At 59.9% G+C, this 41,959-nt stretch carries 36 protein-coding genes and 2 tRNA genes (1 of these 38 cut by a window edge); 14 read left to right on the top strand and 24 right to left on the bottom strand.

From position 1 onward, the window contains the following. Window positions 1-541: 541 nt before the first annotated feature. A complete protein-coding gene (locus AACY11_RS01780) occupies window positions 542-2,443 on the top strand; it encodes a potassium transporter Kup (RefSeq protein WP_339430608.1) in 1,902 nt (633 codons plus the stop codon). A 69-nt stretch (window positions 2,444-2,512) separates the two neighbouring features. Here the strand turns inward: AACY11_RS01780 and AACY11_RS01775 are convergent, their stop codons facing one another. The 4 genes from AACY11_RS01775 to AACY11_RS01760 form a co-directional block, all read right to left on the bottom strand. Next, window positions 2,513-3,808: a virulence factor family protein gene (locus AACY11_RS01775; RefSeq protein WP_339430609.1), complete on the bottom strand. Its 1,296-nt coding sequence runs from the start codon at window positions 3,806-3,808 to the stop codon at window positions 2,513-2,515. Further along, a complete protein-coding gene (gene mprF, locus AACY11_RS01770; protein WP_339493718.1) occupies window positions 3,808-6,447 on the bottom strand; it encodes a bifunctional lysylphosphatidylglycerol flippase/synthetase MprF in 2,640 nt (879 codons plus the stop codon). The genes AACY11_RS01775 and mprF overlap by 1 nt, the downstream gene beginning before the upstream one ends. 278 nt (window positions 6,448-6,725) lie before the next feature. After that, window positions 6,726-6,802: transfer RNA gene (locus tag AACY11_RS01765), tRNA-Met, on the bottom strand. Window positions 6,803-7,023: 221 nt separating this feature from the next. Further along, window positions 7,024-7,100 (bottom strand) — tRNA-Met (locus AACY11_RS01760). 280 nt (window positions 7,101-7,380) lie between these two features. On the opposite strand from AACY11_RS01760, the gene dinB reads away from it, so the two are divergent. Beyond that, window positions 7,381-8,442, top strand: a complete 1,062-nt coding sequence (gene dinB / locus AACY11_RS01755; protein ID WP_339430611.1) for a DNA polymerase IV — start codon at window positions 7,381-7,383, stop codon at window positions 8,440-8,442. A 109-nt stretch (window positions 8,443-8,551) separates the two neighbouring features. On the opposite strand, the gene AACY11_RS01750 is transcribed toward dinB, so the two are convergent. From AACY11_RS01750 to AACY11_RS01735, 4 genes are all read right to left on the bottom strand, one after another. Further along, a complete protein-coding gene (locus AACY11_RS01750) occupies window positions 8,552-9,505 on the bottom strand; it encodes a hypothetical protein (RefSeq protein WP_339430612.1) in 954 nt (317 codons plus the stop codon). Window positions 9,506-9,522: 17 nt separating this feature from the next. Then, window positions 9,523-11,238 (bottom strand): proline--tRNA ligase, encoded by a 1,716-nt coding sequence (locus AACY11_RS01745; protein ID WP_339430613.1) that lies wholly within the window; start codon window positions 11,236-11,238, stop codon window positions 9,523-9,525. Between the two features lie 129 nt (window positions 11,239-11,367). Continuing rightward, window positions 11,368-12,909, bottom strand: a complete 1,542-nt coding sequence (locus AACY11_RS01740) for an AmpG family muropeptide MFS transporter (RefSeq protein WP_339493717.1) — start codon at window positions 12,907-12,909, stop codon at window positions 11,368-11,370. 43 nt (window positions 12,910-12,952) lie between these two features. Further along, window positions 12,953-13,306 (bottom strand): MGMT family protein, encoded by a 354-nt coding sequence (locus tag AACY11_RS01735; RefSeq protein ID WP_339430615.1) that lies wholly within the window; start codon window positions 13,304-13,306, stop codon window positions 12,953-12,955. Window positions 13,307-13,469: 163 nt separating this feature from the next. On the opposite strand from AACY11_RS01735, the gene AACY11_RS01730 reads away from it, so the two are divergent. Further along, window positions 13,470-14,477 carry a DUF481 domain-containing protein gene (locus AACY11_RS01730; RefSeq protein ID WP_339493716.1) on the top strand — a complete coding sequence of 336 codons (1,008 nt, stop codon included), beginning with the start codon at window positions 13,470-13,472 and terminating at the stop codon, window positions 14,475-14,477. 154 nt (window positions 14,478-14,631) lie between these two features. On the opposite strand, the gene AACY11_RS01725 is transcribed toward AACY11_RS01730, so the two are convergent. Beyond that, window positions 14,632-14,841: a cold-shock protein gene (locus AACY11_RS01725; RefSeq protein ID WP_002554837.1), complete on the bottom strand. Its 210-nt coding sequence runs from the start codon at window positions 14,839-14,841 to the stop codon at window positions 14,632-14,634. Between the two features lie 353 nt (window positions 14,842-15,194). On the opposite strand from AACY11_RS01725, the gene dcd reads away from it, so the two are divergent. After that, on the top strand, window positions 15,195-15,761 hold the full coding sequence (gene dcd, locus AACY11_RS01720) for a dCTP deaminase (RefSeq protein ID WP_085724551.1): 567 nt from the start codon (window positions 15,195-15,197) through the stop codon (window positions 15,759-15,761). 106 nt (window positions 15,762-15,867) lie between these two features. Continuing rightward, entirely contained in the window at window positions 15,868-16,077 is a 210-nt protein-coding gene (locus AACY11_RS01715) for a hypothetical protein (RefSeq protein ID WP_339430617.1), read from the top strand. Between the two features lie 40 nt (window positions 16,078-16,117). On the opposite strand, the gene pdeM is transcribed toward AACY11_RS01715, so the two are convergent. From pdeM to AACY11_RS01665, 10 genes are all read right to left on the bottom strand, one after another. Then, window positions 16,118-16,774 (bottom strand): ligase-associated DNA damage response endonuclease PdeM, encoded by a 657-nt coding sequence (gene pdeM / locus AACY11_RS01710; RefSeq protein ID WP_339493715.1) that lies wholly within the window; start codon window positions 16,772-16,774, stop codon window positions 16,118-16,120. Continuing rightward, window positions 16,774-19,260 carry a ligase-associated DNA damage response DEXH box helicase gene (locus tag AACY11_RS01705; RefSeq protein ID WP_339493713.1) on the bottom strand — a complete coding sequence of 829 codons (2,487 nt, stop codon included), beginning with the start codon at window positions 19,258-19,260 and terminating at the stop codon, window positions 16,774-16,776. The genes pdeM and AACY11_RS01705 overlap by 1 nt, the downstream gene beginning before the upstream one ends. A gap of 178 nt (window positions 19,261-19,438) precedes the next feature. Next, on the bottom strand, window positions 19,439-20,203 hold the full coding sequence (locus AACY11_RS01700; protein WP_339430620.1) for an ABC transporter ATP-binding protein: 765 nt from the start codon (window positions 20,201-20,203) through the stop codon (window positions 19,439-19,441). 13 nt (window positions 20,204-20,216) lie between these two features. Next, on the bottom strand, window positions 20,217-21,335 hold the full coding sequence (locus AACY11_RS01695) for a succinylglutamate desuccinylase/aspartoacylase family protein (RefSeq protein WP_339493712.1): 1,119 nt from the start codon (window positions 21,333-21,335) through the stop codon (window positions 20,217-20,219). A gap of 12 nt (window positions 21,336-21,347) precedes the next feature. After that, the gene (locus tag AACY11_RS01690; protein ID WP_221731458.1) at window positions 21,348-22,058 is read right to left on the bottom strand and encodes an ABC transporter permease; all 711 of its coding nucleotides are present in this window, start codon (window positions 22,056-22,058) and stop codon (window positions 21,348-21,350) included. Further along, window positions 22,055-22,783 (bottom strand): ABC transporter permease, encoded by a 729-nt coding sequence (locus AACY11_RS01685; RefSeq protein WP_339430622.1) that lies wholly within the window; start codon window positions 22,781-22,783, stop codon window positions 22,055-22,057. The genes AACY11_RS01690 and AACY11_RS01685 overlap by 4 nt, the downstream gene beginning before the upstream one ends. A 57-nt stretch (window positions 22,784-22,840) precedes the next feature. Next, entirely contained in the window at window positions 22,841-23,623 is a 783-nt protein-coding gene (locus tag AACY11_RS01680; RefSeq protein ID WP_221731456.1) for a transporter substrate-binding domain-containing protein, read from the bottom strand. 229 nt (window positions 23,624-23,852) lie between these two features. Beyond that, the gene (locus AACY11_RS01675) at window positions 23,853-25,541 is read right to left on the bottom strand and encodes an ATP-dependent DNA ligase (protein WP_339430623.1); all 1,689 of its coding nucleotides are present in this window, start codon (window positions 25,539-25,541) and stop codon (window positions 23,853-23,855) included. Then, window positions 25,538-26,572, bottom strand: a complete 1,035-nt coding sequence (locus tag AACY11_RS01670) for a ligase-associated DNA damage response exonuclease (protein ID WP_339493710.1) — start codon at window positions 26,570-26,572, stop codon at window positions 25,538-25,540. Before AACY11_RS01670 ends, AACY11_RS01675 begins: the two co-directional genes overlap by 4 nt. A 183-nt stretch (window positions 26,573-26,755) precedes the next feature. Beyond that, window positions 26,756-29,206 carry a penicillin acylase family protein gene (locus AACY11_RS01665; protein WP_339493709.1) on the bottom strand — a complete coding sequence of 817 codons (2,451 nt, stop codon included), beginning with the start codon at window positions 29,204-29,206 and terminating at the stop codon, window positions 26,756-26,758. Window positions 29,207-29,418: 212 nt separating this feature from the next. On the opposite strand from AACY11_RS01665, the gene AACY11_RS01660 reads away from it, so the two are divergent. Continuing rightward, on the top strand, window positions 29,419-29,976 hold the full coding sequence (locus AACY11_RS01660) for a cysteine hydrolase family protein (RefSeq protein ID WP_339430766.1): 558 nt from the start codon (window positions 29,419-29,421) through the stop codon (window positions 29,974-29,976). A gap of 139 nt (window positions 29,977-30,115) precedes the next feature. Here the strand turns inward: AACY11_RS01660 and AACY11_RS01655 are convergent, their stop codons facing one another. From AACY11_RS01655 to AACY11_RS01640, 4 genes are read right to left on the bottom strand one after another with little or no spacing between them, the layout of a single operon-like run. Beyond that, the gene (locus AACY11_RS01655; RefSeq protein WP_003198420.1) at window positions 30,116-30,319 is read right to left on the bottom strand and encodes an SEC-C metal-binding domain-containing protein; all 204 of its coding nucleotides are present in this window, start codon (window positions 30,317-30,319) and stop codon (window positions 30,116-30,118) included. After that, window positions 30,316-30,810 (bottom strand): LEA type 2 family protein, encoded by a 495-nt coding sequence (locus AACY11_RS01650; RefSeq protein WP_339493708.1) that lies wholly within the window; start codon window positions 30,808-30,810, stop codon window positions 30,316-30,318. Before AACY11_RS01650 ends, AACY11_RS01655 begins: the two co-directional genes overlap by 4 nt. Before the next feature lie 42 nt (window positions 30,811-30,852). Beyond that, window positions 30,853-31,329, bottom strand: coding sequence for a YchJ family protein (locus AACY11_RS01645; RefSeq protein ID WP_339493706.1), 477 nt, complete (start codon window positions 31,327-31,329; stop codon window positions 30,853-30,855). Between the two features lie 4 nt (window positions 31,330-31,333). Next, window positions 31,334-31,831: a DUF6231 family protein gene (locus AACY11_RS01640; RefSeq protein ID WP_339430628.1), complete on the bottom strand. Its 498-nt coding sequence runs from the start codon at window positions 31,829-31,831 to the stop codon at window positions 31,334-31,336. Between the two features lie 199 nt (window positions 31,832-32,030). Here AACY11_RS01640 and AACY11_RS01635 point away from each other — a divergent pair, with 199 nt between their 5' ends. The 4 genes from AACY11_RS01635 (at window position 32,031) to AACY11_RS01620 (ending at window position 34,734) form a co-directional block, all read left to right on the top strand. Next, entirely contained in the window at window positions 32,031-32,726 is a 696-nt protein-coding gene (locus tag AACY11_RS01635) for an OmpA family protein (protein ID WP_221731448.1), read from the top strand. An 89-nt stretch (window positions 32,727-32,815) separates the two neighbouring features. Further along, complete coding sequence (locus AACY11_RS01630; RefSeq protein ID WP_339493704.1) at window positions 32,816-33,538, top strand: OmpA family protein; 723 nt, start codon at window positions 32,816-32,818, stop codon at window positions 33,536-33,538. 163 nt (window positions 33,539-33,701) lie between these two features. Continuing rightward, window positions 33,702-33,983, top strand: a complete 282-nt coding sequence (locus AACY11_RS01625; protein ID WP_339493703.1) for a DUF1145 domain-containing protein — start codon at window positions 33,702-33,704, stop codon at window positions 33,981-33,983. Continuing rightward, window positions 33,976-34,734 (top strand): collagen-like protein, encoded by a 759-nt coding sequence (locus AACY11_RS01620; protein WP_339430631.1) that lies wholly within the window; start codon window positions 33,976-33,978, stop codon window positions 34,732-34,734. Before AACY11_RS01625 ends, AACY11_RS01620 begins: the two co-directional genes overlap by 8 nt. Before the next feature lie 76 nt (window positions 34,735-34,810). On the opposite strand, the gene AACY11_RS01615 is transcribed toward AACY11_RS01620, so the two are convergent. Continuing rightward, window positions 34,811-35,275, bottom strand: a complete 465-nt coding sequence (locus AACY11_RS01615) for a CopD family protein (RefSeq protein WP_339493701.1) — start codon at window positions 35,273-35,275, stop codon at window positions 34,811-34,813. Between the two features lie 100 nt (window positions 35,276-35,375). Between AACY11_RS01615 and dinG the strand changes: the two genes are divergently transcribed. The 4 genes from dinG to AACY11_RS01595 all read left to right on the top strand — a co-directional run. Beyond that, window positions 35,376-37,520: an ATP-dependent DNA helicase DinG gene (gene dinG, locus AACY11_RS01610; protein ID WP_339430632.1), complete on the top strand. Its 2,145-nt coding sequence runs from the start codon at window positions 35,376-35,378 to the stop codon at window positions 37,518-37,520. Window positions 37,521-37,615: 95 nt separating this feature from the next. Further along, the gene (locus AACY11_RS01605) at window positions 37,616-40,093 is read left to right on the top strand and encodes a beta-agarase (protein ID WP_339493699.1); all 2,478 of its coding nucleotides are present in this window, start codon (window positions 37,616-37,618) and stop codon (window positions 40,091-40,093) included. 202 nt (window positions 40,094-40,295) lie between these two features. Further along, window positions 40,296-41,441 (top strand): serine hydrolase domain-containing protein, encoded by a 1,146-nt coding sequence (locus AACY11_RS01600; RefSeq protein ID WP_221731441.1) that lies wholly within the window; start codon window positions 40,296-40,298, stop codon window positions 41,439-41,441. A gap of 113 nt (window positions 41,442-41,554) precedes the next feature. Further along, on the top strand, window positions 41,555-41,959 hold the 5' portion of the coding sequence (locus AACY11_RS01595; protein WP_339464419.1) for an OmpA family protein. It continues 681 nt past the right edge of the window; the window shows 405 of its 1,086 coding nt (coding positions 1-405); the start codon lies at window positions 41,555-41,557; its stop codon lies beyond the right edge, outside the window.

Genomic DNA, 41,959 nt, shown 5'->3' with positions numbered 1-41,959 from the left:
GAAGCAGCATCTTAAGTAATGCGGCTCTGCGTTCAGGTGAATAGTACGGCACGACCAGTCTCTTTCCGCCCCCGATATGCTTTTTTTGGAAAAACCGGAGAGGCGACAACTATCCTGACACCGGGGGGACGATTGAGGAGGTAATGACAGGCAGGGCGCCCTGAAAAATCAAGGTATAGATAGAAAATCATTGGGGCAACCCAGAGATACAAAGCCAACCTTTGGATTGGTCGGCGCAGGAGTGGTGGACATGTCTAACCTCGGTATTTTGTGACATCGATTGCCTGACGCAGGAATCGAGAGACGGGCGCTTGAATGGCGCCTCTGATCAAAAAGTGCGCAATTCTAGCGGCGTGCAACTCACTTGACCAGCTTTATGCCGGGAAATACGACGAGTGCTGCGCTATGCTTCGCGCCGTTGGGCCTTGCCAAATTTTTACAGTCAACAAATCGTCTGTAACAGCAAGTAAAACAGCGCATGCTGCACCACACAACATAGTGTTTCATTCGAAGTAGCCGGTCTGGGAATCAGGAGTGTTGGATGGGGCAGGCAAGTAGTCAGGCGGCGGGCGCCGAGCATTCGACGGCAAAGCCGATCGGCATGCTGGTCGCGGCGGTCGGGGTGGTTTACGGCGACATCGGCACGAGCCCGTTGTACACCCTCAAAGAAGTGTTTTCCGGCGGTTACGGTGTGCCCGTCAATCACGACGGGGTGTTGGGCATTTTGTCGTTGATTTTCTGGTCGCTGATCTGGGTCGTGTCGATCAAATACATGATGTTCGTCCTGCGCGCCGACAACCAGGGGGAGGGCGGGATCATGGCGCTCACCGCACTGGCACGGCGAGCGGCGGGCGAGCGCAAGAAATTGCGTTCATTGCTGGTGGTTTGCGGGCTGATCGGTGCGGCGCTGTTTTACGGCGACAGCATGATCACGCCGGCGATTTCCGTGCTGTCGGCCATTGAAGGCGTCGGTCTGGCGTTTGAAGGCATCGACCATTGGGTGGTGCCGTTGTCGCTGGTGGTGCTGGTCGGGTTGTTCCTGATCCAGCGTCACGGCACGGCGCGGATCGGTATTCTCTTCGGGCCGATCATGGTCACCTGGTTTCTGGTGCTCGGCGCCCTTGGCGTGTACGGCATCAGCCACACGCCGGAGGTGCTGTATGCGCTGAATCCAGTGTGGGCGGTACGGTTTTTCATGGTGCATGCGGGCATGGGCGTGGCAATCCTCGGCGCGGTGGTGCTGGCGCTGACCGGTGCCGAAGCACTTTACGCCGACATGGGCCACTTTGGCCGCAAGCCGATTGCCCGTGCCTGGTTCCTGCTGGTGCTGCCGGCGTTGGTGCTCAACTACTTCGGTCAAGGCGCCTTGATGCTGGAAAACCCGGAAGCGGCACGTAACCCGTTCTACCTGCTGGCACCAAGCTGGGCACTGATTCCGCTGGTGGGGCTGGCAACGCTGGCGACCGTGATCGCCTCGCAAGCGGTGATTTCCGGTGCATTCTCCCTGACCCGTCAGGCGATCCAGCTCGGTTACATCCCGCGCATGTACATCCAGCACACCTCCAGCGACGAGCAGGGCCAGATTTACATCGGTGCCGTGAACTGGTCGCTGATGGTTGGCGTGGTCTTGCTGGTGCTGGGCTTTGAATCCTCCGGCGCACTGGCCTCGGCTTACGGTGTGGCGGTGACCGGCACCATGCTGATGACCACGATTCTGGTGTCGGCCGTCATGCTGCTGCTGTGGAAATGGCCACCGATCCTTGCGGTGCCGGTGCTGATCGGTTTCCTGCTGGTGGACGGCCTGTACTTTGCCGCCAACGTGCCGAAGATCGTGCAGGGTGGTGCGTTTCCGGTGATTGCCGGTATCGCCTTGTTCGTGTTGATGACCACCTGGAAGCGCGGTAAGCAGTTGCTGGTCGAGCGTCTCGACGAAGGCGCCTTGCCGCTGCCCATCTTCATCAGCAGCATTCGTGTGCAACCGCCGCATCGCGTCCAGGGCACCGCCGTGTTCCTCACCGCGCGCCCCGACGCCGTGCCTCACGCGCTGTTACACAACCTGCTGCACAACCAGGTGCTGCACGAGCAAGTGGTGTTGTTGACCGTGGTCTACGAAGACATCCCGCGGGTGCCGCCGCAACGGCGATTCGAAGTGGATGCCTACGGAGAAGGCTTCTTCCGGGTGATCCTGCACTTTGGCTTCACTGACGAGCCGGACGTGCCGCAAGCGCTGAAGTTGTGTCATCTGGACGAGCTGGATTTCAGCCCGATGCGCACCACTTACTTCCTCAGCCGTGAAACGGTGATTGCCTCGAAACTTGAGGGGATGGCGCGTTGGCGTGAAGCGCTGTTCGCGTTCATGTTGAAGAACGCCAACGGGAACTTGAGGTTCTTCAATTTGCCGCTGAACAGGGTGATTGAGTTGGGGACGCAGGTAGAGATGTAAGCCCACTGGAATGTAAAAAGCCCCCGCAACTGCAAAGTTACGGGGGCTTTTTGTTGGGTGCGCTTCAGATCACTCTTCAGCCACCTTGCCCGCAGCCTGACGCTTCTCGATCAAGTCCACCAAGCGCTTGGCCAGTGCCGGATAGTTCTCATCGAAGTGATGACCACCCGGCAGTTTCACTGCTTCGCCGACGGCTGTCTTGTCGGTGCAGCCGCTTTCATCGGCCTCTTCTTCACCGTAGATGCACACAACCTTGGCCGCTGGCAGCTTGGCCATTTCCGGGCCGGTGGCGGCTTCTTTGCCGGCGTTGCCGAGCCAGCCTTCGACTTCGATCTCGAAGCTGCCGGTGCGGGCGAAGGCCAGCAGGATGATGGCGTCGACGCGTTGCTGCTCGGTTTCAGGCAGGCGGTTGTAGATCGCCGGCAAGACATCGGCACCGAACGAGTAACCGGTGAGGATGAAGCGCTTGGTGCCCCATTTCTGCCGGTAGTGCTGCATCAGTTCGGTCAGGTCCAGCGCGCTTTGCTCTGGACTCTTGTGCTGCCAGTAGTAGCGCAGGGTGTCGATGCCGACCACCGGGTAGCCGATCTTGGCCATTTCGCCCGCTACGTCCCGGTCGAGGTCGCGCCAGCCGCCGTCACCCGACAGGAACAGGGTGACGGTGTCTTTGGCCTGGCCGGCCGGGACTTCAACCACCGGGATCGCCAGACCACCGTTGGCCTTGTCGCCGCCGACGAGGATTTTGCGCAGTTCGTTGTTCAGCACTTGCGGCAGGTTGATGTCGTAGTCGCTGATACTGGTTTCGGCGTTCGGTTGATCGCGCACGAAACCGGCGCTGGTGTCGTCCGGGTTGTCGTTCCATGCCACCAGCCAGTGGCCGTGGGCAGCGGATTTAGGCAGCAGGTGGGTGCAGCCGGGTTTTTCCAGCGCCAGGCCAACCGATACGGCTTGGGCCTTGTCGTCCTTCTGCTCGGACAACCAGCGCCACGCCAGCACCGCACCAGGGCCGATGCCGCTGACCAGGGTGGCCGGGCCGTCCAGTTCGCGCAGACCCGTCTGCAGGGCGCGGCTTTGCAGCAGGCAGTCCTGGGGCAGAACCACCTGAACGATCTGCGCCGAAGCGCTGCGGCTCAGGGTGGTCAGTTGCTTTTCACTGAGTTTCTGGTCGTCATTGACGGCCACCAGCACCTGAGCCTTGGGCTTGGTGCCGGGAATCACACGGGTCATGGCCGGGCCATCGACGGGCGTGAGTTGTTCGAGGGTCGGTTCCGGTGCCGGACGTTTGAGGTACCAGTAACCGCCGCCGGCAATCACGGCCAGCACAATCAGTGCGGCCAGGATGTACTTCAGGGAGCGTTGAATCATCAGCGTTTCACCAATCCAGTCAAGCCGCCCGCGATCAGGGCGGCAGTATCAGCCAGCGCCACCAGCGGATCCAGTCCGGCGGGCACGGCCATATAACGGGGTTCCCAGTCAGGCTGGAACTTGTCTTTGAAGCGGCGCAAACCTTGGAAGTTGTACAGCTGCTCACCACGGCGGAAAACCATCGAGCCCAGACGCTGGGTCAACGGTGCACCCCGTCGAGGTTGCAACCCCGACAACGGCACCATGCCCAGGCTGAAGCGCGCGTATCCGTGACTCTTATAATGTTGAATCAGGCCGACCATCATGAATTCCATGGTCAGCTTGGGAGCCTCCGGGTGCGCGCGCATCAGGTCGAGACTGGCCAAGTCATGGCTGTAGGTCTCGAGCAGGTTGGCGAACGCCACCGGACGACCTTCGAAGCGAATCACCGCAATGCGGAAATGCTTCAGGTAATCGTCGCTGAAACGGCCGAGGGAGAAACCTTTCTCGCGTACATTCTTGCCGGTCAGCCAGGCATCGGAAATAACCTTGAGCTCATCCATCGGCGCTTGCCCCGGCTCGTGGATTTCCAGCGACAGACCGTCGCGGGTGCCACGGTTCCAGGTGTAGCGCAGATCCTTCATCTCTTTGCCCTTGGCTTCCAGGTCAAAGCGATGCAGGTCGACCCGGGCTTCTTCGCCAAGCTTGATCGCGGTCAGGCCGATGTCCATGTAGTACGGCAGGTTTTCCGCGCGTACTTGATAGAACACGGGGCGAGCGTGATGGATGTCGCACAGGTCGCGGAACTGCCAGATCATCTCGGCGCGTTGCTGGCCGGGGCCGATAGGGTCGTACAACGCCACGAGGCTGCGGCCACGGCGGGCATACATCAGGAACGCTTCGTCGTTGGGGTGGAGCAGCAACGCCTTGTCACCGGTCAGCGCGAGGCCGCCATCGGGTTGCGAGGACGCCATCAGAATCTTCGTCGCGCGATCGATTTCGTCCGGCGTCGGCAAATGAATCACCGGGCGCGCGGTGCGCAGCAGCCAGGTCAGTGCAATCACCAGCAACAGCACCGCCGCGCCGAGCAGCGAGCGCAGGCCGCGTGGTGCGTCGGCGTCGAGGGTGAACTGCCACCATAGTTGATGGCTGTACGGTACGTCTTGATAAGCGAACAACAGCAGCCAGGTCGAGGCGCCCAGCACGCAGAGGCTGGCCACCAGATACAGCGGCGAGAACGGCAGTTCGGTCAGGCGGCTTGGGCGATAGAACGAGCGACGGAACACACCCAGCAACGCCGCGGTGAGTGTCATCAGCGTGGCTTCTTCCCAGTCGAAGCCTTTGAGCAGCGAGAGCAGGGCACCGACAAGCAACAGAATGGTGGTCAGCATCCACGCGGCTGAGAGGCGACGGCGCAGGCCCTGAGCCAGCATCAGACAGAGCACACCGATCAGGCTGGCGCCGAAGTGCGAAGCGTCGACCAAACGATGAGGGATCAGGAAACCGATGTGCTCCAGGCGCGTGTCGATCTCGGGTGTGGCACCGGAGAACAGCAGCACCACGCCGGACAGAAACACCAGCACCGCCAGAATCGGCGCCGCCAGACCGGACGCCGCGCGCATGGTCTGGGTCTGGAACAGGCGCTGGCCTTCATTGATCAACAGCAATACGCAGGCGACCAGCAGCGGCAGCACCACGTAGATCAGGCGATAGAGTAGCAACGCAGCGGCCAGTGGTGCGGCACCGAGCTTGTCGGCAAACGCGGCCAGCAGGATCGCTTCGAATACGCCGACACCGCCTGGCACATGGCTGAGTACGCCAGCGGCCAGCGCCAGCAGGTACACCAGCAGGAACGCGCCAAACGGTGGGCTTTCGGGCAGTAACAGATACAGGACAGTCGCAGCAGCGGCGACGTCGAGAGCGGTGATGAGCAGTTGCAGGAAAGTCAGGCGTCGACCCGGCAGGCGCAAGGTGCGACGGCCGGCCTTGACCAGCAGGTTGTCACGATACGGTTGTTCCGGCAGGCGACGACGATAGATGCCGATCATCAGGATTGCGCCGAGCAGCAGCACAGTCGCAGCGATCGTACCCAGCAGTCCCTCGGACAAGCCCAGTGCCTGAGAGGCGGCGGGCAGATCGCTCAGGGTCGCCAGAGCCGCCAGCGGGGGCAGGGCGCAGCCGAGCGACAGGCTGGCGAACAAGGTCATGTGCGCGACTTCCGACGCCCCCAGGCCCAGTCGTGCATATAAACGATAGCGAACCGAACCGCCGGACAGCATCGACAGGCCGATGGCATTGCCAATCGCAAACGCGGTGAAACCGCCGAGCGCCAGTGTGCGCGGTGGCAATGTCACGCCGGCATAGCGACTGGCCGACCATTCGTAACCCAGCAGAATAATAAAGCCGACCACGGTCGCGGCGAATGCACCGAGGAGGACGGGTGTGGGCACGGCAAGAATCGAGTCATGCAAGGCATCGAGATCGAGCTCGGCGAGCAAATGACGACAGGCAATCAGCGCAATGGTAAACAACAGCAACGTGACCGCCAGGCCAATCGGTTGCCGGTATTTGCTTAACCGATCCAGCAAGCGCAAACGCTCGGGTTTGATCGGGTGTTCCGCTGTGACGGTGTCTTGTGGATCAGACGAGTTGGCGCGCATCAATCACCTCTTGGATTGTGCGCGACAGGATGGAGGTATCCAGCCAAGTTACCAATCCCTGTAGAAAAAAATAATCACAAAATACTACGCCTCTCACCGGGTATCGGCGAGGGCAGTCATGGATGGCAGACGTCTTGTTCGCGACCCAAGCATAGTCGCAACTCGGTGGGCCTGATGATCCTGGACGATTCACTGCACTGTGACAGATCATTGTTGCGAAAGGACTTTTTCCACAGATACAAAAAAGGCCACTCTTTCGAGTAGCCTTTTTTGATGTTTGGTTGCGGGAGCCGGATTTGAACCGACGACCTTCGGGTTATGAGCCCGACGAGCTACCAGACTGCTCCATCCCGCGTCTGTGTGGCGGCATTCTACAGGCGAACGGCGAGGTGTCAACCGCTAATTCCGTAAAGGGTCAAATAAGTGTGGAATCGCGCCAAACGGTCGCAGGTGGCGCGTTAAGTTTCGGAAACGAAACGAATTCCTGTTTGACGGTTGTCATGGCTGCGAGGGCTGAAACTGAAAAACACGCACGCACAAAAAAGGCCACTCTTTCGAGTAGCCTTTTTTGATGTTTGGTTGCGGGAGCCGGATTTGAACCGACGACCTTCGGGTTATGAGCCCGACGAGCTACCAGACTGCTCCATCCCGCGTCTGTGTGTCGGCATTCTACAGAGGATCGCTGGGCTGTCAACCTTCAATCCGGATAAAAAGTGTTGAGGTTCAATCGGTTAGCGTTTTATTGGGATGTTGGAACACGCTACAGGTCAGGTGGGACAAGGCTTTCGGCTCTATTGGTTGTCGATTTTCGATTGAGAAAATAAATTCATAGGGCTTTTCCTATAGATGGAAAAGAACATTCAGACCACTGGTGCTATATACAGTTGTCAGTGAGATACTGCCTATCCGGTTCGCCACGTTTCCTTTTCTGACATGACTCAGCGAAAAATCATCCACGTCGACTGTGACTGTTTCTACGCCGCCATCGAAATGCGCGATGACCCGCGCTTGGCCGGCAAACCGTTGGCGGTGGGCGGGTCGGCAGATCGGCGCGGGGTGATTGCCACCTGTAATTACGAGGCGCGTGCCTATGGTGTGCGCTCGGCCATGTCATCGGGGCATGCCCTGAAGCTGTGCCCGGACCTGACCATCGTCAAACCGCGCATGGACGCCTATCGAGAAGCTTCAAAGGAAATTCATACAATCTTTGCCGATTACACTGATCTGATCGAGCCACTGTCGCTGGATGAGGCCTACCTTGATGTGTCGGACAGTGCCCATTTCGGTGGCAGTGCCACGCGCATCGCCCAAGACATCCGCCGTCGCGTCTCCAATCAATTGCACATCACTGTTTCTGCAGGCGTGGCGCCGAACAAATTTCTGGCGAAGATCGCCAGTGACTGGAAGAAGCCCAATGGCTTGTTCGTGATTACGCCGGATCAGGTCGAAGATTTTGTCAGCGGCTTGCCGGTAAGCAAATTGCACGGTGTCGGCAAGGTCACCGCCGACAAGCTGGGCAAGTTCGGCATCGTCGACTGTATGCAATTGCGCGAGTGGGACAAGCTGGCGCTGGTGCGCGAGTTCGGCAGTTTTGGCGAGCGACTCTGGAGTCTTGCCCGTGGGATTGATGAGCGGCTGGTCCACAATGACAGTCGCCGTCAGTCGATCAGCGTGGAAAATACCTACGATGTTGACCTGCCGGATCTGCGCAGTTGCCTGGATAAGCTGCCAGAGCTTCTGGAAACCCTGAAAACCCGTATGGCGCGAATCGATAGCAGTTATCGCCCGGGCAAACCTTTCGTCAAAGTGAAATTCCACGACTTTACCCAGACCACGCTGGAGCAGGCCGGGGCAGGGCGGGATCTTGGCAGTTATCAGTTGATGCTCACGCAGGCGTTCAATCGGGGTGGCAAACCGGTACGTTTGCTGGGGGTTGGCGTGAGGCTTGAGGATTTGCGTGGCGGGTTTGAGCAGATGGAATTGTTTGAGCGGTAGTTTTGCGATGAATATGGGGCGGCCTTCGCGGCAAGCCCGCTCCCACAGGGAATTTGTGCAAGACACAGATCCAATGTAGGGGCGGGCTTGCCCGCGATGCTTTCAGCTTTTAATTAGATCCTGGATCAGCCACCAGGCGACCCGCATCCTTGGTCAAGGACTTGAGAAATTCAGCCTGCAACTCGGGATCGTTACGCGTCAGTTCGATCAGGCTTTGTTCCAGTTCGCTGGCTTCTTCTTCCAGGCCCAGTTCCGACAGACGTTTGACTCGGTGCACCCACTGGCTCACTTCGTCATCTTCAAGGTCGTCGTAAATCAGCCCGTGGGCTTCCAGCAGCTTGCCACGCAGGTGGCTGCTGATCACCAGGGATGAGTCAGAGTGCACGTCATCCTTGGCGTCTTCGACGCTGATCTGCAATTTGCCGACATGATTGAGGTCATTTTCGGCGAACGGACTGTCCAGCAGGTTGAGACGCAGCACGCCGTTGCGGTCGGTGGTCATGTCGAAAGTCTGTTTGCCAGCCTTGACTTGTACCGGGCGCTCGCTCCACGGCAGGCTCGAATACTCCGTGCGCTTGTCGCGTTGGACTTCATCGATGCCGGCCAGGTTCTGTTGCGCACGACCGTTGGACTGCACGTTCATGAACGGGTTGAGTCCGGCGAAGCCGTAGCTGAGCCAGTCCTTGGTCACGCTGTCCGGCAAGTTGCCGAGCGCGAATACGTTGACCACGTTCGCGCCGACGCCACCGACCACGGCCACCACACCCAGCGGGATCTCGTAGATTTCCCGCCAGGGCTGGTAAGGCGTGTAGCGATCGTAACGACGGGTGACGTCGAACTCGGTGACTTCGAACGTTTTCTGCTCGTTGATCTTCACGCGTCGCTGCGGCAGCTCAAGCACCTTAGGCTCACCGACATCGATCTGCAGGCTGTGATCGAGCAGTTTGCGCTCGACCCGCTCTTCGTGCTCGCTGCGCTGTGACATGTGATTGGCACAGCCGCTGACCAGCAGGGCACCGCACAGGGCGGTGCCACCGAGGCCTAAGGTGTTTCGCTTGAACATGACGTCTCTATCTGGTTTCAGCGGCGGATACGGGCCTGAAGGAAGGACAATACGTCAGCCACCGGCAGCGCTTGCGCCTCGCCTTCGGTACGGCTCTTGTATTCCAGGTTGCCTTCGGCGAGGCCGCGGTCGCTGACCACGATGCGGTGTGGAATGCCGATCAGTTCCATGTCCGCGAACTTGATGCCCGGGCTGGTTTTCTTGTCGCGATCGTCCAGCAGCACTTCGAAACCGGCCGCAGTCAGTTCCGCGTACAGCTTGTCGGTGGCTTCGCGAACCTGTTCGGTTTCATAACGCAGCGGCACCAGCGCGATCTGGAACGGCGCCAGGGTGTCGCTCCAGATGATGCCGTTTGCATCGTTGTTCTGCTCGATGGCGGCAGCCACCACGCGGGACACGCCAATACCGTAGCAACCCATTTCCAGGGTCACTGGCTTGCCGTTCTCGCCCAGCACTTCGCACTTCATCGCTTTGCTGTACTTGTTGCCCAGCTGGAAGATGTGACCGACTTCGATGCCGCGCTTGATTTCCAGCGTGCCTTTGCCGTCCGGGCTTGGGTCACCCGCCACCACGTTGCGCAGGTCAGCCACGGTCGGAACCGGCAGGTCTCGCTCCCAGTTCACGCCGAAGTAGTGCTTGTCATCGATGTTCGCGCCGATACCGAAGTCGCTCATCAGCTCGACCGAGCGGTCGATGATGATTGGCAGCGGCAGGTTCAGTGGGCCGAGGGAACCGGCACCGGCGCCAATGGCGTCACGCAGTTCGGAGTCGGTCGCCATGACCAGCGGGCTGGCAACGCCGGGTTGCTGGGCGGCTTTGATCTCGTTGAGTTCGTGGTCGCCACGGATCACCAGAGCGATCAGTTTGCCTTCTTCTTCGGCGCGCACGATCAGGGTCTTGATGGTCTTTTCAATCGGCAGATTGAATTTTTCCACCAGTGCAGCAATGGTCTTGGTGTCCGGAGTGTCCACCAGACGCAGCTCTTGAGTCGGTGCAGGGCGGGAAGTTTCCCGTGGCACAGCTTCGGCTTTCTCGATGTTCGCCGCATAGTCGGAGCCGTTGCTGAAGGCGATGTCGTCTTCGCCGGACTCGGCCAGTACGTGGAACTCGTGGGAACCGGCGCCGCCGATCGAGCCGTTGTCAGCCTCGACAGGGCGGAACTTCAGGCCCAGACGCGTGAACACGTTGCAGTACGCCTGATGCATGCGGTCATAAGTGACCTGCAGCGACGCCTGGTCGGTGTGGAACGAGTACGCGTCTTTCATGATGAATTCGCGGCCGCGCATCAAACCGAAGCGTGGGCGGATTTCGTCACGGAATTTGGTCTGGATCTGGTACAGGTTGATGGGCAGCTGTTTGTAGCTGCTCAACTCGTTGCGCATCAGATCGGTGATCACTTCCTCGTGGGTCGGGCCCGCGCAGAAGTCGCGACCGTGGCGGTCTTTGATGCGCAGCAACTCAGGGCCGTATTCTTCCCAGCGCCCCGATTCCTGCCACAGCTCGGCCGGTTGGGTGCTCGGCATCAACACTTCCAGAGAGCCGGCAGCGTTCATTTCTTCGCGAACGATGGCTTCAACCTTGCGCATAACCCGCAGGCCCATGGGCAGCCAGGTGTACAGGCCCGAGGCGAGTTTGCGGATCATGCCGGCGCGCAGCATCAGCTGATGGCTGATCACGACCGCATCGGAAGGCGTTTCTTTCTGTGTGGCGAGCAAAAATTGACTGGTGCGCATGGTTGGCCGTTGTCGGTTGCTATGACTGGAAATGACGGAGCAGTGTACCGGCGAGTTTTGCTGCCGTACAGAAGTGTGGTCAGTGCAGTGGGGTAACGGCGGGATTCCTCCCGCCGTTGGCGAAACGTCTTACGATTCTTCCGCAACCGGCGTCGGTGTCGGGCCTTCGCGACGGCTTTCCTGGAACCAGTGCAGGGCGATCAGCACCAGTGTCGGTACGCCGAGCAATGCGGTGATGAGGAAGAAGTTGTGGTAACCGAACTTCTCCACCATGACCCCGGAATACCCACCAATGAGGCGCGGCAACAGGAGCATGATCGAGCTGAGCAGGGCGTATTGCGTTGCGGAGAATTTCAGGTTGGTCAGGCTCGACAGGTACGCAACAAACGCCGAAGTTGCAAGGCCCGAGCTGAAGTTGTCGAGGGAAATGGTCACCACCAGCATCTTAAGGTTCGGACCCATGTCGGCCAGCATCAGGAACAGCAGGTTGGTGCCTGCCGAGGCCGCGCCACCGATAAACAGGATCGGCAGAATCCCGAAGCGTACGATCAGCAGGCCGCCCATGCCCGCACCCACGAGGGTCATGATCAGGCCGAAAATCTTGCTGACGCTGGCGATCTGATCCTTGGTGAAGCCCTGGTCGATGTAGAACACGTTGGCCATCACGCCCATGACCGTGTCGGACATCCGATAGGTAGCGATCAGCCCGAGCAACAACAGGGCTTGCCAGCGGTAGCGCAGGATGAAGTCGTTGACGGGCGTCAGCACGGGCGCAAGCCCACGGCGTCCCATGGCCGACAGGCACATCCAGGTGAGCAAGGTGTAGAGAATGGCGCGCAGGAAGGCGCGGTCTTCGAGCAGCAGGTCCAGCGGGCTGACGCCTTCAAACAGCACGCTGGCGAAATCGGTGTTGTACAACTGAGTGAACATCGCCGGCACGGACACCAACAAGATGATCAATACCAATACCGACATCAATTGGTGCATGAAGGTGTAGCGGCCGGCCTGCAATTGGGTGCGCAGCGGCACTGGCGGTTCACGCATGAACAGGGTCGTGAGCAGGGCGGGAATCATCAGCGCGCCGAACAGCGCATACGTGCCAGCCCAGGCCGAATGTTTGTAGTTGAAACCGGTCGAGCCAAAGCCTTCGGCGAAAAACAATGCGCCAGCGGTCGCCAACAGGGCGGCGACGCGATAGCCAGACATATAACTGGCGGCCAGTGCTGCCTGGCGGCTGTCGTCGGCGATTTCCAGGCGATAGGCATCCACCGCGATGTCTTGGGTGGCGGAAGCGAAGGCGACGACAACGGCGATGGCGATCAGCCAGGACAGATGCTTCTGCGGATCGCAGAAACCCATGCCGATCAGGCCCAGAATCACCAGCACCTGCGAGAGCACCAGCCACGAGCGGCGACGGCCAAGCTTGCCCAGCAAGGGCAGGCGCCATTGGTCGAGCAGCGGTGACCAGACCCATTTGAACGCATAGGCCAGGCCGATCAGGCTCGCGTAACCAATGGTTTCCCGGGCCACGCCGGCCTCACGCAGCCAGACGGAAAGCGTTGAAAACACCAGCATGTACGGCAGGCCGGCGGCGAAACCCAGCAGCAACAGCACGAGTGTCGAAGGACTGGCATAGGCGGCGAGCGCGGCGCGCCAGGTTTTACGGGGCATGGGCTGAAGTCTGCCTCAAGATTGCGAAAACAAAGCGCGCACTCTAACCGCTGTGCTCTACCGGACGCCAGCCATGGCGCTGAATATCCACACGATTGTTCAGGATGGTGATGCCTTCCATGCGCAAACGCGCACGTTGTTCATCGCCCGATGGGCTGCCTGCCGGCAGGCTGATCCGACCGCCGGCGCCCAATACGCGGTGCCAGGGCAGTTTGGTGTCGCCGGGCAATTGACTCAGGGTGCGCCCGACCCAGCGCGCGGCACGCCCCAGCCCGGCAAGGTCAGCCAATTGACCATAGCTGACGACCTTGCCCTCGGGCACTTGGGCGAGGGTCGAGTAGAGCGCCGTGCGTCGGATTTGCGCTTCGCTCTCGTTTTCGTGAATCAGGTCTGTCACGTCCGCGGTTCCTGAATGTGTTCGTTCGATATTTTCAAGGGTAAATGCAGACCGTGCAGTTGAGAAATGAACTCAATAGAAATAGTCCGGTCAGTCCTTGTCAGGGTCTTATTCCTACGGATAATGCCGAACTTTTTCGCAAACTTGAGCCCTCGATTCGCTTATGTTTTCCAGAACCTTGCTGTGCCTTGCTGTTTTCAGTGCGTCCACGCCCCTGTTTGCCGACACCGTCTGGATGAAGAACGGCGACAAGTTGAGCGGTAAAATCACCCTGTTCGATGGCGGTAAGCTGTTGGTTCAGACCCAGTACGCTGGTGCGGTCTCGATCAACTGGAAAGAGGTCAAGACCCTGGAAAGTGACCAGGAGTTGCTGGTCAAACAGGACGCCTATAACGGTGAGAAAGCCAAATCGCTGACCGCTGCCGGCGACGGAAAGGTCACGCTGGCCAACGGCGAAGCGCCGAAAACCGTGGAGCTGGCGAGCATTCAGCAAATTCTCAAGCCCAAGCCGGTGGTCGAGGATCTGGTGTGGAAGGGTAATGTCGACCTGGCACTCGATTATCAGCGCGCCGAAAAGGACACTGATGATTACGACATCGGCTTCAAGACCTCTGCGCGTCATGGGCGCTGGCGTCATACCGCTGAAGGCGAATACAACCGCGAAGTGCAGAATGACGTGACCACCACCGACAACTGGCGCGCCGAGTATGCACTCGACCGGTTCCTGACTGATCAGTGGTTCTGGCAGGGGCGCCTGAACTACAAACGCGATCACGTCGAGGAATTGTCACGTCAGCGAGTCGTGGGTACCGGCCCCGGCTACCAGTTCTGGGATGACGAATTGGGTGCGTTCTCGCTCGGCTCGCTGTTGAATCGCACTGACTATGAATACAGCGATGGCAGCAAGGACAACTTTTACTCCGTCGCGATGAAGTGGGACTACAACCGCTACCTGATTGGCAAGAAGGTCGAGTTCTTCACTAACGGTGAGGTCGGCAAGCCGTTGTCCGGTGTGGCGGACTACGCGCTGGATGCCGAAATGGGGCTGCGCTACAAGGTTACCGACTGGGCTTCGCTGAATCTCAAGGCTGAGCGCGACATCATCAGCGGTACCGATGATGCCGATTTGAGCAAGACACGTTACACCGCAGGCTTTGGCGTGGCCTGGTAAGGCAAAAGCAAAAGATCGCAGCCTGCGGCGGCGCCTACAAAGAATCAGCGTAGGAGTTGCTGCGGGCTGCGATCTTTTTTTGCGCCTGGAAAACAAGCGCCCACAAAAAAGCCCCGCTTTTAAGGGCGGGGCTCTTTTCTAAAGAAGCTACAAGTTAGATAACTTGTACTTCTTCAGCTTGCATGCCTTTCTGACCGCGGGTAGCGATGAAAGAAACCTGTTGGCCTTCTTTCAGGCTTTTGAAGCCGTCGGATTGGATAGCTTTGAAGTGAACGAACAGGTCGTCACCGGATTGTGGAGTGATGAAGCCGAAGCCTTTTTCATCGTTGAACCACTTAACGGTACCGGTTTGGCGATTAGACATGGTGTAACTCCTTGAACAAAGATAACTGCGACGCAGGAAGAACCCTGGCCGAGACTGAGTGCAAAGAGCAGGAAAAATTCTTGTAGATGGTTGGATCGAAATTCAACATATCGTGTAGAGATTCTCAGTGACACAAGCAGCACAGTGGCGCCACCTTAACCCTTTTTCCCGAACGTGCCAATGCTTCTTGCGAAGGTTTCTCTGTTTTAAGGATCAGCGGTGCGACAGTTCGTCTCCAGAACCCGTATTTTCAGCGTGTTCGGCGAGAATTGCAGCGCGCACTTTGAACCCGGCGGCGCGCCCGGTAAGATGCCGGACAGAATTTTTCCACCTCGCTATTCAGGACACCCGCCATGAGCATCAAATCGGACAAGTGGATTCGCCGCATGGCGCAGGAACACGGCATGATCGAACCGTTCGTCGAGCGCCAGATGCGCGGCAGCGACGACAGCCGGGTGATCTCCTACGGTGTGTCGAGCTACGGCTACGATGTGCGTTGCACCAGCCACTTCAAGGTGTTCACCAACATCAATTCGGCCATCGTCGACCCGAAAAACTTCGACGCTGGCAGCTTTGTCGATATCCACAGCGATGTCTGCATCATTCCACCGAACTCCTTCGCGCTGGCCAGCACGGTCGAATACTTCCGCATTCCGCGCAACGTATTGACCATCTGCCTGGGTAAAAGCACCTACGCGCGCTGCGGCATCATCGTCAACGTCACGCCGCTTGAGCCGGAGTGGGAGGGCCACGTGACGCTGGAGTTTTCCAACACCACTAACCTGCCGGCGAAAATCTACGCCAACGAAGGCGTGGCGCAGATGCTGTTCCTTGAGTCCGACGAGGAATGTGAAGTGTCCTATAAGGATCGCGGCGGCAAGTATCAGGGCCAGCGTGGCGTCACTCTGCCGCGTACCTGATCGTCCATCCGGCGGATGTCGGGAATTCTTTGGCGGGCAGACACTCTATGGGGTGTACTGCCCGTTTTTGTTTCTGGCAAAACGGGCCTTCGCTGAGGAGTGTTCCATGAAGATCGATCCGCATATCACTGCCGAACTGGCAAGGCTTGAGCCCAATCAGGTTGGCGTTTTAGCCTGGTCCTTGTTGGCACACCCGACCCTGAGCATGGCGGGGGGAATTCCCGGTCAGCCCGATCCTGATACCCCCAACGAACAACCGACCGAGCCGGGTGAGCCGACGCGTCCCGACGAGCCGCCACCGGCGCCAGTTGCCTGACTCACATGCGATGGCCCGTCATTTGAAGTCCTCGAAGGCTTCAACTGACGGGCCATACTTCGTTATCACCGATGACAAATATCCTGCAGTTGTCATCTCGTTTGATCGCATAACCACCGGTGAACGCGCCGAACGCCGGCATCAAGCTGACGCGTTCGCCCACGCTGAAACACGCCAAACGCAAACTCTGCCGGCCCTTGCCATGCAGCCGATAAACCGGGTGTACATGACCGGCCAGCACATGTCTTTCCGGATGAGGAATCGGTTCATGCTGCAAGGCAAACGGCCCGAGCAGCATCGGTTCTGCAACCACTCTGATGTTAAGCGCCACTGGTGGATCGCCCGCACGTTTGTCGTGATTGCCACGGATCAGCGTCATCGGCAGATCCGCGTGGCGAGCTCGCCATTGCGCCAGCGCGTTCAATGTGCCGGGCGAATGAGAGCCCGGACCATGAAGGAAATCACCCAGAAAAATGAGTTGCCGACAGGGATGCTGGTTCAGCAGTCGATCGAGCATCGCGATATTGCTCGCCGTCGTGCCTTGCGGAACGGGCTGCCCGAGGCTGCGATAGGCGCCAGCCTTGCCAAAATGGACATCGGCGATGAGCAGCGCCTGTTGTGCCGGCCAATACAGGGCTTTTTCCGGCAATAGCCAGAGTTCTTCACCGGCCAGATGCACAGGGTAGAGCGTACTCATCAGCGTTTGCCCGTGTCGGCAGATTGCTCCAGGTCGCCGACCATCCGTCTGATACGGTCAGCGAGTTTTTCCGAACTCATGCGCTCGCGCATACGTTCCACCAAGAGGGGAAACCCCAGGGGCGTAGGGCGTTTGATCCGGTGCATGTCCAGTTTCATTCCTTGGAGGCGCTCCAGCGTCTGTTCCAGCCTGCGAATATCCAGTTCTTCACGCAGGACTTCTTCCCCGGCTTGCGCCAGCAGCGGATTGTCACGGTCATATTGTTTGAACACTTCGAAGAATAATCCGCTGGAGGCTTGCACCTGGCGGGTACTTTTCGGTGCGCCTGGAAAACCGGCGAACACCAGTCCGGCGATCCGGGCGATTTCCCGAAAGCGCCGCAAGGCCAGTTCTCCGGCGTTGAGACTGGCCAGAACGTCGGCTAACAGATGATCGCAAGTGAATAACGCCTCGTTCAGGTGTTCTGCCCAATCAACCGGCGTGGCGCTGAGCAATTCCAGCCCGTAGTCATTGACGGCAATCGAGAATGTCAGCGGCTGACGCTGACTGACGCGCCAGGCCAGCAGGCTTGCAAGCCCCAGATGCACTTGTCTTCCGGCGAACGGGTAGAGAAACAGGTGCCAGCCTTCACGGGATTTCAGCGCTTCGGTCAGCAGGTGGCGGGTCGTGGGCAAGCCAGAGGCGCGCGCCTGCGTTTCCAGCAGGGGGCGCAGTGCCTGCATTTCCGGACCGGCAAACTCACCTTGCGCGGCGGCGCTCAAGCGCGTCACCACCGCTTGCGCCAGTTCACTGGAAAGCGGCATGCGTCCGCCGTTCCAGCGTGGTACGGCGGCTTTTTTAGCGGCGCTGCGTTTGACGTAAGCGGTCATGTTTTCCACGCGCACCAGTTCCAGCAAACGTGCAGCGAACAGAAAACCATCACCCGGTTTAAGGCGGGCAATGAAGCCTTCTTCGACGCTGCCCAATGGCTTGCCTGCGCCGCCCTTGCTCCAGAACTTCAACTGCATGCTCGCGTCGCTGACGATGGTGCCGATGCTCATGCGGTGCCGCCGCGCCAGTCGCGCATCGGGCACGCGCCAGACACCATGCTCATCCGGTTCGACCCGGCGGTAATCCGGATAAGCCGTCAGAGACATGCCGCCATGGCGTACGAAAGCCAGCGCCCATGCCCAATCGACGGGTGTGAGGTCGCGATAAGCCCAAGCGCCACGGACTTCTTCGTACAACGCTTCGGGTATAAATCCGCCCCCCAGTGCCATGCTGACCACATGCTGCACCAGCACATCCAGCGGTTGATGCGGCGACCATCGTGGTTCAATTTGTCTTTGCTCCACGGCATCGCGAGCGGCGGCGGCCTCGATCAGTTCAAGGCTGTGCGTCGGCACCAGCGTTACTCGTGAAGTGCGCCCCGGTGCGTGGCCAGATCGCCCGGCGCGCTGCATCAGACGTGCCACGCCCTTGGCTGAGCCGATTTGCAGCACGCGCTCTACCGGCAGGAAGTCCACGCCCAGATCCAGGCTTGAGGTACACACCACGGCTTTGAGTTGCCCGTCCTTGAGCGCCTGCTCAACCCAGTCGCGGGTATCGCGGGACAGCGAACTATGGTGCAAAGCGATCAACCCGGCCCAGTCCGGGCGCGCCTCAAGCAACGCCTGATACCAGATTTCCGACTGCGCCCGGGTGTTGGTGAACACCAGGCTGCTGGCGCAGGCGTCGAGTTCGGCGACCACTTGCGGCAGCATCTTCAGACCGAGATGCCCGGCCCATGGAAAACGTTCGATGGTCGGGGGGAGGAGGGTGTCGACTGTCAGGGATTTTTCGCTCTGGCCCTGAATACTCACGCCACCGCCCTGTGGGATCAGCACCTGTTCGGCGTGGGATTGATTACCCAGCGTGGCGGAGACGCCCCAGACGATCAGGTCGGCTTGCCAGTGGCGCAGGCGGGCGAGGGCCAATTGCAATTGCACGCCGCGTTTGTTACCGAGTAGTTCGTGCCATTCGTCGACAACCAGCATACGCAGGGTTGAGAGCGCAGTTTGTGCGTCAGCGCGGGCGAGCATCAGCGTCAGGCTCTCAGGTGTGGTGATCAGCGTGGTGGGCAGGCGTCGACTCTGACGGGCCCGTTCGCTGCTGGCGGTGTCGCCTGTGCGCAGGCCGATACTCCAGGGAATGTGTAAATCATCGACAGGCATTTGCAGGGCGCGCGCAGTGTCGGCGGCGAGGGCGCGCATTGGCGTGATCCACAGCACGGTCAGCGGTTCGGCCAGCGGTTTGCGTTTGCGCGATGTTTCGACGGTTGGCGCGGATCTGGCGAAACGATTGAGTGCCGCAAACCACACGGCATAGGTTTTACCGGCGCCGGTGCTGGCATGGAGCAAACCGGATTCGCCGTTTTTGACAGCGGCCCACACCTGTTTCTGGAACGCGAAGGGCTTCCAGTGTCGGGCGCTGAACCAGGTTTTTGCGAGGTCGGGGGATTTCGCCATGCGGGCTGCGCGCATTCTGGAGGGGTTATTCCAGTGACCGCGGTGCCCGCTAACAAGTTTAATTTCGTCAGTAGCTCAATACCCTTGTGGGGGCGAGCCTGCTCGCGAAGACGTCGCCACATTCAACATCATCGTTGACTGACCGATCGCTTTCGCGAGCAGGTTTTATGTGTGCAAATTATTTGAGGTTGCCGCTGAGGAATTGTTGGAGGCGCTCGCTTTTCGGATTGCCCAGCACGTCCTCAGGCGCGCCTTCCTCTTCGACCAGTCCTTGGTGCAAAAACAGGACCTGACTGGATACTTTGCGGGCGAAGCTCATTTCGTGGGTCACCATGATCATGGTCCGGCCTTCTTCAGCCAGCCCCTGAATCACCTTCAGCACCTCGCCCACCAGTTCCGGATCCAGCGCCGAGGTCGGTTCATCGAACAGCATGACTTCCGGCTCCATCGCCAGCGCGCGGGCAATCGCCACACGCTGTTGCTGGCCGCCCGACAGAAACGCCGGGTACTGATCCGCCACCCGCGCTGGCAGGCCGACCTTGTCCAGATAACGTCGGGCACGGTCTTCGGCTTCCTGTTTGCTGCAGCCCAGCACCCGGCGCGGGGCCATGGTGATGTTTTCCAGCACGGTCATGTGGCTCCACAGGTTGAAATGCTGGAACACCATCGCCAGGCGCGTGCGCAGGCGTTGCAGTTCATTGGCATCAGCCACATGCACGCCATGGTGGTCGGTGACCATGGCAATCGCTTGGTCGTCGAGACTCATCGCGACTTGATTGGGTTGTTCGAGAAAATTGATACAGCGCAAAAAGGTACTTTTGCCCGAGCCGCTGGCGCCGATCAGGCTGATCACGTCGCCAGTCCTGGCCTTGAGTGAAACGCCTTTGAGCACCTGATGGTCGCCATAGCTTTTGTGCAGGTTTTCAACGGTCAGTTTGTACATGGGACAGACATCCTCAAGGCGAAAGTAGGTAGCCGCTGCGATAGGCTTCAGCGCCCGCGACGTGGGCGATCACCATGCCGGCCGTGGCCATGCGCCGCAATGAGCGGGCGTACATCAAACCGGCAATGGTGCAATGAATGGGCGTGACCCGGTCGTTGATCGGGTCAATGATTTCGGCGATCTGCTGACCAGCCTCCAGGTATTGCCCCGCAGTGGCGCAATACACCAACAGGCCGCCGACTGGCGTGATCACCGGTTCCACCCCGGCCAGCGGCGTGGCGGGGAACGGCAGTGGCGGCTGCGGCTTGGTTTCGCCAACGATCGCATCGAACTGCACCAGATAATCGAGCAGCGCCTGGCAGTCGCGGCTGGCCATCGGGTGATTGACATCACCCTGGCCGCGCAACTCCACGGTCACCGAGAAACTGCCCAGCGGAATCTCGAAGTGTTCGCCAAAACGTTCTTTGAGTTGCCACCAGAGCAGGGTGAAGCATTCATCGAACGACTGACCGCCGGAATCGGTGGCCAACAGACTGGCCTGGGATTCGATGTAACGCGCCAGAGGCTCGACCTGCGGCCACGCTTCGGGCGTGGTGTAGAGGTGAACCACCGATTCGAAGTCGCAATGCAGGTCGAGCACCATGTCCGCATCGCAAGCCAGCCGTTGCAGGATCAGGCGTTGGGATTGCAGTTGCGTACTGGCGGTCTGGCGGGCGAGGGCGCTGCGCAGGCTGGCGCGGATCAGCTCGAGGTTGCGCTGCGGGTCGTCGCTCAGTCTGGCCTCGATGTCGTTGCCGATTTCTTCGCTCAGGTCGACGAACCAGCGGTTGAAGTTCTGCCCGCTCTCCAGCTCGTAGCGGCCCAGCGGCACGTCCATCAGCACTTGTTCGAGGCCAACCGGGTTGGCCACCGGCACCAGCACGATTTCGCTGCGCAGGCGCCCGGCGGCTTCGAGCTCCTTCAGGCGCTGCTTGAGGTGCCAGGCCACGAGCATCCCGGGCAGTTCGTCGGCGTGCAGCGAAGACTGGATGTAGACCTTGCCTTTGGCCTGCTCCGGGCCGAAGTGAAAACTGTGAATCTGTCGTGCGGTCCCCGGCAGCGGGGCCAGCAAGTCATGTATCTGGTGGCGCATTTGAGCTAAGTCCTAGTGGGTCGGCCCGAGGAAGGCCAGCCATCGGCGTTCGGCGAGTCGGAACAGGCCGACCAGCGCGAAAGTAATGGTCAGGTAGATCAGCGCGGCGATGCCGAACGACTGAAACGTCAGGAAGGTCGCCGAGTTGGCGTCCCGGGCCACTTTCAAAATGTCAGGGACGGTCGCGGTGAAGGCCACGGTGGTCGAGTGCAGCATCAGGATCACTTCGTTGCTGTAATAAGGCAACGAGCGGCGTAGCGCCGAGGGCATGATCACGTAGGCATACAGCTTCCACCCTGTCAGCCCGTAAGCTTTGGCCGCTTCGACTTCGCCGTGGTTCATGCTGCGAATCGCCCCTGCGAAAATCTCCGTGGTGTAGGCGCAAGTGTTCAGGGCAAAGGCCAGAATGGTGCAGTTCATCGCATCGCGAAAGAAGCTGTCGAGAATCGGCTGCGCGCGCACGGCGGCCAGGCTGTAGATGCCGGTGTAGCAAATCAGCAACTGGATATACAGCGGCGTACCCCGGAACAGGTAGGTGTAGAACTGCACGGGCCAGCGGATGTAGAAGTGCGTGGAGACCCGAGCGATCGACAGCGGAATGGATGCGAAGAATCCGATGAAGATCGAGGCGCTGAGCAGCCACATCGTCATCGCCAGCCCGGTGATGTTGTTGCCGTCGGTATAAAGGAAGGGTTTCCAGTATTGCTGTAGAAGTTCGATCATCGTACGGCCTCCCGGGAGCCGGCGGCATAACGGCGTTCGAGCCTGCGCAGGATGATGTTCGAGGCGCTGGTGATCAGCAGATAGATCAACGCGGCGAGTACCAGAAAGTAGAACAGTTGATAGGTGCTTTTGCCGGCGTCCTGCGCGGCTTTGACCAAATCGGCCAAGCCGATGATCGACACCAGCGCGGTGGCCTTGAGCATCACCATCCAGTTGTTGCCGATGCCGGGCAGGGCGAAGCGCATCATCTGCGGGAACACCACCAGGCGAAAACGCTGGCCGCGTTTGAGGCCATAGGCGGTGGCCGCTTCAACCTGGCCGCGTGGCACCGCGAGGATTGCGCCACGGAAGGTCTCAGTGAAATACGCGCCATAAATGAAGCCCAGGGTCAGGACCCCGGCGCTGAACGGGTCAATCTCGATGTAATCCCATTCCAGGTAGTCGGTGAGCAGGGTCAACCAGGTTTGCAGGCTGTAGAAAATCAGCAGCATCAGCACCAGGTCGGGCACCCCGCGAATGAGCGTGGTGTAGAGCTGGGCGGGCAGGCGCACCAGTTTGACTTTTGACAGCTTGGCACTGGCGCCGATCAGACCGAGCAGCACGGCCACCAGCAGCGACATCGCCGATAATTTGATGGTCATCCAGGTGCCTTCCATCAGCAAAGGACCGAAGCCCTTGAGGCTGAAGGCAGAGAGCCCCAGATTTTGTAAGAGGGTTTCAAACATAAATCAGCAACCTGAGCGGGTGGAAAAGGCGCCCATCGAGTGATGGGCGCCGGGGTGTTATTTGCCGCTGTACAGATTCAGATCGCCAAAGTGTTTCTTCTGGATGGTGGCGTAGGTGCCATCATCGTGTAACGCTTTGATACCTTTATCCAAAAGTGCCTTCAGCGCAGTGTTACCTTTCTTAATACCGACAGCAGTTTTGGCTGGCAGCAATTCGCTGTCCACTGGCTTGCTGACGTCATAATCGGCGCCCTGTGGCGACTTCAAAAAGCCCAGTTCGGCTTGCAGCATGTCCTGGATGCCAGCGTCGAGACGGCCGGACGTCAGGTCGGAATACACCTGATCCTGGTTTTGATAGGCCTGGGTTTTCACGCCTGCCTTGTCCAGAACGGCTTTGGCATAGGCTTCCTGAATGGTGCCTTGCTCGTAGCCCACGGTTTTGCCCTTCAGGGACGCCACGTCTGCTGTGACGCCAGAACCTTTCTTGAACACATAAGCGGTCGGACCGGAGAACAGTTCGCTGGAGAAGTCGATGACTTTTTCACGGGCCGGGGTCACGGTCATCGACGAGATCACACCGTCGAATTTATTGGCCTTGAGGCCCGGAATCATGCCGTCGAAGTCACTTTCGACCCACTTGCACTTGACCTTCAGTTCGGCGCAGATCGCGTTGCCCAGGTCGATGTCGAAGCCCACCAGGCTGCCGTCGGCCGCTTTCGACTCAAACGGTGCGTACGAAGGGTCAACGCCAAAGCGCAACTCTTTGTATTCCTTGGCCAGCGCGGAGCCGGCGGCCATGCACAACGCCAGTGCAGAAAGGGTCAGCAATGCTTTTTTCATTATTCAATCCCTAAGAACCAATATGAGCGCTTGTGGCGCAGAATTATTGTTACTGGAACGCGTACGACCTATTAAAAGTAGCAATTTCCGAACCACAGTCCCGAACAAGTGTTTTAAAAGGTTGGGGAAGGGAGAGGAGAGAGTGATTGGTGCACAGAAACGGGCATCGTAAATACCTTGCACCAAATCAGTTCAAATGGCGTCGACGCGCGGCGTGGTACTGATCCAGTCAGGCCAGCAGATCTTGCAGTGTTGCCAGACTGTCCGCTTCTTCTACGGTTTTGTCCTGGCGCCAGCGCAGCATCCTTGGGAACCGCACCGCAATCCCGCTTTTATGCCGTCGCGACAGGGCGATCCCTTCGAAACCCAGTTCAAATACCAGGCTCGGCTTGACGCTGCTGACCGGGCCGAACTTTTCCACGGTGGTCTTGCGTACGATGCTGTCGACTTCGCGCATCTCTGCGTCGGTCAGCCCGGAATAGGCCTTGGCGAACGGTACCAATGTACGTTGACTCGACTCCGGCGGCCCGTCCCACACGGCAAAGGTGTAATCGCTGTAGAGGCTGGCGCGCCGCCCGTGACCGCGCTGTGCGTAGATCAACACCGCATCGACACTGAACGGATCGACCTTCCATTTCCACCAAACGCCCATGTCCTTGGTGCGGCCGATGCCATACAAGCCGTCGCGTGCCTTGAGCATCATGCCCTCGACACCTAATCGGCGGGAGGCTTCGCGCTGGCGGGCGAGGTCAGACCAATCGGTGCCGGTCAGCACCGGCGAGGCGAGCAACACCGGGCTGTTGCAGCGCGCAATGACCTCTTCCAATTGGGCGCGGCGCTTGGCTTGCGGCTGGTTGCGCCAGTCTTCGCCCTGCCATTCCAGCAGGTCGTAGGCAAGCACCACCACCGGCACCTCCTGGAGAATTTTCCGGTCAAGGTTTTTGCGGCCGATCCGCTGTTGCAGCAGGGCGAACGGTTGCACCGCTGGCGGCTCTGGCGATTGCGGATCGAAGGCGTCTTCAGTGCTCGGGTGGGTGCTTTTCCACACCACGATTTCGCCATCGATCACTGTGCCATCGGGCAGGCCGTGTACCAGCGCATCAAGTTCGGGGAAGCGCTCAGTCACCAACTCTTCGCCCCGCGACCAGACCCACAAGCGGCTGTCACGCTTGATCACTTGCGCACGAATGCCGTCCCACTTCCATTCCACTTGCCAATGACTGGCAGGCCCGATCAGCCCTTCAAACGCTTCAACCGGTTGCGACAAAGCATGAGCAAGAAAAAACGGGTACGGCTGACCGCCGCGCTGGGCATGTTCATCGGCAGATTCTGGCGCGATCAATTTCAGATAGCTGGCGGCGTTCGGTCGGTTGGACTGATCGGTGTAACCGACCAGGCGTTGCGCTATGCGCTTGCTGTCCAGGCCGGCCATTGAGGCCAACGCCCGTGTCACCAATAATTTCGACACGCCGACGCGCAAACTGCCGGTGATCAACTTGATGCACAACATCAGGCTCGGTCGATCCAGTTGCGCCCACAGCGCCGGCAGTTGCTTGGACAGGTAGTCCGGGGTTTCACCGCGCAGCGGCAGCAATTTGTCCTCGATCCATTGCGCGAGGCCGGCATCGGAGTTGTGCGGATTTTCCGGAAGCACCAGCGAAATGGTTTCCGCCAGATCGCCTACCGATTGATAGCTTTCCTCGAACAGCCAGGGTTCCAGGCCGGACACCCCGACCGCACGTTCACGCAGGATGCGCACCGGGACCAGTTGCCGAGGGCGTCCGCCGCAGAGGAAGTACACCGCCCACGCCGCATCTTGCGGTGCTGCCTGGGCGAAGTAGGCTTGCATTGCCGCCAGTTTGGCGTTGCTCGACGTGGTCGCGTCGAGCTCGGCGTACAACTCGGCGAAGGCTTTCATGCAGACGTCTCGGCAATGGTCGGTTCGACGGTGATGTTTTCGTCTTCGTCATCGCCGTATTCGGTGTTGAAGCCTTGAGCATCCAGACCTTGTTCACGCAGATGGCGCACCAGGACGCCTATCGAGCCGTGGGTAACCATCACCCGTTCGGCGCCGGTCTGATTGATCGCCCAGAGCAGGCCGGGCCAATCGGCGTGATCGGACAGCACGAAACCGCGATCGACCCCGCGCCGTCGGCGGGGGCCGCGCAGACGCATCCAGCCGCTGGCGAAACCGTCGCTGAATTCACCGAAACGCCGCATCCAACTGCTGCCACCGGCCGAGGGCGGAGCAATGACCAAGGCCTGGCGCATGATCGGGTCGTTCTTTTTCAGGTCACCGGCATAGATCGTCGGCGGCAGGTACACGCCAGCGTCGCGGTAAACCCGGTTCAGCGGCTCCACAGCGCCGTGGCTGAGGATCGGGCCGAGTGTTTCATCGATGCCATGGAGAATCCGTTGGGCTTTGCCGAATGAGTAACAAAACAACACGCTGGCTTTGCCGGCGGCGATGTTGGCCGACCACCATTGATTGATCTCGCTTAACACCTGTGCCTGCGGCTGCCAGCGGTAGATCGGCAGGCCGAAGGTCGATTCGGTGATGAACGTGTGGCAGCGCACCGGTTCGAATGGCTGGCAGGTGCCGTCCGGCTCGATCTTGTAATCGCCCGACGCGACCCAGACTTCGCCGCCGTATTCCAGACGTATCTGAGCCGAGCCGAGTACGTGGCCAGCCGGATGAAAGCTCAGGGTGACGCCGTGATGAGTCAGGCGCTGACCGTAAGCCAGGGTTTGCAGGTGGATGTCCTGGCCGAGGCGGGCGCGCAGGATGCCTTCGCTGGCGCTGCTGGCCAGGTAATGCTGGTTGCCGGTGCGGGCGTGATCGCCATGGGCATGGGTGATCACCGAGCGTTCGACCGGCCGCCACGGGTCGATGTAAAAATCCCCGGCGGGGCAGTACAAACCTTCAGGGCGGGCGATAACAAGATCCATGTCGTTACCAGAATGGAGGGCTTGTTAGCTATGAGGTTTGGGCGTGCTCAGAAGTTCTATGGATTTTTCAGTGCGTGGGGACAAAGCCAATGTGGGCTTGTTCGCGAGGGTGTCGTGTCAGTCGAGATATTTCGTAATGACACAGCGCTTTCGCGAGCAAGCCCGCCACAGAGGGACGGCGTTTTATTTACCCGGCGTAAGGGTCAAGCGCGTCTTGCCGTAAACCCGCTCAAAGTTCTGCGGTTGCATCGGCAAACCGATGTACTGGCCCTTGAGCCATGCATCAATCCCGTTGAGGTAATTCGGGCTGACCGGATTGCCCGACTGGCCCGTACCGTTTTGCCCCATCAGCGGTTCGGTCTGGCCGAAGTCGACGATAAACCGCATCGACGGCGCATGGGTCGTGTTGAAGTCCTGCCCCCAGTTAAACGCCGCCGTGTTCAACGTCGTGTGATCGCCGCCCGCCGCCAGCGGCCCACGAACGGTCTGGCCATTAGCATTCTTCCACGCGTAGCTGTGCAGTTTGCCCCACTGCCAGGCCTTGTGATCGCCACCCAACAGACTGTCGCCGGCGGTAATCGCTGCGGCCAGGCTGCGGGCGAGAATCAGCGCTTTATCCTCTTTCTGCGCCGTGCGAATGTCATCCCAGAACGGACTGTCCTCGCGTCCCAGCAGATGATCAGCCTGGGCTGTGTAGGATAAGTTGCCATTGGCAATAAACGCTTTCCACGCCGGGCTGGACTCGGGGCCGAGTTCGTCGAGGAAGATCTGTTTCATGCTTTCTTGCAGGAACAGTTCGTAGATCGCCGCGTCGGCGGACGTCGGGCTGAGCTTGCCGTCGAACGCCATCAACCGGCTAAAGGCTTCGCGGGCCTTGCCGCGTTCAATCGGCGGCAAAGCGTCGATGGCCTGTTTCAGCGATTGTTTCATGCCCGGTGCTTCGAATACCTTTTTCAGCTTGGCGGCGAACGTGGTGGTCTGGTCGTATTGCATGGCAATCACGCTGCGACTGTCGTGTTTGCCGCTGCCGGCCAGTTCGGCCAAGCGTTCGCCACGCTCCGGCGCGGCCCAGGAGTTGGACAACTGCATGCCGTAACCGTGGGGGATGACACGCTGGTTGGCGGTGCCGAGCCAGCCCTGTGCCGGATCCTGATCATAGGGATGTAGCATGGGGTCGGCGTAACCGTCCCAATCGTAACGGCCTTCCCAGCCCGGCGATGGCAGCAGGCCTTCGCCTTCACGACGGTTGGGGAAACGCCCGGTGACTTGCCAGCCGATGTTACTGGCGTCGGCGAACACCAGATTCAGGGCGATCGCGCGGATTTCCCGGCTCGCGTCCGAGGCGCGCTCAACATTCTGCGCACGGCTCAGGTCAAAAAACGCGTCCAGGGATTTGTCGTCGGTAAAACTCGGCGTCTGCAAGGCCAGGCCAAAACCGTTGCCTTGTGCCGCCGCCTGAGCGCTATTGAGCAGGGCACCGTGACGGGTTTCGTACACTGCTTCGCGAATCGGCCGCTGGCCTTTGACGAAGTAGGTTTCGTTGCGCACGCCCAGCGGCTGCCATTTGCCGTTGACCTCGTAGGTCAGGCTGCTGCCCTGGCGGCGGATCTTTTCCAGAAACAGGTCCTGGTTGTCGCCGAGCACGCTGCTCAGGCTCCACGCCACTTTGCCGTTGAAGCCCCCGAGGACCATCGGCAAACCGGCGACGGTGACGCCGGCGGCCTGATATTTCGGCGCGCGGATCTGTACAAAGGTCCACAACGACGGCGCGGCCAGCGGCCCATGGCTGTCGCTGGCCAGCAGGCTTTTGCCGCTGCGGCTGCGTTGCGGGGCCATTGCCCAGTTGTTCGAAGAGGTGGCGCCGAGCAAGTTCAGTGCCGATAGCTGCTGGCTGGTGTTACTCAGTTCGTTCAGGCCCGGTATTTGCCCGTTGAGCTTGAGCCCTTTGAGCTTGTCGGCTTCAGCCAGCGGCAGGTTCTCGTCTGGTGCGGAGGGGGTCAGCCAGGCAAGTTTGTCAGTGGTCATGGTTTGCGCCAGGACCAGCGACGAGATCTCTTGCGGCAGATTGGCCGACTGGCTGAAGTTCAGCAGTGCAAAAATCAGCGCCGAATCTTCCGGTTTCCAGTATTCAGGCTTGTAACCGCTGGAGGCGAGATCCCCCGGCAATTTGTCGGCGTAGCGGAACAGGTAGGCGTTGACGCCCCGGGCATAGACTTCGAAGAAACGCTTGAGCCGTGGCGACGAGGCTTTATACAACTCGCCGGCACTTTTCTTCAGGTTGACGGCGCGCATGTAGCGGTCGGCATCCAGCATCGAGGCGCCAGACATTTCCGCCAGACGGCCCTGAGCCAACAGACGCAGCGTGACCATTTGGTTGATGCGATCGCTGGCATGCACGTAGCCGAGGCTGAACAGCGCGTCATGGAAGCTGTTGCTTTCGATCAACGGCATGCCCATGGCATTGCGCCGCACCGAAACGTTCTGCGCCAGCCCCTTGAGCGGTTGCACGCCGGAGGTGGGTGGGAGGCTGTCCTGAGCGTTCCAGGTCTGGCAACCGGACAGGCCCAAAACACTGGCCACTGCTGCGGCAACGCCGAACCGGGGAAGAAAATGTGTAAGGGCTGGCGAGGCCATGGCAAAGCTCCTGCGGGGGGTAGCGTCAGTAAAGGCGCTACGTTAGTGAGCAGGAGGATGCCGCGCAAGCGGGGGCGGGGGTTATTTCCAGATTTATGGCGGACGGTAAACCCCGGCATCAGGTCGTCCCGTGTGCGTTCGATCGCTTGCTTTGAGGAAGGGGGGGATGCTCAAGTGCACATTATTCAATGAACCGCGTGAGAGAAATCGCCATGGAGCTTCAGGCCAACGCCGCACTGATCATCATCGACCAGCAAAAAGGCATCCTGCATCCGCGCTTGGGGCGGCGCAATAATCCTGACGCTGAAGCGCGAATCCTTGATTTGCTGGGTATTTGGCGTAGCAGTGGGCGACCGGTGATTCATGTGCAGCACTTGTCGCGCTCGCCGGAATCAGTGTTCTGGCCCGAGCAGTCCGGAGTGGAGTTTCAGGCAAGGTTTATGCCGCAGGACGGCGAGTGGCTGATTCAGAAACAGGTCCCGGATGCATTTTGTGGCACGGGGCTGGAGGCGCGGTTGCGTGAAGCGCGGATCGCACAGGTGATCATCGTTGGCGTGGCGACCAACAACTCGGTGGAATCCACCACGCGCACGGCGGGCAATCTGGGGTTCGAGGCGTGGGTCGCGGAGGATGCGTGTTTCACCTTCGACAAGGCCGATTATTTCGGTACGCCGCGTTCAGCCCAGGAGGTACACGCGATGTCGCTGGGGAATCTGGATGGGGAGTATGCGACGGTGGTCAGTTCAGGCCGGATTCTGGCTATCGCCTGAGAAACCTGTGGGAGCTGGCAAGCCCGCTCCCACAAGGATCGCGATGCAAACAAAAATGGCGACTGACGTTGATTAACCTGTAGGCGTGAGCCTGCTCGCGATGGCGACTTTCAGGCAAAGAAGATCTGCGCCCGAGGCATCAGGCGCCGTGGCACTTCTTGAATTTCTTACCGTTGCCGCATGGGCAAGGGTCGTTGCGGCCGACGTCTTTCAGGGCGTTGCGCACCGGTTCCTGGTGGGCGTGGCCGCAGTTCGGGCCGTGGACATGGCCATGGTCGTGATCGTGGTGATGGTCATGATCGTGGTTGCAGTCAGGGCCATGGACATGAGGTTGCTGAGTCATCGGTGTTGCTCCGGAATTAAATCGGCGGGGATTATCACGCCATTGCGCTCAAGGTGCACGTAGTGGGCGATGAATAAACCGGTTTCCATGTCGCCCTGCAGTCGGTAAGGAATCTGCTGGTTCGGCCTTTTCAGCATTTTCACCACTTCTTTGACCTGAGGCCACAGGTTGGTGCGAATCGGCACTTTGTAGAAAGCGCTGCGTTTGGCCCCGACAGTGATCCAGCGTTCATACGCACCCTCGGTCAGCAGCATGTCAGCCAAATGGATGCGGTATTCCAGGCCGCGCACGGTCAAGTCACTGCTGTTGGGGTTGTCGATGCGAAAGTGCAGGATGAATTTCTGCTCAAGTAACCTGGCGCGCACCACTTCGACTTTGACCAGATGCACGGCGGGGTCGACGCTGACATCACTGAACCACGAGGCGCAACCGCCCAGGTTCAGGATCAGCATCAGAGATAAAGCCTGAAATGTGCGCCGTTGACTGAGCATCGCGTAAAACTCCCTTTCGCCTCAGTCTAGTCGCCAGCGGATTTACGCGCCGAAATACCCCGCGCAGCACTTTTTAAACTTCTGCCCGCTGGCGCATGGGCAACTGTCATTACGGCCCAGCTTCAATTGCACAGTCGGGTCGATGAAGTACCAGCGCCCGGCGTTCTGTACAAACGAGGAGCACTCGCGGTGACTGTGTTCGCCCTGGCTGTCATGCCAGCGTGCGGTGAAGGTGACGAAGGCATGTTCCGGCTGGCCGCCGAAGACTTCCGAGTTTTCGACGTCGAGGCCCAGCCAAGTGCTTTGTGCGCTCCAGGCGCTGATCGACTGACGATCAAGGCCCGATTGCTGGACGGGCAGGGTGGTCGCCACCAGATAGTCGATCAGCCCCAGCACATAGGCGCTGTAACGCGAGCGCATCAAGGCTTCGGCGCTCGGCGCCGGGAGGCCGGCGTGATAGTGACCGCAGCAGGCATCCAGCAGATTGCCGCTGCCGCAAGGGCAAATAGCTGTACTCATTGCATTACCACCAGTATTTCCCGAAGTTTTCCGGATTGGCCCAGAACCGTGAATTCAGCCAGTCGGGGACTTGTTTGTAGTCAAGCAGGTCGTAGGTGAACAGGGTCAACACTTGATCGTCACGCTGAAAGCGCTCACTGGCTTGCAGTGCCAGTGAGTAAAAATCAGTCTCCTGCCAGCCACTGGCCGACAGATCCGCCATTACCGCGATGCGGCTGGCGTTGAGGTTGCGAATCCCGCCCAGAAGATTCAGGCCGTCACGCTTGGGCAAATGTTCCAGGCAATCGACCACCAGTGCCAGGTCGAAGCGCTGTGCCGCCAGTTCGGCAGGCAAGGTGCCGGGTTCGGCGTGGGCGACGCAGCAGTCCGGGTGCGCTTGTTTGAAAGCGGCCAGCGCCGGAAACTCGCTGGCGCCGATCAGCAGCAAGCGCTCCGGAGCGTAGCGATCCAGCAAAGCGGCCAACGCCTGTTGCGGCGTGCGGGAAGAAATGGCGACGTTCATCGAGGCTCCTCAATCAGACCGCCAAGACTAGCCTGCCTGACGGCGGCGGCAAAGCGTGGTGTGCCGCCGGTTTGCGGCCAATGCGCCAAAGTCCTGTGAACTCGGTCGCAAACAGCCATGGCCTATTGCTGGCGGAGATTAAAACTCCGGTCTTTACTCCCTGAATCGGTTCTAAGCCGATCCCTCAGGAGAAAACCAGATGAGCATAGTTCGGACAGCGTTACCCTTGATTCTGTTAACCAGTGTGTTGACTGGTTGTGCAGGTTTGCAGAAAACCGACTGGCCGACCTGTGCGGCGGTCGGTGGCGTCGTCGGTGCCGGTCTTGGTGCCACCGAGAGTTCCTCGTGGGCAGGTGGTGGTGCACTGATCGTCGGAGGCATGGCGGCGGCCTATTGCTGGGTTCATGGTGATGGCGATGAGGACGGCGATGGTGTGCCGGACAGTCGCGACAAGTGCCCGGGCACGCCTAAAGGCGTACAGGTCGATGCTGACGGCTGCCCTCCACCTGCACCGATGCCTATGGTCGAAGAAGCTGTAGTGGTCAAGGAAGAAACCATCGTCATTCGCGATGTCCACTTCCAGTTCGACAAAGCCACGCTCACGGGCTCTGATAAACAAGTGCTCGACAAGGTCGCCACACGTCTGAAGCAGGAATCCTCTACAGCGCAACTGACTGTGACCGGTCACACCGACAGCGTGGGCAGCGATGCCTACAACCAGAAGTTGTCAGACCGTCGTGCGCACTCGGTGGTGGAATACCTCATCCAGCAAGGTGTGCCGCGTGCCAGCTTCGTTTCGGTGTCCGGTATGGGTGAGATGCAACCTGTCGCCGACAACAAAACCGCTGACGGCCGCGCGCAAAACCGCCGTACCGAAATCAAAATCGTCCGCTAGACCTCTCGCATCCTCGGCTTGTGCAGTCGCGGATGCGGGTCTTTACTCCTGTGTAACCGGTATGGGCCGGTGACACAGGAGCTTTCAAAATGACTGTTTTCTCAAGGTCCGTCTTGCCGGTACTGCTGCTGGGCAGCTTGCTTACCGGTTGCGCTACTCACAGCGATGGCACTGCCCCCCTCAATCAACGTACCTGGCCGATCTGCAGCCTTATTGGCGGGCTGGTCGGTGGAGGTCTAGGCGCCATCGAAAGTGGTGGCTGGGCCGGTGGCGGCGCAGCGCTGGGGATCCTGACCGGCGGATTGATCTGTTATGCCCAGGATGGCGATGAAGACGGCGATGGCGTGTTCGATCGCCGCGACCGTTGCCCCGATACACCGGCCAATACGCTGGTCGATCACCGGGGTTGCCCACTGCCGCAATATCCGGTGACTGAAAAAGTACCGGAGCCTGCGCCTCAGACTGAAGTCATCACCCTGAGCGATGCCGGCGATGTACTGTTCGATTTCGACAAGTCCGACCTGACCCCGGCGGCCAAATCCCAGCTTGATACGCTGATGGATAAACTGCGCAATGCTGATGTGGTGAGCATCAAGGTGATCGGTCATACCGACAGCAAAGGTTCGGATGCCTACAACCAGGCATTGTCGGAACGACGCGCCAGCAGTGTGGCGGCGTACCTGCTGAGTCAGGGCCTGGCCCCGAACAAACTCACCAGTGAGGGGCGCGGCGAGAGCGAGCCGGTGGCCGATAACGCCACCGACGAGGGCCGCGCGAAAAACCGTCGAGTGGAGTTGCACATCAATCGTTAGGATGGCGCTGAAGTGCGCCAGCTAGAGCTGTCGGGCGACGATCTTCGTCGACCCGGCAGCGATTTGGCGGCCAAGCGAGTTTTTTTCATTTAACCCTCTGGCTTATCCCCCGTAGAAGCCGTTACTGTGCGTGCAAAGAATAATTCGCAATACAGGGGAGCGTATGAAAGTGTTTTGGGGGCTGGGGCGGTTATTGACCCTGCTGTTCTGCTGCGTGGTGCTGGTCGATCAGCTCATGCCGTTCGTACATCCGTTGCACCTGCTGGTCAATCTGGCCGGCAGTCTGCTGTTGCTGATCCATGTGCTTGAAGTGCTGCTGTGCAACCGCAGCCTCAAAGGGCGCCCGCACCCTTGGCGTGACCGTGGCCGCATCCTGCTGTTCGGCATCTTCCACCTGCAAACCATCCCGGCCCCGGCCGCTCCGGAGGCTTCTTCCCATGCGTAAACTCTGCCTGCTCGCTGCATTCATCAGCCCTTTGGCCTGTGCCCAAGTGGTCAGCGTCGAAGCCAACTCCCTGATGCGTCTGCCCAACACTGCCAACACCTTGCAGTTGGACAAGCTGGAAGTGGCCGATTACGGCACGTTGCTGATTCCACCGAATGTGACTGAGCTCAGCGTGGGTGAATTGCGCCTCGGTCATGATGCGCGTATCGCTATCGTCCCGGGTGAACAGGCTTTGGACATGAAAGTCGTTCGAGCCGAACTGAGTGATGGCAGCCAGATTACTGCGCGCGGTGCGCCGGGAACTTACGAAAAAGCTGCGCGTGCGGGGCGCAATCTGAATCTGCAATTCAAGGCACTGGATGCGCCGCAACTGGTGGTCGACGCTCGTGGCGGCCGCGGGACGCCAGGTTTTGTCGGTCTTGACGGTGGCAACGGTGAAGATCCGGGCTGCACCTGGGGTCAGGCCGGACACGGTGCCGACGGTAGCGATGGCAGCGACGGTCAGCCGGGCGCACCGGGTGGGTTGGTGCGTCTGCAAGTGCCGCGTGAATTCCCGGCCGAACAGATCAAGATCAACGTTGCAGGCGGTGCCGGTGGGCCAGCGGGCGTTGGCGGCAAGGCCGGCAAGGGTGGCAAGTCCAAGGGCTGTCTGGTGTATCGCGCCGATGGCGGCAAGAGTGGCAAGGCCGGGGCGGATGGCCAGGCTGGGCCGGTTGGGGCCGCTGGCTCGGTGACTGTTCAGCGCCTCTAAAGATCAACGCCAGTGTTGTGGCGAGGGGGCAAGCAGCCTCGCCACAACAGTGTCCAGCGCAAATGATGGGTACCGATCAAAACATCGGTCGTGCCGCCGCAACGGCCACCAGCACCAGCCCGACCAGCAGATTAGTCCCCACCACCCGGCGAATTCGCCCCAGCACCGCCGCACCTGCCGGCCAGTCCTTGGCCTCAACCGCTTTGCGCAACTCTGGCAGCATCAAGCCCTGAATCCGGATGAATAGCGCCGTCATCACCACATACAACCCGATCATCACCTGCACATATTTCGGCGCGGTCTCAAACCCGACCTGCTGAAGATGCAACATGCCCACGCCGCTGATCGGCAACACGATCACGGCAACCCAGACCCAGCGAAAAAAACCTTGAAACACTTCCACCCACAGCGTCAGCCGATCTGGCCCGTCCAGAGCCTTCACTGCCGCAGGACGCAAGATCATCCAGGCGAAAAACATACCGCCGACCCACACCAGAGCGGACAGGACATGCAGCGGATAAACGAGGCTAAAAGGTGTCATTGGGGCACTCCGTTCTGCGCGGGATTAATTAGCGGGGTATGATAGCCGCCATCTGAAACCACTGAAAATTTATCCAGCGTTTTTTTGCGCCCGACAATCCATGATCAGCACTGAACTCAAAACCACGATCCAGGGCGCCTACTCGCGTTTTCTTGAAGCCAAGAGCCTCAAGCCGCGTTACGGCCAGCGCCTGATGATCGCTGAAATCGCCAAGGTTCTCGGGGATATCGACACCGACGACGAAGGCCGGCGCAGTGGCGACCCCGCGATTGTTGCGGTGGAAGCCGGCACCGGTACCGGCAAAACCGTGGCCTACAGCCTGGCAGCGATCCCTACGGCCAAACTGGCCGGCAAGCGTCTGGTGATCGCCACGGCGACCGTGGCCCTGCAAGAGCAGATCGTCTACAAGGATTTGCCCGACCTGATGCGCAACAGCGGGCTGAACTTCAGCTTCGCGCTGGCCAAGGGGCGTGGCCGCTACATGTGCCTGTCCAAGCTCGACATGCTGTTGCAGGAAGGCCACGCACAGACGGCCACTGCCCAGCTTTTCGAAGAAGAAGGCTTCAAGATCGAGGTCGATGAGGCCAGTCAGAAGCTGTTCACCAGCATGATCGAGAAACTCGCCGGCAATAAATGGGACGGCGACCGCGACAGTTGGCCCAATGCCCTTGAAGACGCCGATTGGGCGCGCCTGACCACCGATCACAGCCAGTGCACCAACCGTCATTGCCCGAACTTCGGCCAGTGCGCCTTTTACAAGGCCCGCGAAGGCATGGGCAAGGTCGATGTGATTGTCACCAACCACGATATGGTGCTGGCCGACCTGGCATTGGGCGGCGGCGCTGTTTTGCCTGATCCGCGCGACACCATTTACGTGTTCGACGAAGGCCATCATCTGCCCGACAAGGCGATCGGCCATTTCGCTCACTACACACGTCTGCGCTCTACCGCCGACTGGCTGGAAACCACCGCCAAGAACCTCACCAAACTGCTGGCTCAGCATCCATTGCCGGGCGATCTCGGCAAGTTGATCGAACAGGTGCCGGAGCTGGCGCGGGAGATCAAGGCCCAGCAGCAATTCATGTTCAGCGCCTGTGAGCAGATTGCCGATTTCAAACCCGGTGAAGATGTCGAGGGCCGTGAGCGCCCGCGTCATCGTTTCGTCGGCGGGGTGATTCCCGAGCACATGCGCGAAATGGGCATCGAGCTGAAAAAGGGCTATTCGCGTCTCAATGATCTGTTCACCCGCCTGACCGATCTGCTCAAGGAAGGCATGGATGGCGAGGTCAACATAGGCATCGCCAGCAATCAGGCCGAAGAGTGGTATCCGCTGTTCGGCAGCCTGTTGTCCCGTGCCTCGGGCAATTGGGAACTGTGGACGGCGTTCACCGCCGAAGATCCGGAAGACAGCCCGCCAATGGCGCGTTGGCTGACACTGGCTGAAAGCGGTTCGCTGTTCGATATCGAGGTCAACGCCAGCCCGATCCTGGCGGCGGAAACCTTGCGCCGCAGCCTGTGGAACGTGGCGTATGGTTGCCTGGTGACCTCCGCAACCCTGACCGCGCTTGGCACTTTCGATCGCTTCCGCATGCGCGCGGGCCTGCCGAAAAAATCCATCACCGCCGTGGTGCCGAGCCCGTTCCATCACGCCGACGCTGGCGTGCTGCGGGTGCCGGATCTGAAAGCCGACCCACGCGACGCCGCGGCCCATACCGCCGCAATCATCCGTGATTTGCCTGACCTGGTCGAAGGTTCGCGCGGTACGCTGGTGCTGTTCTCCTCGCGCAAACAGATGCAGGACGTGTTCGACGGCCTCGACCGCGACTGGCGCAAGCAAGTGTTCATTCAAGGCAACCTGTCGAAACAGGAAACCCTGAACAAGCACAAAGCGCGGGTCGATGGCGGTGACTCCAGCGTGTTGTTCGGTCTGGCCAGTTTTGCGGAAGGTGTCGATTTACCCGGGGCTTACTGCGAACACGTCGTGATCGCCAAGATCCCGTTCTCGGTGCCGGACGATCCTGTGGAAGCGGCATTGTCCGAGTGGATCGAGGCCCGGGGCGGCAATCCGTTCATGGAAATCTCCGTGCCCGACGCTTCGTTGAAGCTGGTTCAGGCTTGCGGCCGTCTGCTGCGCACCGAAGAAGATCGCGGCACCATCACGTTGCTGGATCGGCGACTGGTGACCCAGCGTTACGGCAAGGCGATCCTCAATGCGTTGCCGCCTTTCCGTCGTGAAATATCCTGAGACATCGGTGGGCCGTTTTGCCCGCCGCGTTGTCTATCTCTCTGCCATCGCGTTTCCATTGGCCTTTGTTGGTCGCTAGGGAGAACTCCGTTCTTATGATCCGCCGTTCGTTGCCTGCCGTGTTTGCCTTGCTCTTTGCTGCCCCGTTGCTGGCGGCGCCTGCTGGTCAACAGACCCTGTTCAATTTTGTCCGTCCCGCTGACGTGGTGAAAGTCGCGACCGAAAACGCTGACCTGCCGCAAGCCAATGCCGAACAAACGGCTGAAGGTGAAGTGCTGCGTCGTGTGACGTTCAACCCGGTGGCCCGCCCGACCTTGCGTCTGACGCCACAAACCGGCGCTTGGGACTGGTCACAATCGGGCATGATGACCCTGCGTTTGCAGAGTGCAATGAACTGGGCCGTGACGGTTTATGTGCAGATCCAGAGCAACAACGGGCAGACGCTGACCAGCCGCGTCGATTTGCCGGCCGGCCCTGCACAAACCCTGTTGGTGCCGCTGGTCGCCACTTCACCGCTCAGCCAGGGCATGAAAGCCGGGCCGCCGATGCCGATGCTGGTCGAGGGTCAGCGAATATTGCTGGCCAGCAGCAGCGGCGAGATTGATCGCAGCCAAGTGGTGTCGGTGAGCCTGTCGATGGATCAGCCAAAAGTTGCCCAGAGCCTTTTGCTCGAGCGTTTCGGCGTGGAGCACGGCGATGCGGTCATGCGAGCGGTGTATAGCAATCTGGTCGACGCTTACGGGCAGTCGACCCGCAGCAAATGGCCGGAAAAGGTCAGTAATGATGAACAGCTCAAAGCCGCCGCCGGTAAAGAACAGCAACAGCTGAAAACCTGGCTGGCCCAGCGCGAAAAATCATCGCTGGACACGTTCGGCGGCTGGAACAAAGGCCCGGCGTTCAAGGCCAGCGGCTTCTTTCGCACTGAAAAGCGTGACGGCCGCTGGTATCTGGTGACGCCTGAGGGGCATCCGTTCTACTCCCTTGGCGTCAACACCGTCAGCCCGGAGGTCAACCAGACTTACGTTGCCGGTCGCGAGAACATGTTTGAAGCCTTGCCCAAACCTGACGAACCGTTGGCCGGGCATTTTGGCGAGGACGACCACCGTGGTGGCAATGGCGCCGATCAGGGCCGAGGTCATGCCAGCGGGCGTTGGTACGATTTTTACGGTGCCAACCTGCAGCGCCTGTATGGCGAACCGTGCAAGCCGGCCAGCGCCACCAAGGCTGGGGTCGCCGAGGCGGCCAAGGCGGGTGCGGCTGAGCAAAGCGCAGCAAACGCTGCAGAACCGCTCGCTACGTCTGAACAGCCCAAGGCTGGCGTTGCTGAAGCGGCCAAATCGTCATCATCCAATCCGCCCGCTGCTGTGCCTTGCACCGCTTCGGTCGATGAACAGAAGTGGGTGAGCCACACCCTTGATCGCCTGCAAGCCTGGGGTTTCAACACCGTCGGCAACTGGAGCGCGCCGTCGCTTGGCAACGCCGCTCGCGTGCCTTACACCTTGCCGCTGTCTATCGTCGGCGATTACACCAGCATCAGCACCGGCAGTGACTGGTGGGGCGGTATGCCGGATCCGTTCGATCCGCGCTTTGCCATGGCCACCGAGCGCGCCGTGGCCATCGCTGCCCGCGATCACCGCGACGATCCATGGCTGATCGGCTACTACGCCGACAACGAGTTGGCGTGGGCCGGCCCTGGCGAGGATCCGAAATCCCGCTATGCGCTGGCTTACGGCACCTTGAAAATGACCACTGACGTGCCGGCCAAACGTGCGTTCCTCAAGCAGTTGCGCGACAAATACCGCAATCAGGCCGGGCTATCGAAGGCGTGGGGCATTGATCTGCCCGCGTGGGAATTGATGGAAGACCCGGGCTTCGAGCCGCCGTTGCCGAGCGCGGAACACCCGGAAATCGAGGCCGACTTCAAATACTTCCAGAAAGTGTTCGCCGACACCTATTTCAAGACCATTTCCGACTCGCTGAAATGGCACGCGCCGAACCAGTTGCTGCTCGGCGGCCGCTTCGCTATCAGCACCCCAGAGGCCGTGGCGTCCTGCGCGCAGTTTTGCGACGTGCTGAGCTTCAACATGTACACCCTCAAGCCGCAGGACGGTTATGACTTCGCCGCCCTGGGCGCCCTGGACAAACCGGTGCTGATCACCGAATTCAACTTTGGCTCCACCGATCGCGGCCCGTTCTGGGGCGGTGTGACGCAATTGGCCAAGGAAGAAGACCGCGGTCCGGCGTACGCCAACTTCCTCAAACAGGCGTTGAGCGAACCTTCGATTGTGGGTGTGCACTGGTTCCAGTATCTGGATCAACCGGTGACCGGGCGCTTGCTCGATGGCGAGAACGGCCACTTTGGCTTGGTAGGCGTGACAGATCTGCCCTATCAGGATTTCGTCGAGACGGTGCGCAAGAGTAATTTGCAGGCGATTGATCAGTTGGGCAAAGAGGCTGGGAAAGCCGCGGCCGCGGCGGGTCATGAGGCTGAAGGTGGGCGAAAGGCTGAAGCCGGCAAAGGGCCAGGGCGGGGCGTAGGCCATGCGGGTGGGCATTCCGGCAACGGTCACTAGTCTTTACGTGCGCGTTAGCGCTCTTCGCGAGCAAGCCCGCTCCCACAGGTTGTTCGTAAACTTTGTGGGAGCGGGCTCGCTCGCAAAGGCCTCGATTGTTGCACCACAGCATCAACCGTCCAGCCCATAGCTGTTCCCAAATCCCTCAAGGGCTGGAACAATGCGGGCCACTTTGTAGAGCGTTTTCGCGGGGGAGTTGCGGGTGCAGATTCAGGGACATTACGAGCTTCAATTCGAAGCGGTGCGCGAAGCTTTCGCCGCACTGTTCGACGATCCCCAGGAACGCGGCGCAGCGTTGTGCATTCAGGTCGGCGGAGAAACTGTTCTCGATCTCTGGTCCGGTACCGCCGATAAGGACGGCGCTGAGGCCTGGCACAGCGATACCATCGCCAACCTGTTCTCCTGCACCAAAACCTTCACCGCTGTCACGGCACTGCAACTGGTCGCCGAAGGCAAGTTGCAGCTCGATGTTCCGGTGGCCCGCTATTGGCCGCAGTTCGCCGCCGCCGGCAAAGAATCCGTCACCCTGCGCCACTTGCTCTGCCATCAGGCCGGTCTGCCGGCCCTGCGCGAACTGTTGGCGCCCGAAGCCCTTTACGACTGGCAAACCATGGTCGACGCCCTGGCGGCCGAAGCGCCGTGGTGGACGCCGGGCACCGGTCACGGGTACGCCGCGATCACATACGGCTGGCTGATCGGCGAATTGCTGCGTCGTGCTGATGGTCGCGGCCCTGGCGAATCGATCGTCGCCCGTGTCGCCAAGCCATTGGGCCTGGATTTCCACGTCGGCCTGGCCGATGAAGAATTCCACCGCGTGGCGCACATCGCTCGGGGCAAGGGCAATGCCGGCGATGCGGCCGCGCAACGTCTGCTGCAAGTGACCCTGCGCGAACCCACCGCCATGACCACCCGCGCTTTCACCAATCCGCCGTCGGTGCTCACCAGCACCAATAAGCCGCAATGGCGACGCATGCAGCAACCGGCGGCCAACGGCCACGGCAATGCGCGCAGTCTCGCCGGTTTCTACGCCGGACTGCTCGACGGCAGCCTGCTCGAAAGCGACATGCTCGAAGAGCTGACCCGTGAGCACAGTCTCGGCGAAGACAAGACCCTGCTGACCCGGACCCGTTTCGGCCTCGGCTGCATGCTCGATCAACCGGACGTGCCCAATGCCACCTACGGCCTCGGCCCAAGGGCGTTCGGTCATCCGGGGGCGGGCGGCTCCATCGGTTTTGCTGACCCTGAGCATGATGTCGCGTTCGGTTTTGTGACAAATACCCTTGGGCCATACGTCTTGATGGATCCGCGCGCGCAGAAGCTCGCGCGGGTGCTTGCCACTTGTCTATAAAGCATCAAAGGAGGTTCCAGGGCTGGAACCTCGACACGATTTTCGATTCAAAGCGACTGTTTATCCGGGCGATAGTGCTCTGATTTTTCATTACTTCATTTTGTGGATTTTCAATGTCATCTAAAAAGACGCTCGCCCTGGCCTTGTGTGTTGCGATCACCGGTTGCGCACAGACCCCGAAAAACGATGCGGACGGCAGCAGTTGGTGGCCGTTCGGATCTTCCGACAAGGTGGCGGCCAAAGAGCCAGCCCCGGCCCCGTTGAAGCCTGCCGCCACTGCCCCGGTTGCCAAAGCCGAGAGTAGCAACCCTTGGTACTGGCCGTTCGGTTCCGATGATTCGGCTACCAAAACTGAAGCAAAAAACGAAGCCAAACCGGCCGCCGTGGCCAAGGCCGACGCTGAGGCGGGCGGTAAATGGTGGTGGCCGTTCGGCGGCAAGGATCAGAACACGGCCAAAATCGTGCCGATGCCTGACCCGAAAATCACTCAGGCCTGGCTCGACGATTATGAGCCGCGC

Origin of the sequence: Pseudomonas sp. RA_105y_Pfl2_P56 (assembly GCF_963970845.1) — a bacterium.
In the GTDB taxonomy this organism is placed as follows: domain Bacteria; phylum Pseudomonadota; class Gammaproteobacteria; order Pseudomonadales; family Pseudomonadaceae; genus Aquipseudomonas; species Aquipseudomonas baetica_A.
Note: the sequence above shows the minus strand (reverse complement) of the source record. Positions and strands in the feature narration are given on the sequence as shown.

What these genes read in the sequence shown, in the direction of transcription:
- AACY11_RS01780 (WP_339430608.1), top strand. Translation starts at nt 542, where the DNA reads ATGGGGCAGGCAAGTAGTCAGGCGGCGGGCGCCGAGCATTCGACGGCA.
- AACY11_RS01775 (WP_339430609.1), bottom strand. Translation starts at nt 3,808, where the DNA reads ATGATTCAACGCTCCCTGAAGTACATCCTGGCCGCACTGATTGTGCTG.
- mprF (WP_339493718.1), bottom strand. Translation starts at nt 6,447, where the DNA reads ATGCGCGCCAACTCGTCTGATCCACAAGACACCGTCACAGCGGAACAC.
- dinB (WP_339430611.1), top strand. Translation starts at nt 7,381, where the DNA reads ATGACTCAGCGAAAAATCATCCACGTCGACTGTGACTGTTTCTACGCC.
- AACY11_RS01750 (WP_339430612.1), bottom strand. Translation starts at nt 9,505, where the DNA reads ATGTTCAAGCGAAACACCTTAGGCCTCGGTGGCACCGCCCTGTGCGGT.
- AACY11_RS01745 (WP_339430613.1), bottom strand. Translation starts at nt 11,238, where the DNA reads ATGCGCACCAGTCAATTTTTGCTCGCCACACAGAAAGAAACGCCTTCC.
- AACY11_RS01740 (WP_339493717.1), bottom strand. Translation starts at nt 12,909, where the DNA reads ATGCCCCGTAAAACCTGGCGCGCCGCGCTCGCCGCCTATGCCAGTCCT.
- AACY11_RS01730 (WP_339493716.1), top strand. Translation starts at nt 13,470, where the DNA reads ATGTTTTCCAGAACCTTGCTGTGCCTTGCTGTTTTCAGTGCGTCCACG.
- AACY11_RS01725 (WP_002554837.1), bottom strand. Translation starts at nt 14,841, where the DNA reads ATGTCTAATCGCCAAACCGGTACCGTTAAGTGGTTCAACGATGAAAAA.
- dcd (WP_085724551.1), top strand. Translation starts at nt 15,195, where the DNA reads ATGAGCATCAAATCGGACAAGTGGATTCGCCGCATGGCGCAGGAACAC.
- AACY11_RS01715 (WP_339430617.1), top strand. Translation starts at nt 15,868, where the DNA reads ATGAAGATCGATCCGCATATCACTGCCGAACTGGCAAGGCTTGAGCCC.
- pdeM (WP_339493715.1), bottom strand. Translation starts at nt 16,774, where the DNA reads ATGAGTACGCTCTACCCTGTGCATCTGGCCGGTGAAGAACTCTGGCTA.
- AACY11_RS01705 (WP_339493713.1), bottom strand. Translation starts at nt 19,260, where the DNA reads ATGGCGAAATCCCCCGACCTCGCAAAAACCTGGTTCAGCGCCCGACAC.
- AACY11_RS01700 (WP_339430620.1), bottom strand. Translation starts at nt 20,203, where the DNA reads ATGTACAAACTGACCGTTGAAAACCTGCACAAAAGCTATGGCGACCAT.
- AACY11_RS01695 (WP_339493712.1), bottom strand. Translation starts at nt 21,335, where the DNA reads ATGCGCCACCAGATACATGACTTGCTGGCCCCGCTGCCGGGGACCGCA.
- AACY11_RS01690 (WP_221731458.1), bottom strand. Translation starts at nt 22,058, where the DNA reads ATGATCGAACTTCTACAGCAATACTGGAAACCCTTCCTTTATACCGAC.
- AACY11_RS01685 (WP_339430622.1), bottom strand. Translation starts at nt 22,783, where the DNA reads ATGTTTGAAACCCTCTTACAAAATCTGGGGCTCTCTGCCTTCAGCCTC.
- AACY11_RS01680 (WP_221731456.1), bottom strand. Translation starts at nt 23,623, where the DNA reads ATGAAAAAAGCATTGCTGACCCTTTCTGCACTGGCGTTGTGCATGGCC.
- AACY11_RS01675 (WP_339430623.1), bottom strand. Translation starts at nt 25,541, where the DNA reads ATGAAAGCCTTCGCCGAGTTGTACGCCGAGCTCGACGCGACCACGTCG.
- AACY11_RS01670 (WP_339493710.1), bottom strand. Translation starts at nt 26,572, where the DNA reads ATGGATCTTGTTATCGCCCGCCCTGAAGGTTTGTACTGCCCCGCCGGG.
- AACY11_RS01665 (WP_339493709.1), bottom strand. Translation starts at nt 29,206, where the DNA reads ATGGCCTCGCCAGCCCTTACACATTTTCTTCCCCGGTTCGGCGTTGCC.
- AACY11_RS01660 (WP_339430766.1), top strand. Translation starts at nt 29,419, where the DNA reads ATGGAGCTTCAGGCCAACGCCGCACTGATCATCATCGACCAGCAAAAA.
- AACY11_RS01655 (WP_003198420.1), bottom strand. Translation starts at nt 30,319, where the DNA reads ATGACTCAGCAACCTCATGTCCATGGCCCTGACTGCAACCACGATCAT.
- AACY11_RS01650 (WP_339493708.1), bottom strand. Translation starts at nt 30,810, where the DNA reads ATGCTCAGTCAACGGCGCACATTTCAGGCTTTATCTCTGATGCTGATC.
- AACY11_RS01645 (WP_339493706.1), bottom strand. Translation starts at nt 31,329, where the DNA reads ATGAGTACAGCTATTTGCCCTTGCGGCAGCGGCAATCTGCTGGATGCC.
- AACY11_RS01640 (WP_339430628.1), bottom strand. Translation starts at nt 31,831, where the DNA reads ATGAACGTCGCCATTTCTTCCCGCACGCCGCAACAGGCGTTGGCCGCT.
- AACY11_RS01635 (WP_221731448.1), top strand. Translation starts at nt 32,031, where the DNA reads ATGAGCATAGTTCGGACAGCGTTACCCTTGATTCTGTTAACCAGTGTG.
- AACY11_RS01630 (WP_339493704.1), top strand. Translation starts at nt 32,816, where the DNA reads ATGACTGTTTTCTCAAGGTCCGTCTTGCCGGTACTGCTGCTGGGCAGC.
- AACY11_RS01625 (WP_339493703.1), top strand. Translation starts at nt 33,702, where the DNA reads ATGAAAGTGTTTTGGGGGCTGGGGCGGTTATTGACCCTGCTGTTCTGC.
- AACY11_RS01620 (WP_339430631.1), top strand. Translation starts at nt 33,976, where the DNA reads ATGCGTAAACTCTGCCTGCTCGCTGCATTCATCAGCCCTTTGGCCTGT.
- AACY11_RS01615 (WP_339493701.1), bottom strand. Translation starts at nt 35,275, where the DNA reads ATGACACCTTTTAGCCTCGTTTATCCGCTGCATGTCCTGTCCGCTCTG.
- dinG (WP_339430632.1), top strand. Translation starts at nt 35,376, where the DNA reads ATGATCAGCACTGAACTCAAAACCACGATCCAGGGCGCCTACTCGCGT.
- AACY11_RS01605 (WP_339493699.1), top strand. Translation starts at nt 37,616, where the DNA reads ATGATCCGCCGTTCGTTGCCTGCCGTGTTTGCCTTGCTCTTTGCTGCC.